At 68.6% G+C, this 57309-nt stretch carries 54 protein-coding genes (2 of these 54 running past the window's edge); 33 read left to right on the forward strand and 21 right to left on the reverse strand.

Annotation, left to right across the window (positions count from 1 at the left end):
- Positions 1 to 268, forward strand: partial view of a LysM peptidoglycan-binding domain-containing protein gene (locus BLU81_RS16655; RefSeq protein WP_157751631.1) — the final stretch only. Its footprint begins 1748 nt before the window's first position; the window shows 268 of its 2016 coding nt (coding positions 1749-2016); its start codon lies off the left edge, out of view; the stop codon is at positions 266 to 268.
- Positions 269 to 331: 63 nt separating this feature from the next.
- Here the strand turns inward: BLU81_RS16655 and iolB are convergent, their stop codons facing one another.
- Positions 332 to 1204, reverse strand: coding sequence for a 5-deoxy-glucuronate isomerase (iolB, locus tag BLU81_RS16660; protein ID WP_092545512.1), 873 nt, complete (start codon positions 1202 to 1204; stop codon positions 332 to 334).
- Between the two features lie 144 nt (positions 1205 to 1348).
- On the opposite strand from iolB, the gene BLU81_RS16665 reads away from it, so the two are divergent.
- Together BLU81_RS16665 and BLU81_RS16670 are read left to right on the forward strand one after the other, a co-directional pair.
- Positions 1349 to 2116, forward strand: a complete 768-nt coding sequence (locus BLU81_RS16665; protein ID WP_197686249.1) for a dioxygenase family protein — start codon at positions 1349 to 1351, stop codon at positions 2114 to 2116.
- 48 nt (positions 2117 to 2164) lie between these two features.
- Entirely contained in the window at positions 2165 to 3172 is a 1008-nt protein-coding gene (locus BLU81_RS16670) for a TerC family protein (protein ID WP_092545513.1), read from the forward strand.
- A gap of 109 nt (positions 3173 to 3281) precedes the next feature.
- Here BLU81_RS16670 and BLU81_RS16675 read toward each other — a convergent pair whose 3' ends face one another.
- Entirely contained in the window at positions 3282 to 5246 is a 1965-nt protein-coding gene (locus tag BLU81_RS16675) for an APC family permease (protein WP_307833784.1), read from the reverse strand.
- A gap of 150 nt (positions 5247 to 5396) precedes the next feature.
- Here BLU81_RS16675 and BLU81_RS16680 point away from each other — a divergent pair, with 150 nt between their 5' ends.
- From BLU81_RS16680 to BLU81_RS16695, 4 genes are all read left to right on the forward strand, one after another.
- Positions 5397 to 5663 (forward strand): hypothetical protein, encoded by a 267-nt coding sequence (locus BLU81_RS16680; RefSeq protein ID WP_092545514.1) that lies wholly within the window; start codon positions 5397 to 5399, stop codon positions 5661 to 5663.
- A gap of 88 nt (positions 5664 to 5751) precedes the next feature.
- On the forward strand, positions 5752 to 6651 hold the full coding sequence (locus BLU81_RS16685) for an ABC transporter ATP-binding protein (protein ID WP_092557202.1): 900 nt from the start codon (positions 5752 to 5754) through the stop codon (positions 6649 to 6651).
- Positions 6648 to 7466 (forward strand): ABC transporter permease, encoded by an 819-nt coding sequence (locus BLU81_RS16690; protein ID WP_231954591.1) that lies wholly within the window; start codon positions 6648 to 6650, stop codon positions 7464 to 7466. The genes BLU81_RS16685 and BLU81_RS16690 overlap by 4 nt, the downstream gene beginning before the upstream one ends.
- 57 nt (positions 7467 to 7523) lie before the next feature.
- Positions 7524 to 9629 carry a M6 family metallopeptidase gene (locus tag BLU81_RS16695; protein WP_092545515.1) on the forward strand — a complete coding sequence of 702 codons (2106 nt, stop codon included), beginning with the start codon at positions 7524 to 7526 and terminating at the stop codon, positions 9627 to 9629.
- Between the two features lie 334 nt (positions 9630 to 9963).
- Here the strand turns inward: BLU81_RS16695 and BLU81_RS16700 are convergent, their stop codons facing one another.
- Positions 9964 to 10683: a cyclase family protein gene (locus tag BLU81_RS16700; RefSeq protein WP_092557206.1), complete on the reverse strand. Its 720-nt coding sequence runs from the start codon at positions 10681 to 10683 to the stop codon at positions 9964 to 9966.
- Between the two features lie 215 nt (positions 10684 to 10898).
- Between BLU81_RS16700 and BLU81_RS16705 the strand changes: the two genes are divergently transcribed.
- The 6 genes from BLU81_RS16705 (at position 10899) to BLU81_RS16730 (ending at position 19622) form a co-directional block, all read left to right on the forward strand.
- Positions 10899 to 11570: a helix-turn-helix domain-containing protein gene (locus BLU81_RS16705; RefSeq protein ID WP_092545516.1), complete on the forward strand. Its 672-nt coding sequence runs from the start codon at positions 10899 to 10901 to the stop codon at positions 11568 to 11570.
- Positions 11567 to 14308, forward strand: a complete 2742-nt coding sequence (locus BLU81_RS16710; protein ID WP_092545517.1) for a VIT domain-containing protein — start codon at positions 11567 to 11569, stop codon at positions 14306 to 14308. Before BLU81_RS16705 ends, BLU81_RS16710 begins: the two co-directional genes overlap by 4 nt.
- Before the next feature lie 496 nt (positions 14309 to 14804).
- Positions 14805 to 15512, forward strand: a complete 708-nt coding sequence (locus BLU81_RS16715; RefSeq protein ID WP_157751632.1) for an RICIN domain-containing protein — start codon at positions 14805 to 14807, stop codon at positions 15510 to 15512.
- Between the two features lie 579 nt (positions 15513 to 16091).
- Positions 16092 to 17696, forward strand: a complete 1605-nt coding sequence (locus tag BLU81_RS50695) for a glycosyltransferase family 4 protein (RefSeq protein WP_092545519.1) — start codon at positions 16092 to 16094, stop codon at positions 17694 to 17696.
- Positions 17697 to 17893: 197 nt separating this feature from the next.
- On the forward strand, positions 17894 to 18616 hold the full coding sequence (locus BLU81_RS16725; protein ID WP_092545520.1) for a class I SAM-dependent methyltransferase: 723 nt from the start codon (positions 17894 to 17896) through the stop codon (positions 18614 to 18616).
- A complete protein-coding gene (locus BLU81_RS16730) occupies positions 18603 to 19622 on the forward strand; it encodes a prenyltransferase/squalene oxidase repeat-containing protein (RefSeq protein ID WP_157751633.1) in 1020 nt (339 codons plus the stop codon). The genes BLU81_RS16725 and BLU81_RS16730 overlap by 14 nt, the downstream gene beginning before the upstream one ends.
- On the opposite strand, the gene BLU81_RS16735 is transcribed toward BLU81_RS16730, so the two are convergent.
- Positions 19575 to 20210, reverse strand: coding sequence for a class I SAM-dependent methyltransferase (locus BLU81_RS16735; protein WP_092545522.1), 636 nt, complete (start codon positions 20208 to 20210; stop codon positions 19575 to 19577). The two genes, BLU81_RS16730 and BLU81_RS16735, sit on opposite strands and share 48 nt — an antisense overlap.
- 186 nt (positions 20211 to 20396) lie before the next feature.
- Between BLU81_RS16735 and BLU81_RS16740 the strand changes: the two genes are divergently transcribed.
- The 7 genes from BLU81_RS16740 to BLU81_RS16770 all read left to right on the forward strand — a co-directional run bounded on the left by BLU81_RS16740 (position 20397) and on the right by BLU81_RS16770 (position 27323).
- Positions 20397 to 22403, forward strand: a complete 2007-nt coding sequence (locus BLU81_RS16740; RefSeq protein WP_092545523.1) for an NADPH-dependent 2,4-dienoyl-CoA reductase — start codon at positions 20397 to 20399, stop codon at positions 22401 to 22403.
- Between the two features lie 15 nt (positions 22404 to 22418).
- The gene (locus BLU81_RS16745; protein ID WP_157751634.1) at positions 22419 to 23219 is read left to right on the forward strand and encodes a crotonase/enoyl-CoA hydratase family protein; all 801 of its coding nucleotides are present in this window, start codon (positions 22419 to 22421) and stop codon (positions 23217 to 23219) included.
- 9 nt (positions 23220 to 23228) lie between these two features.
- Positions 23229 to 23783: a PadR family transcriptional regulator gene (locus BLU81_RS16750; RefSeq protein ID WP_092545524.1), complete on the forward strand. Its 555-nt coding sequence runs from the start codon at positions 23229 to 23231 to the stop codon at positions 23781 to 23783.
- Positions 23784 to 23904: 121 nt separating this feature from the next.
- On the forward strand, positions 23905 to 24588 hold the full coding sequence (locus BLU81_RS16755) for an SGNH/GDSL hydrolase family protein (protein WP_092545525.1): 684 nt from the start codon (positions 23905 to 23907) through the stop codon (positions 24586 to 24588).
- A complete protein-coding gene (locus BLU81_RS16760) occupies positions 24585 to 25310 on the forward strand; it encodes a class I SAM-dependent methyltransferase (RefSeq protein ID WP_157751635.1) in 726 nt (241 codons plus the stop codon). The genes BLU81_RS16755 and BLU81_RS16760 overlap by 4 nt, the downstream gene beginning before the upstream one ends.
- Before the next feature lie 22 nt (positions 25311 to 25332).
- A complete protein-coding gene (locus BLU81_RS16765) occupies positions 25333 to 25821 on the forward strand; it encodes a PH domain-containing protein (RefSeq protein WP_092545526.1) in 489 nt (162 codons plus the stop codon).
- A complete protein-coding gene (locus BLU81_RS16770) occupies positions 25818 to 27323 on the forward strand; it encodes a PH domain-containing protein (protein ID WP_092545527.1) in 1506 nt (501 codons plus the stop codon). Before BLU81_RS16765 ends, BLU81_RS16770 begins: the two co-directional genes overlap by 4 nt.
- Here BLU81_RS16770 and BLU81_RS16775 read toward each other — a convergent pair.
- The 5 genes from BLU81_RS16775 to BLU81_RS16795 form a co-directional block, all read right to left on the reverse strand.
- Positions 27310 to 27708: a PPOX class F420-dependent oxidoreductase gene (locus BLU81_RS16775; RefSeq protein ID WP_092545528.1), complete on the reverse strand. Its 399-nt coding sequence runs from the start codon at positions 27706 to 27708 to the stop codon at positions 27310 to 27312. The two genes, BLU81_RS16770 and BLU81_RS16775, sit on opposite strands and share 14 nt — an antisense overlap.
- 111 nt (positions 27709 to 27819) lie before the next feature.
- On the reverse strand, positions 27820 to 29283 hold the full coding sequence (locus BLU81_RS16780) for an AAA family ATPase (RefSeq protein ID WP_092557210.1): 1464 nt from the start codon (positions 29281 to 29283) through the stop codon (positions 27820 to 27822).
- A 140-nt stretch (positions 29284 to 29423) separates the two neighbouring features.
- Positions 29424 to 29768: a hypothetical protein gene (locus BLU81_RS16785; RefSeq protein WP_092545529.1), complete on the reverse strand. Its 345-nt coding sequence runs from the start codon at positions 29766 to 29768 to the stop codon at positions 29424 to 29426.
- Positions 29765 to 29953 (reverse strand): hypothetical protein, encoded by a 189-nt coding sequence (locus tag BLU81_RS16790; protein WP_157751636.1) that lies wholly within the window; start codon positions 29951 to 29953, stop codon positions 29765 to 29767. Before BLU81_RS16790 ends, BLU81_RS16785 begins: the two co-directional genes overlap by 4 nt.
- Positions 29954 to 30179: 226 nt before the next feature.
- Entirely contained in the window at positions 30180 to 31448 is a 1269-nt protein-coding gene (locus tag BLU81_RS16795) for a helix-turn-helix domain-containing protein (RefSeq protein ID WP_157751637.1), read from the reverse strand.
- Between the two features lie 254 nt (positions 31449 to 31702).
- Here BLU81_RS16795 and BLU81_RS49870 point away from each other — a divergent pair, with 254 nt between their 5' ends.
- Positions 31703 to 32212, forward strand: a complete 510-nt coding sequence (locus BLU81_RS49870) for an excalibur calcium-binding domain-containing protein (RefSeq protein ID WP_197686251.1) — start codon at positions 31703 to 31705, stop codon at positions 32210 to 32212.
- Positions 32213 to 32220: 8 nt separating this feature from the next.
- Here the strand turns inward: BLU81_RS49870 and BLU81_RS16805 are convergent, their stop codons facing one another.
- Positions 32221 to 33078 carry a hypothetical protein gene (locus BLU81_RS16805; protein WP_092545532.1) on the reverse strand — a complete coding sequence of 286 codons (858 nt, stop codon included), beginning with the start codon at positions 33076 to 33078 and terminating at the stop codon, positions 32221 to 32223.
- Between the two features lie 123 nt (positions 33079 to 33201).
- A complete protein-coding gene (locus BLU81_RS16810) occupies positions 33202 to 33444 on the reverse strand; it encodes a GntR family transcriptional regulator (protein ID WP_092545533.1) in 243 nt (80 codons plus the stop codon).
- Between the two features lie 205 nt (positions 33445 to 33649).
- On the opposite strand from BLU81_RS16810, the gene BLU81_RS16815 reads away from it, so the two are divergent.
- Complete coding sequence (locus BLU81_RS16815; protein WP_092545534.1) at positions 33650 to 33892, forward strand: hypothetical protein; 243 nt, start codon at positions 33650 to 33652, stop codon at positions 33890 to 33892.
- A 138-nt stretch (positions 33893 to 34030) separates the two neighbouring features.
- Here BLU81_RS16815 and BLU81_RS16820 read toward each other — a convergent pair whose 3' ends face one another.
- A complete protein-coding gene (locus BLU81_RS16820) occupies positions 34031 to 34918 on the reverse strand; it encodes an alpha/beta hydrolase family protein (protein WP_157751638.1) in 888 nt (295 codons plus the stop codon).
- Between the two features lie 177 nt (positions 34919 to 35095).
- Here BLU81_RS16820 and BLU81_RS16825 point away from each other — a divergent pair, with 177 nt between their 5' ends.
- Positions 35096 to 35431: a hypothetical protein gene (locus tag BLU81_RS16825; RefSeq protein WP_157751639.1), complete on the forward strand. Its 336-nt coding sequence runs from the start codon at positions 35096 to 35098 to the stop codon at positions 35429 to 35431.
- A complete protein-coding gene (locus tag BLU81_RS16830) occupies positions 35432 to 37552 on the forward strand; it encodes an NACHT domain-containing protein (RefSeq protein ID WP_092545537.1) in 2121 nt (706 codons plus the stop codon).
- Here the strand turns inward: BLU81_RS16830 and BLU81_RS16835 are convergent.
- Positions 37549 to 38739 (reverse strand): MFS transporter, encoded by a 1191-nt coding sequence (locus tag BLU81_RS16835; RefSeq protein WP_092545538.1) that lies wholly within the window; start codon positions 38737 to 38739, stop codon positions 37549 to 37551. The two genes, BLU81_RS16830 and BLU81_RS16835, sit on opposite strands and share 4 nt — an antisense overlap.
- Before the next feature lie 67 nt (positions 38740 to 38806).
- Between BLU81_RS16835 and BLU81_RS16840 the strand changes: the two genes are divergently transcribed.
- Positions 38807 to 39766: an ArsR/SmtB family transcription factor gene (locus BLU81_RS16840; protein WP_092545539.1), complete on the forward strand. Its 960-nt coding sequence runs from the start codon at positions 38807 to 38809 to the stop codon at positions 39764 to 39766.
- A 179-nt stretch (positions 39767 to 39945) separates the two neighbouring features.
- Positions 39946 to 43128 carry a DEAD/DEAH box helicase gene (locus BLU81_RS16845; protein WP_092545540.1) on the forward strand — a complete coding sequence of 1061 codons (3183 nt, stop codon included), beginning with the start codon at positions 39946 to 39948 and terminating at the stop codon, positions 43126 to 43128.
- Here the strand turns inward: BLU81_RS16845 and BLU81_RS16850 are convergent.
- Genes BLU81_RS16850 through BLU81_RS16875 form a run of 6 tightly spaced genes read right to left on the reverse strand, consistent with a single transcriptional unit; the run spans position 43117 to position 49100 of the window.
- Entirely contained in the window at positions 43117 to 44343 is a 1227-nt protein-coding gene (locus tag BLU81_RS16850) for a glycoside hydrolase family 1 protein (RefSeq protein WP_092545541.1), read from the reverse strand. The two genes, BLU81_RS16845 and BLU81_RS16850, sit on opposite strands and share 12 nt — an antisense overlap.
- The gene (locus BLU81_RS16855; protein WP_092545542.1) at positions 44340 to 45500 is read right to left on the reverse strand and encodes an alpha/beta hydrolase family protein; all 1161 of its coding nucleotides are present in this window, start codon (positions 45498 to 45500) and stop codon (positions 44340 to 44342) included. Before BLU81_RS16855 ends, BLU81_RS16850 begins: the two co-directional genes overlap by 4 nt.
- Positions 45501 to 45509: 9 nt before the next feature.
- Positions 45510 to 46457, reverse strand: a complete 948-nt coding sequence (locus BLU81_RS16860) for a VOC family protein (RefSeq protein WP_092545543.1) — start codon at positions 46455 to 46457, stop codon at positions 45510 to 45512.
- Positions 46458 to 46486: 29 nt separating this feature from the next.
- Positions 46487 to 47821: an aldehyde dehydrogenase family protein gene (locus tag BLU81_RS16865; RefSeq protein ID WP_197686253.1), complete on the reverse strand. Its 1335-nt coding sequence runs from the start codon at positions 47819 to 47821 to the stop codon at positions 46487 to 46489.
- A 2-nt stretch (positions 47822 to 47823) separates the two neighbouring features.
- Positions 47824 to 48804, reverse strand: coding sequence for a fumarylacetoacetate hydrolase family protein (locus BLU81_RS16870; protein WP_092545545.1), 981 nt, complete (start codon positions 48802 to 48804; stop codon positions 47824 to 47826).
- 5 nt (positions 48805 to 48809) lie between these two features.
- Positions 48810 to 49100, reverse strand: a complete 291-nt coding sequence (locus BLU81_RS16875) for a putative quinol monooxygenase (protein ID WP_092545546.1) — start codon at positions 49098 to 49100, stop codon at positions 48810 to 48812.
- Positions 49101 to 49289: 189 nt separating this feature from the next.
- Here BLU81_RS16875 and BLU81_RS16880 point away from each other — a divergent pair, with 189 nt between their 5' ends.
- The 4 genes from BLU81_RS16880 to BLU81_RS16895 are packed head-to-tail and all read left to right on the forward strand — an operon-like array spanning position 49290 to position 53161.
- Positions 49290 to 50252: a sugar ABC transporter substrate-binding protein gene (locus BLU81_RS16880; RefSeq protein ID WP_092545547.1), complete on the forward strand. Its 963-nt coding sequence runs from the start codon at positions 49290 to 49292 to the stop codon at positions 50250 to 50252.
- Positions 50249 to 51238 carry an ABC transporter permease gene (locus BLU81_RS16885; RefSeq protein WP_092545548.1) on the forward strand — a complete coding sequence of 330 codons (990 nt, stop codon included), beginning with the start codon at positions 50249 to 50251 and terminating at the stop codon, positions 51236 to 51238. The genes BLU81_RS16880 and BLU81_RS16885 overlap by 4 nt, the downstream gene beginning before the upstream one ends.
- A gap of 1 nt (position 51239) precedes the next feature.
- A complete protein-coding gene (locus BLU81_RS16890) occupies positions 51240 to 52043 on the forward strand; it encodes an ATP-binding cassette domain-containing protein (RefSeq protein WP_092545549.1) in 804 nt (267 codons plus the stop codon).
- Positions 52040 to 53161, forward strand: a complete 1122-nt coding sequence (locus BLU81_RS16895; RefSeq protein WP_092545550.1) for an FAD-dependent monooxygenase — start codon at positions 52040 to 52042, stop codon at positions 53159 to 53161. The genes BLU81_RS16890 and BLU81_RS16895 overlap by 4 nt, the downstream gene beginning before the upstream one ends.
- 19 nt (positions 53162 to 53180) lie before the next feature.
- Here BLU81_RS16895 and BLU81_RS16900 read toward each other — a convergent pair whose 3' ends face one another.
- The gene (locus BLU81_RS16900) at positions 53181 to 54092 is read right to left on the reverse strand and encodes a LysR family transcriptional regulator (RefSeq protein WP_092545551.1); all 912 of its coding nucleotides are present in this window, start codon (positions 54090 to 54092) and stop codon (positions 53181 to 53183) included.
- A 10-nt stretch (positions 54093 to 54102) separates the two neighbouring features.
- On the opposite strand from BLU81_RS16900, the gene BLU81_RS16905 reads away from it, so the two are divergent.
- From BLU81_RS16905 to BLU81_RS16915, 3 genes are all read left to right on the forward strand, one after another.
- On the forward strand, positions 54103 to 55038 hold the full coding sequence (locus BLU81_RS16905; protein WP_092545552.1) for a LysR family transcriptional regulator: 936 nt from the start codon (positions 54103 to 54105) through the stop codon (positions 55036 to 55038).
- Positions 55039 to 55144: 106 nt separating this feature from the next.
- Entirely contained in the window at positions 55145 to 56062 is a 918-nt protein-coding gene (locus BLU81_RS16910) for an MBL fold metallo-hydrolase (protein WP_197686254.1), read from the forward strand.
- A complete protein-coding gene (locus BLU81_RS16915; RefSeq protein ID WP_172890564.1) occupies positions 56050 to 56580 on the forward strand; it encodes a cupin domain-containing protein in 531 nt (176 codons plus the stop codon). The genes BLU81_RS16910 and BLU81_RS16915 overlap by 13 nt, the downstream gene beginning before the upstream one ends.
- Positions 56581 to 56653: 73 nt before the next feature.
- Here the strand turns inward: BLU81_RS16915 and mmsB are convergent, their stop codons facing one another.
- Positions 56654 to 57309: the 3' portion of a multiple monosaccharide ABC transporter permease gene (gene mmsB / locus BLU81_RS16920; RefSeq protein WP_231954593.1), read on the reverse strand. It continues 541 nt past the right edge of the window; only the last 656 of its 1197 coding nucleotides appear in the window; its start codon lies beyond the right edge, outside the window; it ends in the stop codon at positions 56654 to 56656.

The raw sequence follows: 57309 nt of genomic DNA on the forward strand, positions 1-57309 counted from the left end.
GCCGCAGATCTTCGCGCTGAATCGCTCCACCATCACGAACCCGAATCGGATCTTCCCCGGTCAGGTGCTGTTCCTGCCGCCGAAACAGCCGGTCGGCCCGATCCCACGCCTTTACACCGTGAAAGCCGGCGACTCGCTGTCGAAAATCGCCCGCGAGAAACTCGGCGACGAGGACCGCTGGCGCGAGATCTTCAACCTGAACCGCGATTTCATCCCCGACTCGGACCGGATCTTCCCCGGCCAGGTAATCGTCATCCCGACCACATAGCGAACGGGCGGGCCGCGATCTCCTTGTGGCCCGCCCACCATGACGAGATCGCGAGGCGCTGTCTCATTCCCGCCTTCTCTCCCGCACCGAGGTCATCGGCAGCCTGTCGTCGATCCGGTCGGCCGCCCACTGGTCCCGCACCCAGTCGTGTGCCGGGTCGTCGCGGGCCTGCCAGCGCCGTTCGCCGGGGCCGGCCATCACGTTCAGGCGGTAGAGGTCGTAGCCGGGGGCAGCCATCGAGGGCCCGTGCCAGCCGTACGGGATCAGCACGACGTCCCCGGTGTGCACCTCGGCGCACACGTCGATCGGGCGGTCCTGGTACCCGTACACCCGCTGGTATCCGCAGCCGGGACCGCCCGCCGGCGAGACGGCGACCTCGTAGTAGCAGATCTCCTCCAGCTCGTCGTGTTCGTGCGGCGGGTAGGACGACCAGTTGCCACCCGGCGTGAGCACCTCGCACGCGATCAGCCGGTCGGTCTCGAACGAGCCGGGCGTGCAGAAGTTGTTGACCTGCCGGCTGGCCCGGCCGGATCCGCGGAGTTCGACCGGGACGTCCTCGGCGGCGCCGTAGCGGAACGGCAGGTAACGACCGGCGCGGGCGGCCGGGAGCGCGAAGCGGCCGCCGTTCGGGGCGCGCAGCGTGGCCGTGGTGCCGCGCGGCAGGTAGGCGAAGTCGGTGATCCGGGAGAAGACCGAGCGGCGGCCGGTCAGTGTCATCCGCTCGTCGTCGCAGGCCACGTCACAGCCGCCGATCAGGGGCAGGACCACCACTTCGTCGTCGCCGGTACGGAAGCGCACCCGCCCGCCGACGGAGAGCTGCACCACCCGCAGGCCGGTGTGCTGCCAGCCTGCGCTCTCCGGGGTGACGTGGACGTCGAACGGGCGCTCGGCGGAACTGCCCCGGGGCACCAGTGGGTCGACCCGCGCGTCGGTCATGGACCCGCGCCCCTTCCACCGGTGACAGCCTGTTTCAAGGTAATTACGGGCAGGTGGCCGCCGTCAAGAGCGACTTTAGTTGCGACCGCAAGTAAACCGGCGTACTGTCGGCTTCAAATAGTTGAAGCTTCAACGGAGGCCACCATGCGGATGCCCGCCCTCTTCCTCAGCCACGGCGCACCGCCCCTGGTCGACAGCCCGGTCTGGGTGGAGCAACTCAAGACCCTGGCCGCCGGCCTCCCGCGACCGAAAGCGATCCTGATGGCCTCGGCCCACTGGGAGTCGGCGCCGCTCATGCTCAGCTCCACCTCACCGGTGCCGCTGGTCTACGACTTCGGCGGATTCGCTCAGAAATATTACGAAGTCAAGTACCCGGCTCCCGGCGCTCCCGTGCTCGCCGCCCAGATCGCCGCGCTGATGCCCGACCACCAGACCGTCGCACAGACCAACCGCGGCCTCGACCACGGCGCGTATGTTCCGCTGACCGTCATGTACCCGGACGCCGACATCCCGGTCCTGCAGATGTCCCTGCCCACCCTGGAACCCGACGCACTGCTCGACCTGGGCCGGCGGCTGGCTCCGCTGCGCGACGAGGGGGTGCTGATCGTCGGCTCCGGGTTCACCACGCACGGGCTGCCGTTCCTGCGCGACTGGAGCCCCGAGGCCGCCGCGCCCGGCTGGTCCCGCGAGTTCGACGCGTGGGCGGCCGAGACCCTCGCCCGCGGTGCCGTCGACGAACTGGCCGACTTCCGCGACCGCGCTCCCGGCATGCCGTACGCGCACCCGACCATCGAGCACTTCGCGCCGATGTTCCTCACACTCGGCGCCTCGGAGAACCCGTCGAAAGCGCCCGAACAGCCGATCGACGGCTTCTGGATGGGACTGGCGAAGAGGTCGTTCGTCGCGGCTTGATTCGCGTTTCCCAGCATGTTTGCAGAATCTTTGGAGATCCTGTGAAGCATGCTAGAGGTCTCCGCGCTCGGGTGGATCGTGACCATCGGGGTCATCGTCGCCCTGCTCGCCCTCGATTTGACTCTCGGGGTGCTCCGTCCACACGTCGTCGGCTTCCGCGAAGCCGCCGGCTGGTCAATCTTCTACATCGCCGTCGCGATCGTCTTCGGTGTGGTCTTCGCGAACTTCGCCGGTTGGGATTACGGCACCGAGTACTTCGCCGGGTACATCGTCGAGAAGAGCCTGTCCGTCGACAATCTCTTCGTGTTCGTCATCATCATGACGACCTTCGCCGTGCCCGAGAAGTACCAGCAGGAAGTCCTCACCTTCGGCATCATCATCGCGCTGGTGCTGCGGGTGATCTTCATCGCGCTCGGTGCCGCCCTGCTCAACGCCTTCTCGTTCATGTTCCTGATCTTCGGCCTGATCCTGCTCTACACCGCGGTGCAGTTGTTCCGGCACCGCGACGAGGATCCCGACGTCGACGAGAACGCGCTCGTCAAGACGGCCCGCCGCTTCCTGCCCGTCACCGACGACTTCGTCGACGGCAAAATGATCACCAGGGTCGACGGCAAGCGCATGGTCACGCCGCTGTTCCTGACCTTGCTGGCGATCGGCGGCACCGACCTGCTCTTCGCGCTCGACTCGATCCCCGCGGTCTTCGGCGTCACCGACCAGGCATACATCGTCTTCGTCGCCAACGCCTTCGCGCTACTCGGCCTACGCGCCCTGTTCTTCCTGGTCAAGGGCCTACTCGACCGCTTGGTCTACCTGTCGACGGGCCTGTCGATCATCCTGGCCTTCATCGGTGTGAAGCTCGTCCTGCACTGGGCCCACAAGGACATCAACGAGGCGGTTCCCGAGGTCTCCACCCCGATCTCCCTGGGCGTCATCATCGGCATCCTGATCATCACCACGGTCGCCAGCCTGATGAAATCCAGCAAGGACCCATCCCTCAAGGCCCACCCCGGCAGCCTCCGGGCCTCCCCCGGCTCCGACAAACCCGCCAAGAAATAGCCCACCGCCACACGAGGGGGTCGCCACCCGGCGGCCCCCTACGCCCTTCCCCCAGCGGTACGAGTAATCAGCCCCGCCCGCTCAGCCGGTAGCTCTCCGGATCTGTCGGTCAGCGGGAGTCGTCGGGAGTGTCGGACTCCGTGGCCGGTGTCTGTTCCGGGGCGCGCGGCGCCCTTGGACGAGGCGTCCGACGCTGGACACCAGGCGTACCCGGACCCGCCGAACCACTCCCGACCTGCCCGTTGTCGTCCGCTGCCGGCCTCGACCGTGGAACCCGAGGCGCAGTGCCCGGCGTCCCGTTCTCCGAGGCCGTCTTCCGTGGCCGTGGGGTTCGGGGCCGTGGAGACGGCTTGGGCTTGACCCGTTCTCCGGGCGCGATCCCGCCCTCGGCCACCGGATTCTCGATCCGGTTGTCGACCACCGAAGCCGTGCCGGCTCGCCGCTCGCTCGGCGCCCTCTCCCCGACGCCCAGCCCTGCCTCGGTGCTCTGACCAGGTTCGGCGTTCTGCTCTTCAGACTTCCTCACGGTCTCCGCGGCTTCCGTGGTCGGGTCACCTTCCTCGCGCGTGGAATGAAACGGTGCGGTGTCGATCACTGTGGGCGGGGCGGATTCCCCCCGGGCGAGGGGCGGATGACCGGTACCGATCACCGCGTACACCTCCGGCTTCTCGGTCCGCAGTTTTTTGCCCCAGACGATGCCGAGGATCAGGACCAGCAGGAAGGACAGGGTCGGCGACCACACCTTGGCCAGGTTGTCGCTGCCCAGCAGATCGCCGAAGAACGCCACCGTGATCAGCAGCACGATCCAGAGGAAGACGGTGGAGATCCACGGGGCGATCGAACGCCGCCAGCGGATCTCCGAACTGGGGGTCCGGCGGAAGAACCGGACCACCGCGACCGAGGCGATCGTCATCAGGATCAGGACGCCGAGGCCGCCGGAGACGGTACCGAAGAAGAACAGGTCGGTGGTCGGGTTCCACGCCCCGATCGCGAAGATCAACAGCGCTACCAGGGCCAGCGCGGACTGGGCGAGGGAGGCCGCCACCGGCACGCCCTGCCGGGTGACCGCCAGCGCCGGGGGGAGCACACCCTCACGCGCGACGGTCAGCACGTACCGCGCGACGGTGTGGTGGAAGGCCAGCATCGCGGCGAACAGGCTGGTGGCGAAGAAGATCCGGCCCAGATCGATGATCACCGACGGCAGGTAGGGCTCGGGCAGGAAGAAGAACAGGTCGTTGAGGTGGTTTCCGGCGATCGCGACGATCTGGTCGGGCCCGGCGACGACCGACATCGCCCACGCGGTGCCACCGTAGAGGAACGCCGCCACGATCAGGGTGAACCCGATGGCCCGGGCGATGGTCCGGCGTGGATCGCGAGCTTCGGCGGCATACACCAGGGGCGCCTCGAATCCCACCATGCCCGCAATCGCGGCGACCAGCAGCGACACACCGCCCGCGCTGGCGATCAGTGCGGGGTTGAGGGTGTCGAACGTGACCGTCCCCCCGGCCGGGTTACCGATCATGACCGCGTCGAAGATCAGCACGATCAGCACTTCCGCGCAGACCAGAACGGTCAGGATGCGTGCATTGAGATCAATGTCGATTCGTCCGAGAACCGCGATGACCGCCCACCCGATCAGCGCCAGGATGATCCACGAGATCTCGATCCCGAAGATCGCCAAAGCGTGATGTGCGGCCACACCGAAGGCCCCGTAGAGACCGATCTGCATGGCGTTGTAGGCGAGCAGCGCGACGAAAGCGGTGCCGACCCCGAGAGGCCGGGAAATTCCGATTGCCGCGTACGCGTAGAAAGCGCCACTGTTGGGCACATGCCGGGCCATCGCGGCAAGTCCCACCGCGAAGATCCCGAGAACGGCGGCGACCAGCATGTACGCCACCGGAATGCCTTTCTCACCCACCTGTCCGTACCCCAGCGGCAGGGCTCCGGCCACGACGGTTAGTGGGGTCATGGCTGAAACCGCGATGACGAAGATCGGCCACGTGCCGAGCTTCCGCTCCGGCTGGGGCATGGCGCCTCCCGTGAAATCCAGCAGAGAATCGAAGACCGACTCCATAATGACCTTTAAATCGAATGATCGACATAGAGAAAAGTCGATCTTGATTCGTCTTTCCCTCCGGCTTCAACTACGCCCGCCCCGGCCGCTCGGTTCAGCACTGCCGGATCCCAAAGTTTCACCCGGTCAGGGGTGGGGTACTTTGCCCGGATGCCACTCGGACCCCAGCCGCAAGGCCGCCGCGGCACAGTCGAGGAGCCGTACAGCCCTCTCAACCTTCGACTGGCTCTGGCCGCGTTCGGCTTGGTGGTGTGCACGGTCCTGTCAGCGCTGTTGTTCCGCGCCGGCTGGACCGTCGCCGGTTGGCTGCTGGCAGCGTGGGCGGTCGCCGCCCTGGTCGACATCGTGGTGATCCAACTCCGCCGCCGGGCCCGAGCCCGCACCTCAGCCGACCGCAACCACTCCCTCTTCGAGTAGCCCCGGCGGTCGCGGGTCAGACCAAAGTTTGCGGGCCCCGACCAACGGCCGAAGCGACGACCGCCCGGCGGCACGCACGCTGGGCCGCATGATTACGGTCGACCACCTCACCAAGACGTACGGTGCCCACCGCGCCGTCGATGATGTGTCGTTCACCTGCGAGCCGGGCACGGTCACCGGATTCCTCGGTCCCAACGGCGCCGGCAAATCCACCACGATGCGAATGATCTGTGGTCTCACCCCGCCGACGTCCGGCCGGGCGACCGTGGGCGGCGTGCCGTACCAGCGGCTCGGCAATCCGGGACGGCACATCGGCGTGCTGCTCGACGCGTCCGCCCAGCACGCCGGGCGCACCGGCCGGGAGGTGCTGGCCCTGGCCGCGATGACGATGGGGCTGGACACGGCCCGGGTGACCGGGCGGCTGGCCCGGGTCGGGCTGACCGGAGCCGCCCCGAAACGACGGGTGCGGGCGTACTCGCTGGGCATGCGACAACGACTCGGCCTGGCGTACGCGATGATCGGCGACCCTGCCGTCCTGATCCTGGACGAACCGGCAAACGGTCTGGACCCGGAAGGTATCCACTGGATGCGCGGACTGCTGCGGGATTTCGCGGACCGGGGCGGCACGGTCCTGCTCTCCTCCCACCTGTTGCGCGAGGTCGAGGTGATCGCTGATCGGCTGGTCGTGATCGGCAACGGCCGGATCCTCACCCAGGGCGACAAGGAGAAGCTGCTGAACGCCGCCGGAACGCTGGTCCGCACCGCTGATCCGGCCGCTATCCAGGCTCTGTTGCAGCGCATGGGCCTCACCGGAACCCCCTCGACCGACGGCAGCGTTCTGGTGCCGGCGGACCCGCGGGCCGTCGGCCGGGCCGCCGCGGCCTCCGGAGTAGCGCTGCTGGAGCTGCGACCGGCCGGCGCCGGTGGCCTCGAAGAGATGTTTCTTCGCCTGACCGCCGGTTCCGACCTCGAGGGAGTCTCCCGATGACCACGACCACCTCCGCTTCCGGCCGGCCCCCCGCGACCCCCGGTTCCGACCTGTCCGCCGGTGTGCCCTCAGCCGCCGCCGCGCCAGTCCCCCTGACCCGGCTGACCCTCGTCGAACTGCGCAAACTCGCCGACACACGGGCCGGCATGTGGCTGTTGATCGTGATCGGCCTGGCCACCGCGGCGACGTCGGCGATCCAGTTGGGCTGGGCCGAGAGCAACGAGCAGAACTTCAGCGCTCTGTACGATTTCGGTCTGCTCCCGTCCGCGGTGCTCCTGCCGGTCCTCGGCATCCTGTCGGTGACGAGCGAGTGGTCGCAACGAACCGCGCTGGCGACCTTCACCCTGGTGCCGGCTCGGGGCCGGGTGCTGGCGGCGAAGGTCGTGGCGGGGGTCCTGATCGCGATCGGCTCCGCGGCCGTGACCGTGGCCTGGGCCGCCGGCGCCAACCTGCTGGCCGTCACGATCGGTGGTGACGGAGCTTGGACCATGGACTCGTCGCTGATCTGGCAGAGCCAGCTGGCCCAGGTGATCTCGGTACTGATGGGCATCGGGCTCGGTGCCCTGCTGCTGAACACACCGCTGGCAATCGTCATCTTCTTCGCTCTCCCCACGGTCTGGGCGATTCTCGGCGCGGCCATCAGCGGCCTGCTTGACGTAGCCGCATGGCTGGATATCAACGTGACCTCGCGGGCACTCAGCCAGCCGGACATGACGTCGGGTGAGTGGGCGCGGCTGGCGGTGTCCGTCGGCGTCTGGATGGTGCTCCCGCTGATCCTCGGGACGGTTCGTGTGCTCCGCCGGGAGGTTTCCTGATCCTCAACGGCTGGTGTTGGCGTCACGATCCAGCGATCAGCGGTAGCGTCCCGAGACGTGACGCGTACCCTATTTGCCAGCTTCGCGGCAATTACCGCTTCTATCCCATTGTTCGCTGGCCCGGCGTCGGCCGCGCCACCGACCGTTCCCCTCCCGCTTCCCTCTGCTTCCGACGCGTCGTCCGAGGGCGCGTGGCCGTACGAGGCACAACACCCTGATCGGGACCTGGATCGGCTCACCCTGGACGGTGGGCCGCTTCCCTTTGCCGATCCCACACCTCAGCCGCAAGGACGCAGCGCGGTCCAGACCCCCGAACTCGGCACCGTCCGTAGTTGGGTCGGCCTCAACATGATCGACGACGACGTGTACCGGAAGGACTACACGCTTCGCGGAATCGGCGAACACATCGAGGTCTGGGTCGCGAAGGACGTCGCCTTCCCGGAGAACGACTGCCGCGGCAAGGCCTCCACCGAGATCACCGACGCCCAGGTCGCCGCGCTGGTCCACGAATTCGACAAGACCATCTACCCCAAGGAGACCAAGGCTTTCAGTACGCCGCCGAACCGTGACGGCACCAACGCCGGACTGCCGGGCGAGTTCACCGGGGCGGGGGACCGCACCGTCACTCTCGTCGACAACGTCCGTGACGAGAACTACTTCGACTTCCCGAAGCGGCAGACCTACATCTCCGGCTTCTTCTCCGAGCAGCTCAACGAACTGTTCGACCGCAACGTGATCACGATCGACGCCTTCGACTGGGCGCATCGCACCGGAACGAATCCCGCGCACGAACCGGCCGAGGACCCGTGCACGAGCCGGCCGTCCCGGCCCCGCATGTACGAGTCGACCTTCGCCCACGAGTGGCAGCACCTGCTCGCCTACTACACCGACCCGGACGAGGAGGTGTGGCTCAGCGAAGGGCTCGCGGACTACGCCCAGACGCTCACCGGCTATGTGGACGCGGCCATCGGCGTACATCACCAGGGGTTTGACAACCACATCGTCTGCTACCAGGGCTTCGGCATCGTACGGACCACTTTCAACCCGAACCCGCGCGACTGCGGCGGCCCGTCGAACTCGCTCAACCTCTGGTCCGAAGGGGAGCCGGACGAGGTCCTCGCCGATTACGGCATCGCCTACGGATTCATGCTCTACCTGCAGGACCGATTCGGTACGAAGATCCTCACCGCCCTGCACCAGGACAAGAAGAACCACGGCCTCGCGGCGATCACGGCAGCGCTGCCGAAGAGTGTGAAGGCGCACGACGTCCTGCACGATTTCCAGATCCTGACCCTGGTCGACAAGATCGCCGGTGTGCCCGGCGGAGTCGTGAAGGGTGCCCCCCGCGAACGGGTGACCACCGCGAGTCTGCACACCACGGTGAACCTGAACAACCCGTCGTCCTATGGCAGGGACGGCGTGGCCCCGAACGGCGCTGACTACATCCGACTGCCGAAGGAGTGGCGAACCGTCCGTTTCGACGGTGCCAAAACCCTGCCGGCGACGCCACTGGCGTGGACCATCGACTCCGGAATGCTCTTCTCCGGCAACACCCCGGACACCGACACGACGGCGGCACGGCAGGTCACCGTACCGGCCGCCGATCCCGTCCTTCGTTTCAAGACGACCTATGGGCTGGAGGAGAAGTTCGACTACGGGTACGTCACCGTGTCCAGCGACGGCGGCAAGACCTGGAAGATGCTGAAGGGCGACCGCACCGTCGAGGGCCCGCTCGGTCCGGCGATCACCGGCAAGGCAGCCGATGTCACCCTCAGCTTCGATCTCAAGGCCTACGCCAAGAAGCGCATCCTGATCGGCTTCCGTTACGTCAGTGACGGCGCCGTGAGCATCGGCGGCTGGCACCTCTCCGACGTCAAGATCGGCTCCACCGCGGTCGGCGGCAACACCCTGGACGGATGGAAGTCGCCAACCCAGATCCGCCCGATCCCCGTCGACAACTGGCATGTCACTCTGGTCGGCCTGGCACGTAAGCGGGCCAAAATCGTCCCGCTGACCGATTTCGCCAAGGTCAGCCACTATCCGAAGGTCGTCGCGATCATCGCTTATGACGATCCGACAGGCACGGTGACTCAATTCGCCCCCTACACCTTGAAGATCGACGGCAAGCCGTTCCCGGCCCCTGCCACGAAGCCGAAGTCGTAACCAGCACTCAGGTTCTGTCTCGCGGGCTACGGGCTACGGGCTACGGGCTACGGGCTACGAGCGACGGGTGATACTCCCGGCGCTTGGCGCAAGCCACCGTTTGGACCTCGCCTCACTCCCCCGCAATCCGCGAGACAGAACCGAACTTCTGGAAAGCCGGTGGCCTCCCGGCCTCAGGATCCGCAAGAACACCCGTCCACCGGACAGTCCCAGTCCACCCGGCACTCCTGACCAGGTCATGGTCACCTCGGCGACCGCCACCGCCCGCCGGAGGCCCGGACGGCTCCCTGCCGCTCCCGGCCGCTTCCTGCCAGTGGGCGACCTGCAGAATCAGTCAACCTGGTGGCAGCACTCCGTAGATCAGGGCGGTCGAGCCGGAGCCGGCTCTGTTGATCTGTCCACCACAGAGCACCCAAGCTCCCGTAGCCGGCAGATCCGCAAGGTTGGTGAGAACTTCCAGACTGATCCGCCGCTGGCGGTAGACGAGCCGGGACACCGTGAAACCGGTGTCGGAACTGACGTCGGGGCTGAACGCGTCGGTCCCGGTGCCACCGCGCTCCCCCAGCCGGCCGGTGTCGACCAGCCATCGCACGGCCTCCGGAGCGAAACCCGGGTGTGGGAGAAACCGCTCGGTGCCGAACCGCTCCGCCCACCCGGTCCAGATCACGACCACCGACTCGCCGGGGATACGCCCGTGCACCCGCTCCCACTGCTCCAGGTCGGCCACAGTCACCGCATAGCCCGGGTCGCCGGCGCACTCCGCCCGGACGTCGACCCTAACGACCGGCCGGAACAGATCCTCCGGGGTCATCTCGTCAGCGAGCAGTCCGCCTGGAGTGAAGTGGCCCGGGGCACCCCAGTGGGTGCCGGTGTGCTCACTGGCGAACACCGCTTGTAGATAGAAGCCCTCGTCTTCCAGGGTCGCGACCGTCTCCAGGCGCGGCGGTGGATCGCCCGGATAGACGCTCACCCGGGCCGGGTCGTTGATATGCGACAGGCTGACCAGCCGCAATCTCGCCAGCACGGCGTCATCAGTGATGGCAATTCCACTCATCAGCACACCCACCTGTCGTCAGCACTCGCCTGCCCGCACGGGCGCTCGGCCCACCGAGAACCCGGATCACCCGAAACCCGCACTCCAGGTCTCGGCCATCCAGGTCTCGGCCATCCAAGACTCAGCTCTCCAGAACTCGCCCGAAGCGGCCGGCGATCCATCTGGCCACCATACCGCCATTGACAGTGTCAGAGTGACAGTGTCATTCTCTGGGCATGTGGACGATGGAGCAGTTGGTCGAGAGGGTCAGCGTGGCCCTGGCCGCGGAGTACCCAGGCGCACCCAACGGCCGCGTCCGGGAGGTGCCCGATCGCAGATCGATCCGGTGGTATACGACGATCGGCCTGGTCGACCGGCCGCTCGGCACTCGCGGGCGCACCGTCTTCTACGGGCCGCGTCATCTTCTGCAACTCGTCGCGATCAAGCGGCGGCAGGCCGCTGGCCTCACACTCGCCGAGATCCAGACCGAACTGGCCGGGGCCTCGGAGGACACCCTGACCGAGGTCGCCCGTGTTCCGGGCGGCTTGCTCGCCACTGAGGCGCCGCATGGCGACTCCACGGCACGGCCGCTGTTCTGGAAGGCCACGCCCGCCACACCCGCAGAGACCGGACTCCCCGTCCCGCCGACCCTCGCCGACGATCACCACCTCAACGACGCCGGCCCGCCCGGCAATACCCGCCAGGCGCTGGCAGCCGCACTCGCGGAGGTCGACGAGCAGTCGGCCCCGCTCCCCGGACTGATCACCGGCATTCCGCTCGGCAGCGGTGTGATCCTGCTACTGCCCCGGCACGCCACCGACATCGACCGTGACGACATCACCGCAGCCGCCCGGCCCCTGCTAGACCTGCTCGCTTCCCGCGGGCTCACCGATGGGAGAGATTCATGATCATTTCTGTGAACCCGATGGGACCGGCCGAACTGGAACGCCAACGGCCCATGGACGACGCCGGCCTCGGCGCGCTGCTTACTGACCGCGGCAACCTGCCACTCGACCGTCTCGACGTCCGCGTCTCCATCAGTGGTCTGCTGGTGCGGACCGAGCTGACCACCGAATTCGTCAACGCCCACGACACCGCGCTCGAGGCGACCTACGTCTTCCCACTGCCCGATCGCGCCGCCGTCACCGGCATGACGATGACCGCCGACGACCGTGTCGTCACCGCCGAGCTACACGAGCGCGGAGCTGCCCGGGAGCAGTATGACCAGGCGATCGCCGCGGGCCAGCGGGCCTCCATCGCCGAGGAGGAGCGGCCGGACGTCTTCACCATGCGAGTCGGCAACATCCCGCCGGGTGAGCGTGTCGTCGTACGCCTGCGGCTCGTCGGCCCGCTGGCATACGAGGACGGTGCCGCGACCTTCCGTTTCCCGCTGGTGGTCGCACCGCGATACGTCCCCGGCATCCCGCTCGGTGGACCGCAGGCCGGTGACGGTCAGGAGCCCGACACCGATGCCGTTCCGGACGCGTCACGCATCTCGCCACCGGTTCTGCTGCCCGGTTTCCCCAACCCGCTTCGGCTGTCCATCGGCGTCGACATCGACCCGGCCGGCCTGGAGCTGGGCGACGTGCGTTCCAGCCTGCACACGGTCACCGAGCAGGGCGGGACCCTGCGGATCGCGCCGGGTGAGCGGGCCGACCGTGACTTCGTGCTCCGGCTGGCCTACTCCCCCGGTTCGGAGTCCGCCATCACCGTCGCCGACGAGGACGGCGAGCAGGGCACGTACCAGCTCGTGGTCCTTCCGCCGGAGGCCACCGCGGCGCCGCGCCCGAAGGATGTGGTGCTGCTTCTGGACCGTTCCGGCAGCATGGGCGGATGGAAGATGGTGGCCGCCCGGCGGGCTGCCGCTCGCGTGATCGACACGTTGACCGCAGTCGACCGGTTCTCGGTAATCACTTTCGACCACACCGTCGAGTGGCCGGAGCGTCTGGGCAACGGTCTCGTCGAAGCCACCGACCGCAACCGCTACCGGGCCGTCGAGCACCTGGCCCGTGCTGACGCCCGTGGCGGCACCGAGATGCTCAGCCCTCTCACCACCGCCCTCGCCATGCTGTCGGACAACCCCGGCCGCGACCGGGTGCTGGTGCTGGTCACCGACGGCCAGGTCGGCAACGAGGACCAGATCGTGAAACAGGTCAGCCCGCTGATCGGCGGGATCCGGGTGCACACCGTCGGTATCGACCGGGCGGTCAATGCCGGCTTCCTGGGCCGGCTCGCCGCGATCGGCGCCGGACGTGCGGAGCTGGTGGAGAGCGAAGACCGCCTGGACGAAGCGATGGAACAGATCCACCGGCGGATCGGCGCGCCCGTCGTCACGGGCCTCACCGTGGCCGGCGAGGGTTTCACACCGATCGACGGCACGCGCACCCCGGTTCGGCTGCCGGGCCTCTACCCGGGCGTGCCGCTAGTGATCACCGGGCGCTATTCGGGCACGGCCGAAGGCTCGCTCGCGGTGACCGGGCGAACTCGCGACGACCAGGAGTTCCGGACCACTGTCCCGGTTCAGAGCCGGTCCGAGTCGGCAGTCACCTCACTGTGGGCACGTGCAAGGCTGCGGGACCTGGAGGATGCGTACGCCTCAGGGGACCACTCGCTGGAGACGGAGATCGTCGGCACATCGCTGCGATTCGGGGTGCTGTGCCGCTTCACCGCTTTCGTGGCCGTGGACCAGCGGGTCGTGAACGAGGGCGGCCAGACCCGGCGTGTCACTCAACCTGTCGAACTGCCGTCCGGGTGGGAGACGCCAGCCCCGGTCGCGCCGGCGTTCCACATGGTCGCGGCTTCGTCGCCGTTCCCCGGAGCGGCCGCCCCGATGGCGGCACCGCTGGCCATGCCGCCGCGCCCGGTCTCCCCAGGTGCTCCGGCGCCGGGCCGGCCCGGAGGCACACCGACGTGGGCCGGCCGTCCGGGAGGCGCGCCCATGCGGGCAGGAAGTTCCTACGCCGCGAAGTCCGGCCCGACCGCTGTTCCCCCGGCCCCGCCCGCCTCAAGCGCACCGCCCGCCTCAAGCGCACCGGCTGGCTCGAGCACACCGGCTGGCTGGGCCGATACCCAGGCGCACGCCGACTCGGGTCCGGCGGGTGGCCGGGCCGCTGACGAGGCCTCGGCCGACAGCAGTTCCTTCGGCGCGGCCCCCACGGTCGGCGGGGCAACTCCAGGGGCTAGCGGGGCGGCTCCCGCGGTCGGCGGTGTGCAGCCGGAAGCCGACGCTGGTGCTGTTCCTCGCGGCGTCGCACCGGCTGGCCCAGGCCCAGTGGGTTTCACCGGCCCGGTGAGCCGTTCCCGGCCTGCAGGTGTTCTGGGACGGCGGGCCCGCGGTTCCGCACCGGGCGACAGCGGTCTGGCTGTCGACGAGTTGCGCGAGCTGGCTGCCATTGAGGTGACCCGGCTACGTGAGGCCGCGCAGCAGCCGGTGCTCGACCGGCGTGACCTGCTCGACGACCTCACCAGCCGCTTGTCGGTGCTGCTGGAGCCGGTCGCGGACGCGGACGCCGATCCCGTCCGCGAGCTGGTGAAACTCCTCAGGGGAGACGCCAGCCTCGAGGAGAGGTGGGCGACCGCGATCCGGGTGCTGGAGGCGTTCGCCGCTGGCAAGGCCGTCAAGAAGCGTCCCTTCTGGAAGGCCTGACCCACACCGGAGTCTCGGGTCCCACGGCAGGAGCCATCCAGCCGATGCCGTGGGACCCGAGAACCCGGCACTTCCACCGTCAAAGACGCGGCTGTAGCCGCATTCCCGGCGCCCCTGAGTTCGGCTCCTGAACAGCCCGGGCGACCGGATCCGGAGGGGATCGAGAAGTGACGGATATCAGCCGACCTCGGCCTCACGTTGGTGGGCGGGTGCCGGTAAGTTGGGGCACCGACGACGGACCTGGGGATGGGAACGCCAAGTGGGTGACGAACTAGGCGACGATCGCGATCCGCTACTGGTGCGGCCGTTCGTCTTGCCGGACGGTGCTCGGCATGAGCCAATGCCGTCCACATCCACCTGGCCGGCTCAGCCGAACTCCGGCGACCAACAGACACAGCTACTTCCCGCTGTTTCAGCGGTGCCGTCTGTGCTGCATGAACCGGCCGGTTCGCAGCGGTGGCGGCCTCTGATCCTGATCGGGGCGGGGGTCGCGGCGGTGGCCAGCATCGCCGGCTATGCGCTGCTACGGCCGGCGACCAATACCGGCGAGTGGGTCTCGCAGCCGGGCCTGTCGTTGCCTGCGGCGGTCGGACCGAGCATCGCGGGCAGCGACACCGAGAATGCCGCGCCCACTCAGGGCCAGCCCGGCGACTTTGCCGGCGGCACCGACGGCGATTCCGGCTCCTCGACAGTGACTCGAACCAACTCACCCAAGCCCGCGGCCGGCGGCGGGACGGCGAGTCAGTCGGTTGCGGCATCCCCTGCGGTCAGTGGCAGTCCCGCGTCATCGGTGACTTCAGGGCCGCCGATCAGTCTTCTGCCGAGTGCGATCCCTACCGGGCAAGGCATGCTGGCCAACGGCAGCGGGCTCTGTCTGGACCTTCGCGGTGGCCGCGCCGCCGAGGGCCGGGACGTGCATGTCGACACCTGTAACGGGACCAGCCCGCAGCGCTGGAAACTGAACTCGGATCGGACTCTCGAGGTGCTGAACATGTGCGCCTACCTGGTGGGCGACGGAACCGCCGAACTGACCCGCTGCGACGGGCGGACCACCGCACAGTGGCAGTTGTTCGCCAACGGAACGCTGATCAACATGTCAAACGGGCTGTGCCTCACCGACCCGAACTCCGGCACCCGAACATCCACCGCCGTCACCGTAACCGTCTGCACGGGCAGCAAAAACCAGTCCTGGACCTTCACCTGAGCCTCGTCGCAGCGACACACCGAGCACGCGTTTCGCGGTGCAGGCAGATCCAGGCCCAGGATAGGAATCGGAGCCAAGGCTGGCGCCGGGCAAGCGTGACGCGAAGCGGCGCCGAAGCAGCGCGACGCCGGGCTCGATCTGGGGAACGGACCGGGTCCGGGCTGACCGAAGCACCATGCGGCCTGTGGGTGGCACGGATTCGGCGTGGGGGCCCGGGCAGGGCAGGCCCGGCCAGAGCGGCAGCGATGGAGTCCGGATCGCGGACGACACCCACCTGACGACCGCCGGCAGGACAGGGCAGAGCCGAACAGGGCAGAGAACGGCAGGGAACGGCGAAGGCTTCGCTGGACGCACCGGAGCGGTGCGGGGCGCGGCATGACCGGCATGACCGGCATGAACGGAAGCGAAAGGGCCGGGCTGAGCGGTAGGTGGGCTGGCCCGTTCGGGAGCGGCTTGAGGGCTGGGGCTTGCTGTTTTTGCGGCTGGCTGGGAAGTCGGGGAACCGAACGAACGCTAAAGTGATCGAATCGTAGGGTTAACAGTGGTGTTTGAGGCGACGCCTGCTTCTAGGGTCGTCTGGTGATCTCCGTGCCTCTCCGTATCGCCCTGTTGTCGTATCGCAGCAAGCCGCACAGCGGGGGCCAGGGGATCTATGTACGGCACCTCTCCCGGGAACTGGTAGGGCTCGGGCACCAGGTAGAGGTCTTCTCCGGGCCGCCGTTGCCGGAGTTGGACGAAGGTGTCGGGCTGACCGTTCTGCCGAGTCTCGATCTTTATCGGGACTCTGATCCGTTTCGGACGCCTCGGCGCGAGGAATTCACGTCGGCCGTTGATGTGCTCGAGTTCGCGGCCATGTGTACGGGGGCGTTTCCGGAACCGTTGACGTTTTCGCTTCGGGCCTGGCTGCATCTGAAGGAGCGGTTGGGCGAGTTCGACATCGTTCACGACAATCAGTGCCTGGGGTACGGGCTGTTGCCGCTCGGGCGGCTGGGAACGCCACTGGTGGCGACCATTCATCATCCGATCACCGTGGACCGGGATCTGGAACTGGCGGCCGCGCCGGACTGGAAGCGGCGGATGTCGCTGCGGCGGTGGTACGCGTTCACCCGGATGCAGGGGCGGGTAGCGAAGCGTCTGCCCTGGTTGACCACGGTTTCGAATGCGGCCCGGGACGAGATCGTCGAGGCGTTCGGGGTTTCTCCGGAGCAGCTGAGTGTCATCGGGGTCGGCGTCGACACCGACACGTTCAAGCCGGCGGGACAAGAGCAGCCGAGGAGGATCCCAGCGGGAGACCCGGCCGGTGAGAGCGCCGGAGGAAGCACGGCCGGTGAGGACACGCCTAGGAGCACGGCGGCTGAGGACACGGGTGGGAGCCCGGCGAGCGAGGACACAGTTGGAGACGGGGCCGGTGAAGGCACGGCCGAAAGCACGATCAGCGCGAGCACGACCGACGCCAGCCCGGCCAGTGAGGGCACGACCGTCGGTGAGAGCACTGCCACTGGTGAGAGCACTGCCGGAGGCATGGCGGGCGAGCACACGGCCGGGCGCGTGGTCGGGGGCGCTGCCGGGAAAGGCTCTGGGGAACGAGGGCGGATTGTTTCGGTGGCTAGTGCCGACGTGCCGCTCAAAGGGCTTCCGGAGCTGATCGAAGCGGTGGCCAAGCTTCGGGCTGAACGCGACGTCGAACTTGTCGTGGTCGGCACGGCGCGGCCGGATGGTCCCGCTGCCCAGGCGATCGGACGGTTGGGGCTGGGGGAATCGGTTCGGTTCGTCTCCGGGATCACTGACGAGGAACTTGCTGATCTTTTCCGGTCGGCGACGGTCGCTGCGGTGCCGTCTCGGTACGAGGGGTTCTCGCTGCCTGCGGTTGAGGCGATGGCGTGTGGGATTCCGCTGGTCGTCACCACCGCCGGGGCGCTGCCGGAGGTGGCCGGGCCGGACGGGCTGGCGTCTCTGCATGTGCCGCCGGGTGATGCCGGGGCATTGGCCGCGGCGATCGGGCGGCTGCTCGACGATGGGGATCTGCGCCGCCGGCTCGGTGCGGAGGGTCGCAAGCGGGTGGTTGAACATTTCACTTGGCGGCGGACCGCGATCCGGACCGCCGAGTGGTACTCCGAGGCGATCGCGGCGAAAATCCAGGCCCGAGAGTCCGCGAAGCCGCGAGCGGCCGCGAAGCCCCGATAGTCCGGGGACTGGGAAGACCCCGGAAAAGCCGAAAGCCGCAAAACCCGGTACCACCGAAATGACACGACAACCCGAGAAGCCGAAATCCGGGCAGCCGGGAGATCAGGAACGCGGGAACGCGGGAGACCGAGCGGCCGGGATAGACCGGGGAGCCGGGCAGTACGGGAACGACAAGCGCCGAAGAAAGGTACAACGACATGCTGACCGTCGACTATGACCGGCTGGACGTGCGGCCGGGGATGCGGGTCCTGGACCTGGGATGCGGCGAGGGCCGGCACACGTTCGAGGCGTACCGGCGGGGGGCCGACGTCGTGGCTCTCGACCTGAACGTCACGGATCTCGCCACTACTCGCCAGTGGTGTGCGGCGATGGCTTTGGAAGGTGAGGCGCCGGCTACGGCGAGCGCGACCACCGTACAAGGCAATCTGTTGTCCTTGCCTTTTCCGGATGCCAGTTTTGATCGGGTGATCGCGTCTGAGGTGCTGGAGCACATTCCGGATGACGTGACGGCTATCGCCGAGTTGACGCGGGTGCTGCGGCCGGGTGGGCTGGCGGCGGTGACGGTGCCGCGGTGGCTGCCGGAGCGGGTGTGCTGGGCGCTGTCCGATGAGTACCACGCCAACGAAGGTGGGCACATCCGCATCTACAAAGAGGATGAGCTGGCCGGACGGCTGCGGGACGCGGGGCTGACGGTGACCGGTAACGGGTTCGCGCATGCGCTGCACAGTCCGTACTGGTGGCTGAAATGTGCCATCGGGGATTCGGCACCGACTCGGGCGTACCACCGCCTTCTGGTGTGGGACATCGTCGACAAACCGGTCTTCACTCGGGTGCTGGAGCAGGCGCTGAACCCGTTGATCGGTAAGAGTGTGGTCATCTACCTGCAGAAGGAGGAGGTGCTCGCGGGTGTCGGTGCCTGACCTGCCGGGCGTGCTGAGCGCCGACGACATCCGGGCCACCGTCGCGAGTATCGCCGCTGTTCAGGAGCCGGACGGCCTGATTCCGTGGGAACCGGGGCAACAGGCCGACCCGTGGGATCACGTGGAGGCCGCGATGGCTCTGGACGTCGGCGGGGAGACCGCGCGGGCGGTGGCCGCCTATGACTGGCTGCGGCGCAATCAGCGGACGGACGGATCCTGGGCTTCCCGGTACCAGCATGACGGTGCCGTCGCGGACTCCACTGCGGAGACGAATCATGCCGCCTATCTCGCGGTGGGCTGCTGGCATCACTGGCTGTGTACCGGGGACGACGGTTTCCTGGAGCGGATGTGGCCGGCGATCCGGGCCGGGCTCGACTTCGTGACCGGGTGTCAGGCTCCGGACGGCGAGGTCTGGTGGGCGTTCGGCGACCAGGTCGCGCTGCTCACCGGCTCGTCCAGCGTGCACCAGGCACTGCGCTGCGGGGTGGCGATCGCCGACCGGGTGGGTGAGCCGCAGCCCGACTGGGAACTCGCCGCCGACCTGCTCGGCACCGCGATCCGGGAACGTCCGGGCGCGTTCGCCGACAAGGGCCGCTACTCGATGGACTGGTACTACCCGGTCCTGGGCGGGGCGATCCGAGGACCCGCCGGGCGACAGCGCATCCAGGACCGGTGGGACGAGTTCGTGGTACCCGGCCGGGGTGCCCGCTGTGTCGCCGACCGGCCGTGGGTCACCGGCGCGGAGACCTGTGAGCTGGCCCTGGCCCTGGATACGGTCGGGGAACGGTCCGCCGCCGAACAGATGGTCGCGGCGATGCAGCACCTGCGGGCGGAGGACGGTTCCTACTGGACCGGTCTGGTGCTCGACGACGGCGTGCGATGGCCGGTGGAACGCACCACCTGGACCGCCGCCGCAGTGGTGCTGGCGGTCGACGCGCTGCACGCCGCGCACCCCCGATCAGGCGTCTTCCGGGGCGAAGCGGTCCCGGCGGAGCAGCCGCAGTGAGCCCTGACCAGGGATTTCAGTGAACTCGCCGGTGTCGAGAGCCTGGCGATAGATGCGGTAGGGCGCCTGCCCACCGTCGGCGGGGTCGGGGAAGACGTCGTGGATGGCGAGGATCCCGCCGACGGCCAGGTGCGGCGCCCACGATCCTAGGTCTCGCTGAGCCGACTCGTCGGTGTGGCTGCCGTCCAGAAAGAGGAACGCGAGCGGCGCCGACCACAGCGCCGCGAACTCCTCGGCCCGCGCGACGACCGCGACGACCACGTCCTCGGCGCGAGCGGCGGCGATGGTGCGCCGGAACCCCGGCAGCGTGTCGATCAGTCCGACCGCCGGATCCACCAGTCCCGGCTCGTGGTACTCCCATCCCACCTGATGCTCCTCGGACCCGCGGTGATGATCCACGGTGACGACCTTGCCGCCCCGTGCCCGCGCGGCCGCCGCCAGGTAGAGCGTGGACTTCCCCAGGTAGCTGCCCACCTCCAGGATCGGCCCGTCCGGCGCGTCGAGCGCGGCCCGAGCCAGCGCCCGCCCTTCGTCCTCCGGCATGAAACCTTCAGCCGCAACAGCCGCGGACAACAAATCAAGATCCATTTCAACATCCTATTTCGGTACGGGTAACGCCGGCTCTCGTGGCCACCCCGCAAGGCAGGCGCGACACCGGACCGACCAGCGGCCGCCGGGCCGAATGCGGTGGTCACCGGACAACACCGTCACGTCGAGCCCAGGCAGCATAGTCAACTTCTTTACTATGCACTTGTTTGCTCATATGCTCCGGGCGTGACTTCTTATCCGCACCTGCTGAGCCCGCTTGCACTGGGGCATACGACGCTGCGTAATCGGGTTGTCATGGGGTCGATGCATACCAAGCTTGAGGATCGGCTCAGTGACCTGCCGAAACTTGCCGCGTTCTTCGCCGAGCGGGCCCGTGGCGGCGTGGGGCTTATGGTCACCGGGGGTTATGCGCCGACGTGGCGGGGGTGGCTGGCGCCGTTCGGTAGTCAGATGACCCGGGAAGGGCACGCTCTGCAGCACCGGATCGTCACGGACGCGGTGCATGAGCATGACGGCAAGATTCTGATGCAGGTGCTGCATGCGGGGCGGTACTCGTACCACCCGTTCAGTCTCGGGGCCTCAGCCAAGAAGTCGCCGATCACGCCGTTCGCGCCGCGGGCCATGAGCACCAGGCAGGTGGATCGGACTGCTTCCGCGTTCGCGCGGGCATCGTTGCTGGCTCGGCGGGCCGGATATGACGGGGTGGAGATCATGGGGTCGGAGGGGTATCTGATCAATCAGTTCCTCGCCGCCCGTACCAACGATCGGTCTGATGTGTGGGGTGGCTCTGCCACGAAGCGGATGCGGTTTCCGCTGGAGATCGTGCGGCGGGTGCGGGAGTTGTGCGGGGACGACTTCATCGTGCAGTACCGGATCAGCCTGCTCGACCTCGTCGACGACGGTCAGTCCTGGGAGGAGACCGTCGACCTGGCGAAACAACTCGCCGAGGCGGGCGTCTCGATCTTCAACACCGGGATCGGCTGGCACGAGGCACGAGTGCCGACGATCGTCACGTCGGTGCCGCCGGGCGCGTTCGCCTGGGTCACCGGCAAGCTCCGGCGTGAGGTGACCGTGCCGGTCGTCGCGTCGAACCGGATCAACCGGCCGGAAGCCGCCGAGCAGATCCTCGCCGCCGGTGAGGCCGATCTGGTGTCGATGGCCCGGCCGCTGCTCGCCGACGCGGACTGGGTGACGAAGGCCGTCGAGGGGCGCGAGCGGGAGATCATCACCTGTATCGCCTGCAACCAAGCCTGCCTGGATCACACGTTCAAGAACCAGCGGGCCACGTGCATGCTGAACCCCCGGGCCGGGTTCGAGACCGAACTGGTGCTGCTGCCGACCCGTACCAGAAAAAGGATCGCGGTTGTCGGGGCCGGACCGGCGGGACTGGCCGCGGCTGTCGAACTCGCCGGGCGCGGGCATCAGGTCGACCTGTTCGAAGGGGCCGAGGAGATCGGCGGGCAGTTCCGGCTGGCCGCGCGGGTTCCGGGCAAGGAGGAGTTCGCGCGAACACTCGACTACTACCGGCACATGATCGAGATCCGCGGTGTGGCGCTGCACCTGAAGACCCAGGCCGGGGTGGACGAGCTGACCGGTTTCGACCATGTGGTGATCGCGACCGGGGTAGAGCCGCGGATCCCGGCGATTCCCGGAGTGGAGCATCCGAGTGTGCTCACCTATCAGCAGCTGATCAGCGGGGAAGGGGAAGCCGGGCAGCGGGTGGCGATCATCGGGGCCGGCGGGATCGGGTTCGACGCCGGGGAGTTCCTGCTGTTCTCGCCGGACGAGCCGCTCGACGACTGGATGCGGCGATGGGGTGTCGCCGATCCGGCCGAACAGCGCGGCGGACTGGGCACCAAGGTCAAGGCTCCGGCCCGGCGCGAGGTGCATCTGCTGCAGCGCAAGGAGACGGCGCTCGGCAAGGGGCTGGGCAAGACGACGGGCTGGGTGCACCGGGCGGCGCTGCAGGACTCCGGGGTGACGATGCTGCGGGGTGTCGAGTACGTGCGCATCGACGATGACGGGCTGCACATCACGGTCGCCGGGACGCCGCGGACTCTGGCCGTGGACACGGTGGTGCTGTGTGCGGGACAGACGTCGGTGCGGGACCTGGTCGAGCCGTTGACCGCGCGAGGTGTGACGGTGCACGTCATCGGGGGTGCCGACGTTGCTGCCGAGCTGGATGCGAAGCGGGCCATCAAACAGGCGACCGAGCTGGCCGCGAGCCTCTGAAGAAGCGGATGAACCATGAAGTTCTTGACAATGTCGGTGACGGACGCCGGCGTCGCGCATGTTCAGCTGAACCGGCCGGACAAGCTGAACGCCCTCGCGCTCGACACCCTCGACGAACTCGTCCGCACCGCTCGCACCCTGAAGAAGGACCGCAACCTCCGGGGCGTGATCATTTCCGGTACGGGTGACTCGTTCTGCTCCGGCCTCGACATCGCCGCCGCGATGCGCACGCCCGCCCGGATCGCGAAAGCGTTCGTGCCGCTGCCGTGGCGTGGCACCAACCTGTTCCAGGAGGCGTGCTGGGCCTGGCGCCGGCTGCCGGTTCCGGTGATCGCCGCGGTGCACGGCCACTGTTTCGGCGGCGGCCTGCAGATCGCGCTGGCCGCTGACTTCCGGTTCGCCACACCGGACTCGCGCTGGTCGGTGCTGGAAGGCAAGTGGGGCATCATCCCCGACATGACCGGCATGCGGACACTGACCGAACTGCTCGGCGCTGACGTGGCCAAGAAGCTGACCATGACGGCTGAGCAGTTCGACGGCACCGAGGCGCAGCGTCTGGGCCTGGTCACCGAGCTGCACGACGAACCGCTGAAAGCGGCGACCGAGTTCGCGCTCACGCTCGCCGAGAAGTCCCCCGACGCGCTGGCCGCCGCGAAACGCCTGATCAACGGTGCGGTCACCGGCAGTGCCCGGCGGACGTTCGCCCGGGAACGCCGCGCCCAGCTCCGGCTGCTGGCCCTGCCGAACACCGCGATCCTCCGCAAAGCGGTCATGAAACGCGACACACCGGAATTCCGGCCGCGTGCGCGTCCGTAGGATCAGATCGTGGCACTGAGGAACGCGTTGCTGGCGGCTCTGGTCGATCGGGAGTCGTCCGGTTACGACCTGGCCAAACAGTTCCGTAGCTCGGTGGCCAACTTCTGGACCTGCACGCCGCAGCAGCTGTACCGCGAACTGGAGAAGATGGAAACCGAGGGCCTGCTCTCGGCCCGGCTCGTCAAACAGGACAAACGCCCCGACAAGCGGATCTTCTCGGTGACCGAGGCGGGCCGCGACGCTCTGCACGCGTTCTCGCTGCGCTCCCCCAAGCCCACCACGGTCCGGGACGAACTGTTGATCCAGGTCGAGTCGCTGTCGCACGGTGACGTGCCGAGCATCCGGGAGTCGATCCGCACGCATCTGGCGGCCAGCCGGTCCCGTCTGGACGGTTACGAGCAGCGGCTGTCCGACATCCTCGGCACCCGTTCGGACAGCGAGTTCCTGGCCACCGGCACCCGGATCGGCCCGTACCTGACACTGCACCGGGGTATCAGTTTCGAACGCGAGAACATCACCTGGGCTGAACTGGCGCTGGACGTTCTCGGACGCCGGTTCCCTTGACCACCGCATTCGGCCCGGCGGACGCGGGTCGGCCCGGTGTTCCGCCTACGTCGCGTGGCGAGGCGGGAGATGACGACTGTGACGGTGGGTACCGGGCGTACAAAATCGGGGGTGTTCTGCGGTGAATCCTCTTCTTCTGCCGGTTGTCGCAGCTCAGGGGCTGTGGCTGAAGTCGACGATCAAGCCCTTGCCGGCGCCGGGTGGGGTCTCGGGCGGGACGGTCACCGGGAGTGACGTCGCGAGACTACGGCTCGCCGTCGTCGGGGAGTCGACGGCCGCCGGGTGCGGGGTGGCGCGGCACGAGGACGGGTTCGCGGGCGCTTTCGCCGGTGAGGTCGCCGCACGCACCGGGCAGACGGTGGAGTGGGCGGCGACCGGGCGTTATGGGGCCACCGCACGGCTGATCCGGGAGCGGCTGCTGCCGTCGATCGGTGACGATCTCAACCTGGTCGTGGTGCTGGCCGGGGTCAACGACGTGCTCACCGGGCGTAGTGCTCGGCAGTGGCGCGCCGATCTGACCGGCATCATCGGGGATCTCGCCGGGCGGACCCGGAAGATCGTCGTCACCGGGGTGCCGCCGTTCACGCTGTTCCCGGCGTTGCCGGCGGTTCTCGCCCGCTATCTGGCCGAGCGGGCGTCCGTTCTGGATCAGGTTTCCGAACAGGTCTGCGGGCGGGACGCCGTCTTCGTGCGGTCGGATTTCGATACGGTGCCGCCCGGGTTCTTCGCCGCCGACCGGTTCCACCCGTCGGCGGCCGGATATCGCCAGTGGGCGGCCATGGTCGCGGAGAGGGTCGCACAGTGAGGCTTTTCGGTACGGTCGCCGGCCTGTACGACTCGGCCCGGCCCGGATATCCGGCGTGGATCGGCGAGTCGATCGTGAGCTTTCACGGTCGTGCGCCGTCGTCGGTGGTGGAGATCGGGGCCGGAACCGGAAAGGGGACGGCGGTGCTGGCCGGGCTCGGGGCGCCGCTGACCTGCATCGAACCGGATCCGCGGATGGCGGCGGTGCTCGCCGGACGGTTCCCGGCGGCGGTCGTTCACGCCACGACGTTCGAGGACTGGACACCGCCGGACGGTGGTGCCGACGTGCTCGCGTGCGCGATGGCCTGGCACTGGCTCGACCCGGCGACCCGCAACCGGCTGGCGTTCGACGCGCTGGCGCCGGGCGGGACTCTGGCGATCTTCGGGCATCGGTACGGGTACGCCGACCCGGATCAGGGCGAGGCGGTGCGGGCCACCCTGTCACGCCTGAACCGGACCGGATCCGATCGCCCGCTCGACTGGTTCCACCAGGACGTGCTCGATCACGGGTGCTTCACCGGCGTACGCAAAGAGGTCCGTCGGACACCGCTCCCCCTGGACCGGACCGGCTACCTGAACCTGATGGCGACGTTCGGCCCCGGCCTGAAACAGTCGCCGGAGAGGCAGCGGCAGGTCCAGGAAGCGCTCGGCCGGCTGGTCGACGACTTCGGCGGAAACGTGGTGCTGGACCTGCGGACGACGCTGGTTCTGGGCTCACGTTGAAACCGCCGGTCACCATGGACGCATGACCGACTTCCCCCGGCCTCCCCGGCGACGGCTCGATCGACGGTTCGTACTGTGGCGGACGTTGCAGACCGTGTTCTGGAGTGCCGGGGTGCTGGGGGTGCTGGGCGCGGTCTGGTTCTTCGCCGAGGTGACCCGGCCGTGGGTGGGGCCGGTGCTGGTGGTCCTCGGGGTGATCTACCTGGTGAACATCGCGATCATGCCGAGCTGGCGCTACCGGGTGCACCGCTGGGAGACGACCGACGACGCGGTGTACGCGCTGACCGGTTGGCTGACCCACAAATGGCAGATCGTGCCGATCTCCCGGATCCAGAGCATCGACACCGAGATCGGGCCGTTGCAGCGGGCCCTGGGGCTGGCCACGATCACCGTCACCACGGCGTCGTCGGAGGGGAACATCGCGATCGAAGGGGTCGCCGTGGCCGACGCCGAGGAGACCGTCGACCGGCTACGCGAGGTCACCGCCGCGACCGTTGGTGACGCCACGTGACCGAGGAATCCTGGCGGCGGCTCAGTGTCCGGGTCGTCTATCTCGGGCTGATCCGGCTGGCGATCTCGCTGGTCACCGGCTATTTCGGGATCGCGTGGCGAGACGATCCGGTGTGGCCGCTGCTGCTCGGGGCGGCCGGTGGGCTGCTCGGGGCGATCGTTGATCTGAAACGGTGGCAGACGACCCGGTTCCGGATCACGCCGGAACGGGTGGAGATGCGGACCGGGTGGATCTCGCGCAAGCATCGGACTGTCGCGCGGGACCGGATTCGGTCAGTGGACAGTTCGGCGAAGTTCATTCCGCGGCTGCTGGGGTTGCGGACCGTGCGGATCGGTTCCGGTGAGGCTGAGTCGTCTTTCGAGTTGGACGCGCTGGACCGTTTCAACGCTGAACGGGTGCAGCAGGAGTTGAGGCCTGGCGGTCCCCTTCCGGAGACTTCCGAGATGTCGCCCGTGGACGAGATGGTCATCACCCGGCTGCGACGCGCCTGGATTCCGCTGAACGTGTTCAGCGTCGGAGCCGTCTTCGCCGTCGCCGCGCCACTGTTCGGACTGAACTGGATGCTGCGATCGATCGATGTTGACCTGCTCGGCTTCGGCCGGGAACTGTTCGGCTGGAACTCCCACAGCCTCCCCGTCAACATTCTGCTGGTCCTGCTCGTCGCCTACCCGCTGGGCTTCCTCGCCAAGGGTGCCGCGTTCGTGGTGGAGAACTGGAGATTCGAACTGGTCCGCACCCGCGGCGCTCTGATCACCCGCCGCGGCCTGTTCACCACCACGACGGTGCAGCGTTCCGACGACCGCACCCGCGGCATCGCCTTCGCCGAACCGCTGATGACCCGCTGGCTGCGGTTGACCCGCACGAAACTGCTGCTCACCGGCGCAGCGGCCGGCGAGGGTGGCGGCGGTGACATCCTGCCCGGCATCCGCCTCGGCGAGGCCCGCGACCTGGCCGCGCAGATCCTCCCCGACGGTGCCCGGCCGTTGGAGGCGCCACTGCGAACACACCCCCGGGGAGCGCTGGTACGCCGGGTCGGCTGGGCGATCCACACTCCGGCCCTGCTCGCCGGGGCGCTGCTGCTGTTCCCGTTGCCCGGCTGGGTGTGGCCGCTGCCGCTGCTGCTCATCCCGGTCACCGTGCCCCTCGCCGTGGTCGCCTACCGGTCGCTGGGTCACACCGTTCAGGACGACTACCTGGTCGTACGGGAGGGCGCTCTGACCCGGGACACGGTAGCCCTGCAGAACCGCGCCGTGCTCGGCTGGAGCCTCGAACAGTCGATCTTCCAGCGCTGGGCCGGCCGGATGACCGTCGGCATCGCCACCGCCGCCGGTTCCCGCCACTATCAGGCCCACGACGTGAGCGTCGACCAAGCCCTGACACTGATCACGGAGGCCACTCCGGCCCTGGCCGCCGCCATCCGCGACGACAGCGGCGACCCGGCTCGTGTCGTTCAGCCTCGCGGCCCGGAGAGTCCTCCCGGCCCGGCGATCAGTGCTTGCTGACCGCGGTCGGCCGCACCAGCAGCACCACCCGGTCCGGGGAGTCCGGCGGCGCATCGGTGCCGAACGGGGCGTTGTACCGTTTGGCCAGCTCGACGTAGAACGCCCCGGTCGGGTCCGAGTCGATCCGCTCGACCACGCCCCGAACCTCCAGATACCGGTACGGGTTCTCCGGATCGATGATCGAGATCGCGACGTTCGGGTTGGCCGTGATGTTCTTGAACTTGCGCCGGAAGTTGGTGTGCGTGAACTTGATGAACTCCCCGTCCCAGGCGTACCACATCGGATTCACCTGAGGCGACCCATCCTCCCGAACCGTGGCGAGGTCAGCGAAGAGCGGCCGCTCCAGCAGATCACGAAAGTCCTCAGGAATAGCCACGCCGGTCATGCGCTCTCCTACTCGATGCGTAGAGGTTCTACTTCCCTCAGCCTACGGAGAACCGGGCGAGCCACCTCAGGACGCACCGCCTCGGTGTCATTCCATGCGCGAGCTCGCCGCTCACCGGTACAGGTCGGCGGCATCGACCAAGTAGATCTGCGGGTCTGACTGTGCCTGGCGTCGTAGGTCGTCGGTGAATCCGCTGCCGCTGAACAGGATCAGCCGGCACTGGTCGGCCTGGATCGCCCCGCGGGCCCGGATCAGGTCACGGGTCTCCGACAGGCGCTGGAGATGCCCGAGTCCAACGATGTCTCCCCATTTCGCCTCGCCGATGGCCAGCAGCACCTCACGCCCGTCACCGTCGCGGCCGAACGCGGCGACGTCGACCTCTCTGCTGCTTCGCCGGGCCGGGTCGGCCACCGTCCCGGCAGCGACACGGTTCGGCACCCCGCCCAGCACGTCCGGAGACGCCTCCCAGCGTGTCCAGGACCTGCAGACCGATTCGAAATGCGGGCCCATCACCTTGCTGGTGAAGCTCTGCTGGATACGCGGCCAGACCCGCCGGGCCCGGCCGGGACGTTCGAGATCTCCCCAGACCGGCCGCATGACCGCGTGGTAGAAGGTCACCAGCGGTTCGGCCACCCGGTAGGCGCTGCGATTGGACCGGAAGGCGTCCTCTTCCCGAGCAACCATGCCGACGTCTTCGAGAACCCGCAGAGCGTGCCCGAGATCGGAGGCCTGCCTGCCCAGGTATCCGGCGATCGCCCCGCGCTGGGTGTGCCCTTCGGCGATCGCGGCGAGCACGGAATGATAGAGCGCCGGGTCCCGCAGATCGGGTTCCTCCGCCAGGATGTACCGGGCCTCACGGAACAGGGGCCGGGCCGGGTTGAGGACGGCACGGATCACCCAGGAGTCGAAGTCGTCCGGGCTCCCCGGCGTGTCCTCCTGAACGAATTCGTGTCGGTACGCGGGAGTCCCACCGACGATCGCGTTGACCCGCAGAGCCGTCTGCGGATCATCGATCTGCCAGAACCGGGCCGCCTGCCGGTAGTCGAGCGTGGGCACCACCAGTTCGAGACCGGCCCGCCCTCGCAACGGAGCGGTACCGGACAGCAGGCCGCCCATGAACGACAGCGCCGATCCGCACAACAGCAGTCGCACCGGGGTGTTCTGCCGCTGGGCGGCAGGATCCAGGGCTCGCTGGATTATCGAGGGCAACTGTGGACTTGACCGGGCAAGAAACGGGAACTCATCGATGACCACCGGCACCGGACCAGTCGCAGCCAGCGACATCGTCCAGGTGATCGCCTCGTCCCAGTTATCGAACCGTGGCGAGGTCGGAAGGTTCTGGTGGCGGCCGATGGCATCGCTGTACTGGCGTAGTGCGTCGCTCTCCGATGACTCGGTGGCGGTGAACATGAACCCGCCGGCAGCCCGAGTCAGGGCGTCCAGCAGATAAGTCTTTCCTTGACGTCGCCGACCGGAGACGACACCGAGGGTCGCCGCTTTGGTGGGGGCGGCCACGTAGCGGACGAGCTCTTCCCATTCCTCGTCACGGTCGAACACGTCCGCAGGCTTGTCCATCGTCATCTCCGAGGTAATCGTACTTACTATAACTACGATTACATCAAGATGGGCCGTGCAGCAACATCATCAGAAAACCGCCGGACAGCGATCAGCCCTGGTCCTGCTGGCTCTGCAGGCTGGACGAGTCCGGTGCGTGGTCATCGTGGCCACGCGGCGCCGGGAATCCGGACCGGCCAGGCCACGGACGGGGCGAGTTCGCCGTGGGTACCGCGGCACACCTCGCACAGCGGCCGGACGGCGTCCGGCGGTTGGATGGTGGACTCGCTGTAACGATGGGGTTCAGGGTCGGACTCGGACCACGGTTCGGCGACACACTCGCGGTTGTAAGTGACGGTGGGCCGGTCGAAGCAGTGGTGTGGGCGCCCGTACGGATAAAGCTCCCTGATGGCGGTAGCTCGGAGGGCAAGCGGTCCCGGTGGCGCGTCGGTGCAGTCGGCCTGATGGATCCAGGGCTGCGGCGGATAGTCACGAAGATCGCTCATTCCGCGCACTCCGGCCGCCGACCAGCCGGGTCAGGCACGGTCGCCCCCTGGTCGACGATGCGCTGGATCGCGGCCACGTACGCACCATGCTCTGTCTGGTGGACGGCGCGCTCAACGCCGCGCCAGGCATGAACAGCCCGCACACGGCGCCGCCAGAGCGGATATCGAATGATCTCGGCGACCATCACGCCTCCTGTGTCTCGCCTCCAAGGGGACGAACGTCGGATCCAGCCCACCAAGGGCCGAAAGGCATTCGCTGAAGGGACCCGCCGCTCAAGCAACGGCGGGCTCTCCGGTCACGCAGGGGCCGCTGTCGCAGACCTGATCGTGGCCGAGCGATCACGAGAGGTGAAGGTACGTCCTGGGCTAGTTGAGCTGGTGATCGTCCGTAACTGACCCGGCATGTACCAGTTACAGATGATCAGCGCCCACCAGCGCCGTCAACTGGGCGAGGTCTTCACCCATTGCCCGCCGCCTGGTCGCCGCGAGTTGGCCCACCAAATCCCCGGCAAGCCGCTGGTTCCGCAGCCACGTCGGCGCGGTCCGGCCCAGCCCGAGCAACACCTCACCGGCCGCCGAGTTGTCGGCAGCTGTGCCCTTCTGTAGGTGGGCTGACGCGACATCCAGCTGATGACGATGCCGACATGACGGAGTCGGCACCGTGCTCGGCTCGATCCGCGCCGCGATCTCCAGGGCTTTTCCGGGCTCGCCAGCCACGACGGCGGCTTCAGTGCGCATGTAACCCACCTTCGCCAGGCTGAAACCGCCCATCTCGACGTCGTCCCACTCGGGCATCGATAGCTGCCCCAGGCGCACCGCGCCGGCCTCGGCCGCATCCAGCTGCTCGCGAGCGTCATCCGGCCGGGCATCCCGAGCCGCTGCAGCCGAACCGTACAGGAGCAGCCACCCCCAGTTCGCCAAGGCGACCGGTGTGGCCCGGCTGAACCGCGGCTCGATCGCGTCGGCCGTGGCGATCGCCAGCTGGCTGGCATCGCCGAACCGGGCCTGCCTGGTGAGCAGCCAGAGCATGCTGCGGACCGCCATCGCACCCACACGACTCGGGTCGGACGAACGCTCGGCAGCGTCCAGACTCGCCGACAGAGCGATGTGTGCCAGGTCGAGGCGGCGCAGTTGCAGCAGAGTCTTACCCGCCATTCGGTACGCCCCGGACAACAGCCCGTACGCCACAGCCTGGTCGTCACCGGCAACGTCCCGGATGAGATGCCGAGCGTCGGTCAGCAGCTGCGGCAACGCTCGGAGGACGGCGGCGTACTCGTCATGGTGGTACAGCGCGTCGGCGTACCGGACCGCCCGAGTGACGGTGTCCACGGTGATCGGGCCAGCGAAGTCCTCGGCGATCACCAGGCCGCCGATGCCGCGAGCGGGTGTGAGGACTCGACGGAGTTCGATCAGGCCGAGTTCGTCATCGTCGCCAGCCTCGCGGCGTACGGTTGCCTCGGCGCTGTCGCCGTGCAGCGCGCTGGTCGGTACGCCCAGAGCCCGGGCCAGCTTGTTCATGGTCTCCACCCGGGCGGTGGTGCGGTCGTTACGTTCCAGTTTGCGGATCGTCTCGACACTGACTCCGGCCACCTCGGCAAGCTGTTCCTGTGTCAGGCCGCGAGGTCGCCGAAGACGGCCGATGCGATCTCCGAGGGTGCTGAGCTCCTGGTTCTGGGTCATCTTGTCGGCTCCCTGGTAGCGGTCAGGGTGCGGCGGCCGGCCGCTACAACCGGCCGCCATCTCGACGGTACGTCAACGCCCACAACGTTGACGTGCTCGTGGGCACGGTCCACCGTTAGGCCTGAACCAGTCGCAGATCACCCGTACGTGCTGGACCTGGCCGGACCCTCAAGCCGCCCAGCGGCACCGGCCGTCGGACACCGACGGCCGGTTGGGCAATCGATTCCGGCTGCAACACCCGCCACAGTGGATCGATGCAGCCCAGCCCAGCCGGCAAGAAGCCCGCGCCCGGAATCACCCTGCCGAACCTGGCGCTCGTCCTCTTCGGCGTCCTGGTGCTCTTCTGCTGCGGCGGAGGCATCGTCAGCACCTTCGCCGAAGATACGACCCCGAACCAGGCGGCCGAGTACGCCAGCCGCCAGGAGGCCCCCGCCACGCCGACCGCCGCCAGCCGCCGGAAGGCCCCCGCTACGGCGGCCACCACCAGCCCCGCCGCAGTCACAGCGGAAGCGGCCCCCTCGGCGACAGCGACGGCTCGAACGACAAATCCGTCGGTACGCCCGGCCACCCGCAAGCCGACACCGAAGCCGACCACGAAGAAGCCCCGGCCGAAGCCGACCACCGAGGAACCCGAACCCGAGCCCGAGGCGTACTACAAGAACTGCACGGCTGTCCGCGCCGCCGGTGCCGATCCCATCCGCAGCGGCGACCCCGGCTACGGCCGTCACCTGGACCGAGACGGCGACGGAGTCGGCTGCGAGTAGCCCGATCGTCAGCGCTTGGAGAGTCGCTGCTGGTCGATTCGCTGGCGGGCAGCCTCGGTGGCCAGCTCGGTGCGGTGGGCCGGGTTGGCCTGGTAGTGCCACACCGTGTGATGGACGGTCTCGGTTTCGACGGCCAGCCACATCCCTCGCAGGATCATCGACGGAAGACGCAAGCCGCGGTGCCCGCCGACGCGGGTGAACCAGGCGAAACTGACATCGACCGGGGCAGTCGCGGCCGGCAGGACGACGACGGCCGGGGCGTTGCCGATGATCGCGGGAAAGACGTCCACAACCGCGTGCCAAGGCAGACGGTGCACGAGGCCGAAACCGCGATGCTCCAGACCGTCCGGGGTGACGCGCAATCTGCCACGACCTCCGAGCCACAGGCGAAAATTCGTCAGGAGGAGCCAGGCTGCGGCGGTGAAGGCCACGATGGCGGCGACCACGCTGACCCGGTCTCCACCGCCGATGATGCCCACACCGAACAGGATCAGCAGAACCGCGGTCAACAGAAGGTTGGTCGAGGCCAGGGCATAGGTCCAGATCGAGAAGCGGAAGGTCAAGCCATCGTTCTCGACGACGACCGAGGATGGCCGCCGGGCTCTGCATGGCCGCCAGAAATGCGCGTCCCCGATCGCGGCGAGATGGCCGAAATACACGGCGACGGCCAAGCTGATCAGGGCACGCTCGGGGAGACGACCTCTTTCCCGCTTCCAGGCGGCACGGATCTCGCGGTAGCCGTCATAAACGAAACGTGGCGTGTCCTTGGCCCGGTCGTCGTACACGGTCGCCACCGATAGACCGAACTGTCCGAAGATCGACACGCCCCAGGCCCAGCGCGGGACGCCGTCGGCCCAGACCCGCACGATGCGGCGAACGAGAAGAACAGCAGGCCGGTGCGGGACCGAAGCACTCGGGGACGACTCATGCCGATGAATTGTCCGGGGCGGCTTCCGCTCCGACCACTGTGTACAACCGAAAGGCTGACGCTACCCCTGGCGGGGCTCAGCAACCACGAACGTACCCCTACCCACAACGGTTACGACCAGTCCGCGCTCTCGCAGCAACTGGATCGCCTTACGGGCGGTGCCCCGCGCGATGCCGTACTCCTGAACGAGTTGATTCTCGGAAGGGATCGGCCGGTCCGGCAGGAGTTCCCCAGCTTCGATTCGCGCCTGGATAGCGTCGGCTACCTGCACGTACAACGGGGTCGGACCCTCATGGTCGATCACATCATCACGATCTCACTTCGTGGTACCTCCTGACTCCCAAAGGGGAACCATGGTGAACCATGTACAAGCAGAGGCGGAAGGCCATACGATCGAAGCCCCCATCACCGCATCGCGTGCCATAGGCCTGACAGCACAGGCAGCCGGGACAAAGGGCTCCACGATGCTCCCGATCGGTCGTATTCCACCCATCCCGCAGGAGAGCGCAATGACACTCAAGAACAGCGACATGCTCCGCCGGACAGCCGAGCAGGTCGCCAACTGCCTCGCCGAGTCCGGTTACGCCTTCGTGGAGGAAGACAAGATCGACGGACTCGCCGCCACGCTGGAGACGTACCTGAACGTGGCCGGAATCCCCGTCAACACAGGCGGCACCGAAGAATCCACCGCGCTCGGCATCCTTCCCGAACCAAACCCGCGGTCAGAGATCTGCGTCGCGGGAGTGCCCTGACCCCAGATCGCGACTACCCATGATCGGATGCCGGGATCCGCCATGCGGTGGTCCCGGCATCCGAAATGCCGAAGGCGACCACCGAGGAACCCGAACCCGCCGCGTACTACCAGAACTGCACGGCCGTCCGGCAACGTCTCAGGCGGCGAGGATGACGTTCATCGTCTCGTGGGGGCGTTCGATGATCGGAAGGTGCCAGCGGGGGTCGCGAGCCGTGACGGTCCGGACGGTGAGATCGGGGAAGGCCCGCCGCCAATCGGCGAGCGAGGCATCGATCATGACCAGGGGATCCATGCCGGGGCCGGTTCCTCGTAGGTAGGTGGCCCGGGTCACCACGCCGACGAGTTCGTTGCCCCGCAGTGGCGGGAACCTGGCGATGAAATGGGCCTGGCTGGCGAGTGCGGGCGTGCCGATCCAGGCTCCCGCGTGCCGCGCCTCGGCCACCAGAGCGGGGTCAGCGTCCGTTTCCGGGGGCGGCTTCGGGCTGACGGCGCTGACGGCGGCCCATGTCGCTGTGCTGAGCGGGCCGCCGCCGTACCAGGAGGCGACACCGAACGCCCAGCCGGGCCGCCTGATCCGGGAGGCCGCGCTCGGCGCGCTGTCGAGGACCAGGCTCACCGCACCGAAGGGCGCCCCGTCCCACCGGTACCGCTCCAGGAAGTTCCGGGCGCACATACCGCCCATCGACGCCCCGTACAACTTGACCTCGCCCGGGCCGAGTCGCCGGAGCTCCGCCATGATCCGCTGGTAGATGTCGTCCATGTCGATGCCGCGCTCGGCGTACCGAACGACGATCAGCGCCTCGTCCTCCGGAAGGTACGGCGCGAACGCCTCGCTGAGCAGGTCGCCGGGCATTCCGTACCCGGGGAACACGACGAGCGCTTCACGTGTGGTGGCCGACCGAGCGCCGACGGTGACCAGGCCGGCAGTGTCGCCGGTCAGGTAGAAGGCACTCGCCAGGGCGTCGGCTCCCAGCAGGGTGACGACCAAGGAGAACGCGAGGCCGGACAGGCGCAACGCTCGCATCGATGCTCGACGAACCGGCCGAGGCTCGATTCCGCCGTTCGCTGCCACAGCTTGCTCCGCATCCTCGGCGAGGAGAAAACCGTACCGCCGTTCGGGCGCTCCGGCGAACCGGTCGGCCCACGACGACCACACCCTCGCCTGTGGACACTGACCCGGGGCCGCCGGATGATGACGCCCATGGATGGATGGACGAAACGCGCTGTGATCATCGGTTCGGCCGGCCTGATCGTGGCGATGATCGCCGTCTGGCTGCTGGCCGACCTCAACACCGCCGCCCAGGTGGCCAGCGTGATCGCGGGCGCCGCCGGTGTGGTCGTGCTGGTCTCCACGATCATCGCCGGTCCGGCCCCGAAACCGGAACGGCGGGCGACCGAGACGGGCCGAAGCGACACCGGGGCCGAAGGCCGGGCGAACACCGGTATCGCCTCGCGTGAACCGGGCGTCGCCGAGAAGACCGGTGACGCCACGAGCCGGGGCGGCAGGTCCAACACCGGCGTCGCTGATGATTTTTGAATGGCGGGCGAATGGAGGACGACCCGGCACACACACGCGGCACACACGGGCGACGCCGTCGCGGTCGGAGATCACTCGATCGCCAACACCGGCAACCTCGCCATCCACAAACACGTGCTGCCGGAGACCTGGGAGCAGAAGCTTGCGGCTGCGGCCAGGGCACTCGCGCGCGACGTCGGCACCCGCGGAAGAGAGCAGCTGGAGCAGCGGCAGCTGACGGACACGGAACCGATCGAGATCCGCTTCGGCCCCGCACCAGCTGACCTGATCGCCCGGTTGGCGAACATCCGCGGTACCCCGCACGGTGCGGTGCCGGAACCGTTGAAGCTGTCCGGCCGGTTCAGCGAGATCGCGGGCGTGTACCACAGTTGCCCCTCGCAGCGTCTGGTCATCCTCGGCGAACGCGGCTCCGGCAAATCGGTGCTGGCACTGAAGCTGGCCCTCGAACTCGTGCGTCCCCGGAACGACGACGATCCAGTACCGGTGATCTTCGGTATCCACTCGTGGGATCCGAACAAGAAGACTCTCCCCGAGTGGATGGCGGACTGCTTGCTCCGCGACTACAACCTGGCACAAGTCGGCATACCGAGGCCGGATCTGGCGGCCGAAATCGTCGGTACCGGGCAGATCCTGCCGATCCTGGACGGCTTCGACGAGATCGCCGACGGGCTGCGTGACGAGGCGCTGCGCATCTTGGACAAGACGTCGATACCGCTGGTGCTGACCAGCGTCACGGACACCTACGCAACAGCGGTCCGGCGGGCCCGCACGCTGAGCCGGGCGGCCGTCATCGTCCTGGAAGACCTCGGAGCGGAAGACCTGACCGACTTCCTTCCCCGTACGACACCGGCCGACCCGGTCACGAAATGGGAGCCGGTGCTCGGTGGCCTCGCGGGGACACCGGCGGGTGCCGCGCTGTCCAGCCCGCTGATGGTCGGTCTCGCTCGTAGAATCTACAGCGACGGGCCGGACGATCCAGTCGTTCTCACCACCGGCCGCTTCCCGGACGCCGAGGCGGTGAAGGCTCATCTGCTGTCCCGGTTCGTGACGGTCGCCTACGACGGCCCGGCACTCGTCCGCGCCGGGGAGAGGAAGAGCAGGTACCGGTGCGCGGAGAAGAACGCCCGGCGCTGGCTCGGCTACCTCGCCCGGCGGCCAGCCGATCCGGACATCGCTTGGTGGACGGTCGCGGACTCGGTTCCCCGTGGCCAGCGCGTCCCCGTACTCCTCGTGGCGGGCGCGGCCGTGGGCGCCACCGCCGGATGGCTGATCCTGGGGCTGCTCGGCCTGGTGGCCGGCGCTTCCGTTCTCGGCCTGCTCGGCGGGGTGGTCGGATGGACCAGAGCCTCCCAGCCCGTACGCATGGAGGTGCACTTCAGTGGCCGGATGCGGCACGTCCTGGCACAACTGGGGTCCGCGATCCTGGGCGGCCTCATCGTGGTGATCATCGGCTGGTACCTGGTGGGCTGGTTCGGCTGGCCCGCCCTGACCGTCGCGGGTGGCGTCGGCAACGCCATCGGCGGAGGGCTCTCCGGCTGGGGACGGCACAGCGACCCGGACGCCGACGCGTTACCCGGTTTGGCGGAGGTGGGGCGCGGGACGTGGAACGGGCTGAAAGGCGGATCCGCCGGAGGGTTCGTCGTCGGCATCCTCTGCCATCTGACGCACGTGCCGATGGGCGGCTTCGGCACCTGGCTCCAATTGGGCGTCGCCATCGGGATCGCCTTCGGCCTCGGCACGGCGGTCATCACCCCACCCGGCGAGGACACCGTCGTCACGCCGGAGAAGCTGCTTCGATCCAACCGCAACTACACGATCTTTCAAACCCTCACGGTCACCGGCGCGTACGGCTACATCATCGGAACACTTACCGAGCCCGCCTTCGGACTGATCCTCGGCCCGGTGATCGGTATGGCGTTCGGGGTGGCCGCCCATGCCTGGGGCCGCTGGATCATCCTGACCCGTTGCTGGCTGCCGCTGACCGGCCGGATGCCGTGGCGGCTGTGGTCGTTCCTCGGCGACGCCCACGGCCGTGAGGTCCTCCGCCAGTCCGGCGCCGTCTACGAGTTCCGGCACGCTCTGTTGCGCGACAACCTGGCCGCCCACCATCCGGAGCATTAGCGGCGGGCTCGCTGGATGGTGACGGCTACCAGGGTGGTGGCGGCTCCGGCGGTGGCTATCGCGGTGGCGGGGGTGGTCAGTTCGGCCAGGGCTCCGAAGAGCAGCGGGCCAACGCCCTGCAAGGCCATCATGCCGGTGGACAACAAGGCGAAGACCTGGCCGCGGCGGGTTTCGGGGGCCGCCTCCAGGAACTCCCGCTGCAGGCCCAGGCTGTAGGCGAAGCCGGTTCCGGCGAACACCAGCAGGGCCACCACCAGCGGTAACGGTGGCGACAACAACAGCAGAAGCAGCGGGGCGCCCAGGACCACCACCAGTGGGGCGGCCAGGCGTTCGCGGAGGCTGGGACGGAGGAAACGGCCCACCACGAACTCGCCGACCAACATGCCGACCGGGGCCGCTGCCATCAGGATCGCGCCGGTGCCGGTGGGGAAACCTCGGTGGGCGCCGTACGAGACGAGCAGGGCTTCGGCACCTACCGCGAACGCGGACGGCAACCATTGGGCCAGCAGCAGACGACGCAGTCTGCGGTCGGTCAGCAGCGTGACGGCGCCGGTCCAGCTGTCGCGGACGGCTCCGCCGGTTCTGGTCGTGGGTGGTGGGGTGGCGGGCAGTCCGAAACGGACCATCACCACGGTCAGCAGGTGGGCGGCCGCCGCGAAGAGTAGGGCGTGTTTCGCGCCGACGGCGGCTACCGCTACGCCGCCGACGGCCAGGCCGATTAGCTGGGCCGCGGAGGAGGACATGCCGGTCAGGGCGCGGCCCAGCACGTACGCGTCGCCGGTCAGCCGGTCGGCGATCGCCCGGGACGCCGCTCCGGAGAAGACCGGGGTGAAGCAGGCGACCGCGCCCACGAACAGCAGGTTCACCAGGACCGGCAGGTCGGCCAGGCCCAGGGTGGCGGCCAGGGCGGCTTCCAGAAGGTAGCCGCCGGCGATCAGCGGGCGAGCCGGCAGGCGGTCGGTGAGGGAGCCGAGCAGCAGGCCGCCGACGAACTGGGGCAGGAAGCCGGCGCCGAACGCGAGCGCGCTGAGCAACGGGGAGCCGGTGGTGCTGTAGACGAGCACCGACAGCGCGAAGATCTGCAGCGAGGTGGCGCTGATGGAGACGCCGCGGGCGACGAACAGGGTTCGGAACACCGGTTCGGCGAAGACTTCGCGGTAGGTGGCGGGGCGGTCGGTGACGGGCATGGCACGAGACTGCTTTTCGATCGTACGACCGGGCCAATGTTTCGCCGTCAGGCGTAAGGTCTTCAGGGTGTTGCGGTTCGTGGTGGGTGCCGAGGATCTGGTTCGGACCCGGTTCGCGCTCTCGCCCGTCTTCGAGCTGCTGAACCTGCTGCGGGCGCTGACCGGCCCGCATCGCCGTGGTGTCCCCGCGGAGTGGCTCGACCGGCTGCGGCCCGCTTTCGACCGGTTGCGTGCCGACCCGGCCATGGACGCGATCCTGGTTCTGCACGACGAGACCTCCGGGGCGAACTTCATCTGCCCGCCACCGCGGCGGCTCGGCCAGACGATCGAGGACGACTTGGTCGCGATCCGGCGGGCGCCGCCGGAGTCGGTGCGGGCGGAGATCGCGTTCTACGTGTCCCGGCGCGACAACGCCTTCCTCACCGAGCCGGATGTGCTGGACCGGCTGGCCGGCTTCCTGGCGGTGGCCTGGGCGGAACTGGTCGCCGCGGACTGGCCCCGGCTGCGGCTGCTCTGCGAACGCGACGTCGTGCACCGTTCGGCGGAACTGGGGCGGGCTGGCTGGCAGGCGGCGCTGGACGGCCTGCACCCGAAGGTCCGCTGGCGGGACGGCGGTATCGACCTGCTGGGCCGGTCCGGCGGGACGACCGATCTGGGTGGTGCCGGGCTGCTGCTGGTGCCGTCGGTGTTCATCTGGCCGGAGATCGCGGTCTTCGCCGACGAGCCGTGGCGGAAAGCGATCATCTATCCCGCTCGCGGGGTGGCGACCTTGCTGGAGCAGGGACCGCCGGAGACGCCGGAGCATCTGGCGGCGCTGATCGGCCGGTCGCGGGCGCTGATCCTGGTGATGCTGGCCGACCCGGCGAGCACCAGTCAGCTGGCCCGGGCGCTGGGACTGGCGGTCGGTGCGGTCGGCGACCACCTGGGCGTGTTGTTGCGGGCGGGCGCGGTGGAGCGGGCCCGGTCCGGCCGTTCGGTGCTGTACCGGCGAACCGCCCTGGGAGAGGCCTTGACCAGGCCGAACTGAAGCGCGGAATCGGTCGAGGTACCAGGGCGCTTTCCAGTGTGGTGACTTGGGGTGCGAATCGCACCCCAAGTCACCACACAAGGTTGAACGCGAGGCGGGGCTCGAACGGGTGAGGGTGCGATGGGGCGGAGGCCGCGACCCGGTAGCCTTCGCCGCGAACAGGCGGGAAGGCGAGTGTCGTGGCGCGGTTGGAACTGACGGAGCATGAGGCGGCGATCTGCCACGCGGTGGGGACCCGGGTGTTCCTCCGGGCTCGGAACCTGGTGGAGAACCACGAGATGTCCGACGCTTCCTGGGACTGGGCCACCGGACGGGTCTCGGCGCGGTTCGGCGACTCGCGGTCCGGCGACGGGTCGGGGCAGGTCCGGGCCACCGTGACTCTCGGGCCGGACGGCACCGTGAAGAGTGTCGCGGGCAGTTGTGACTGCGAGTGGGCGCCGGATTGCGGTCATGTCGTCGCGGCGGTGCTGGCCGCGGGCACCGACACGCCACCACCGCCGGCGATGCCGTGGGAGGCGGCTCTGGCGTCGCTGTTGGACGGCGGCGTCGCGGTCGCCGCGAAGAAGAAGGACCCGGAGCTGGGCCTGCAGTTCGAGGTGGACCCCGCCGAGTGGCGGATCGGGTTGCGGCCGGTGGTGCCGGGCCGCAGCGGCTGGATCCGGACCGGGGTCTCCTGGCGTTCGCTGGGCAACACCTACTCCCGGTCGGTGGTGACGCGGCGGCATCTGGCGCTGCTGCTGGAGTTGCGCACCCAGATCCAGAGTGCCGGCGACCATTACCGCTACTACTTCGACGACCGGGTGCTGTACCTGGATCAGTTCCCGAACCGGCGGGTGTGGGACGTGCTGCTGGAGGCCCAGCAGGACGGTCTGCCGCTGGTGGCGGCGGGTAAGGCCGCGGATCCGGTGACGGTGCGGACCGAGCCGGTGGGTTTCTCGGTGCGGGCCGACCGGGAGGGTGGCGCCCTGCGGTTGCGGCCGGTTCTCAGCGACGGTGACACCGCGCTCGACCCGGAGCGGCTGTCGCTGATCGGCGAGCCCGCGCACGGCGTCGCCTGGTGGGATCTGGCCAAGGACAAACCGCGGGCGCTGCGGCTCGCGCCCCTGGCCCGGCCGGTCGGCACGGAGGCGGCGCTGGCGCTGGCCGCACCGCCGATCGTGGTGCCGGTGGACGAGGAGCCGAAGTTCCTGCGGCAGTACTACCCGGGCCTGGCCCGGCAGTCGGCCGTCGTCGCGGTCGACGATTCGGTGGCTCTGCCCGATCTCGATCAGGCGACGCTGACTCTGACCGGGCGGCGGCTCGCGGGTCACCGGCTGGAGCTGGCGTGGGAGTGGGTGTCGGCGTTCGGGCATCGGGAGCCGGTCGGCGGCCCGGTGAGCGAGACGCGAGCGCGGACGTTGCGGCTGGTGACCGACCTGATCAAGGGCGATGGGTACGGGTTGACCGAGGCCGGGCCGGACGGTCCCCGGTTGCTGCCGGGCACCGTGGTCGCCGGTGACGTCATGCTCCGGGTGCTCCGTGACGTGCTCCCCCGGCTGGCGGAGACCGCCGGAGTGGCCGTGGAGCTGGACACCGACGAGGTCGGCTACGTCGAGACGACCGAGGCGCCGATCGTCACGTTCGCCGACCTGGAATCCGGCGAGCGCGACTGGTTCGACCTGATGGTCCGGGTGTCGGTGGACGGCACGGACGTCGAGTTCCAGAGCCTGTTCGTGGCGCTGGCCGCCGAGCAGGAGTTCCTGATCCTGCCGGACGGCCACTACCTGACGCTGGACCGGCCGGAGTTCCGGCAGTTGCGGGAGCTGATCGCCGAGTCGCGGGCCCTGCACGACTCGCCGGCCGGGGTGCTGCGGGTGGGCCGTCTGCAGCCGGGGGTCTGGCAGGAGTTGGCCGAGCTGGGTGAGGTCAGCGGTCAGGCCGCCGTCTGGCAGGACTCGGTGCGGGAGTTGTGCGAGGTCGGTCCCGGGAGCACCCCGCCGGTGCCGGCCAGCCTGAATGCCACGTTGCGCGGTTATCAGCAGGACGGGTTCGGGTGGCTCGCCACGCTCTACCGGCACGGCATCGGCGGGGTACTCGCCGACGACATGGGCCTGGGCAAGACACTGCAGACCCTGGCGTTGATCGTGCACGCGAAGGCGGACACCCCATTCCTGGTGGTGGCCCCGGCCAGTGTGGTCGGCAACTGGGCGGCGGAGAGTGCGCGGTTCGCACCGGGCCTGGTGGTGAGCACGGTCGGCCGGACCGGTTCACTGGCCACGGCGGTGGCGGGCGCGAACGTGGTGGTCACGTCGTACACACTGTTCCGGCTGGAGTACGACGAGTACGCCGCACTGCCGTGGGCGGGCCTGATCCTGGACGAGGCGCAGTTCGTCAAGAACGCCGCCTCGCAGGCGCACCGGTGCGCGCGCCAGTTGCCGGTCACCTTCAAGCTGGCGATCACCGGCACGCCGATGGAGAACAACCTGGCCGAGTTGTGGGCGCTGCTGGCCATCACGTCGCCGGGGCTGCTGAACCGGCTGGACCGGTTCACCGACTTCTACCGCCGGCCGATCGAACGGGACCAGGATCAGGAGCGGCTGGCCCTGTTGCGGCGGCGGCTCCGGCCGTTGATGCTGCGGCGGCGCAAGACCGAGGTGGTCGAGGAGCTTCCGGCGAAGCAGGAGCAGATCCTGGAGCTGGAACTCAACCCGAAGCAGCGGCGGATCTACCAGACGTATCTGCAGCGGGAACGGCAGAAGGTCCTCGGGCTGCTCGGTGACCTGAGTAAGAACCGGTTCGAGATCTTCCGGTCGCTGACGCTGCTGCGGCAGGCCGCCCTGGACGTGGGCCTGGTCGACCCGGAGCACGACGAGGTGGCGTCGACGAAGCTGGACGCCCTGGCCGAGCGGGTCGGTGACATCGTCGCCGAGGGCCACCGGATCCTGGTGTTCAGCCAGTTCACCCGGTTCCTGGGGGCGGCCCGGCAGCGGCTGGAGGACATCGGGGTGGAGTGCGCCTACCTGGACGGGAAGACCACCCGGCGGGCCGAGGTGATCGACGGGTTCAAGAACGGGACGGCGCCGGTCTTCCTGATCAGTTTGAAGTCGGGCGGGTTCGGGCTGAACCTGACCGAGGCCGACTACTGCATCATGCTCGACCCGTGGTGGAACCCGGCGACCGAGGCGCAGGCCGTCGACCGGGTCCACCGGATCGGGCAGACCCGCAAGGTGATGGTCTACCGGCTGGTCGCCAAGGACACCATCGAGGAGAAGGTGATGGCGTTGCAGGCGCGCAAGGCGGAACTGTTCGGCAGTGTGCTCGACGGTGGGGAGTTCTCGTCGGCGGAGCTGACCGCGGCGGACATCAAGGCGCTACTGGAGTGACTTGCGGTAGCCGGCGACCAGATCCGCGTACACGCCGGCGCTGGGTTTCGGGGTTCGTTCGAAGGTGCTGCGGTCCACCGTGAACAGGCCGAGCTGGTGGCCGTACCCGAAGATCCACTCGAAGTTGTCCATCAGGGTCCAGTGCAGGTAGCCGAGTACCGGGACGCCGTCGTCGATCGCCTCGTGCAGGGCGGTCAGCGACGGTTCCAGGAATCCGGCGCGCACCCGGTCGTCGTCGGTGGACATGCCGTGTTCGGTGATCAGGATCGGGCGGCCGGTGACCTCGTGCACCCAGCGGACCGCTCCGGCCAGGGACTCCGGCTCGACCGCGCTGCCCATCTGGTTGCACGCGACGCCCGGTGCCGGCGGGACCTGGCCGTCACCGTCGTAGTGCAGGCGCTCGTAGTTCTGCACACCGACGAAGTCGTCGTCCATGGCCAGGGTGAGCCAGCGCTCGTACACCTCGGCGCGTTTGCGGTCCCGCACCGACGGATCGTTTCCGGTCACCACATCGTCGGCCACCGCCAGTGACAGGCCTACCGGCAGGTCGGGGCGGCGGGTCTTGATCGCGGTCCGGGCGGCGCGGTGGCCGGCTTCCATCCCATCGGCGAGGGCATCCATCTCCTCGGGAACCATCACGTTCGCGACGCGGTAGCGGGGCACACCGGCGGCGGCGCTCGCGGCTTCCAGGGTCTTGCGTTCCATTTCTCGTACGATCGGCGGCAGCTTCATCCAGCTCAGCAGCCGGGCCAGGTTGGGTTCGTTCATGGTGACGGCCACCGCGATCCGGTCACCGAAACGGGACATCACCTTGTCGCAGAACGCGGCGAACACCGTGGGAGCCGACAGGTCGAGCCAGCCGCCGCGCGCCGCGAACCAGTGCGGTGACGTGAAGTGGTTGAACGTCACCACCGGGGCCAGGCCGTTCGCCAGGCACTCGTCGACGATCCGCTCGTAGTGGTCGAGGGCCGTTTCGTCGTACGTACCGGCAAGGGGTTCGATCCTGGCCCATTCCACCGAGAAACGGTAGGCGTTCAGGCCGAGCCCGGCGGCCAGTCCGATGTCCTCGCGCCAGCGTGTGTAACCGTCGCAGGCCGGGCCGGACGGTTCGCGGAAGACGGTCGGTGTGACGTTCTCCAGGAACCAGGTGTCGCTGTTGTCGTTGCCGCCTTCGACCTGATGACCGGCTCCGGCCACGCCCCACAGGAAGCTCATGCCGCGTCCAACTCTCGCAAGGTGTCCTCGATCCAGTCGGCGGTGTAGGCGCCGACGTGCGGCAGGTGGTCGAGACCGATGTGCTCGGTGCCGCCCTCCTCCGGGGTGAACAGGCGCAGGTCCTTCTTGGGCGCGTTGACCGCCTGGTCGAAGGACTGATGCGCGTACGACACGTCGATCTGCCGGTCGTTGGTCCCGTGGGTGATCAGGAACGGACAGGTGATCTTGTCGACGACACCGTTGAGGGTGATCCGCTCGGCGTCGGCGATGAAGGTGGCGATGTCCGGCGCACCCCACACCCAGAGCACGTGCTCCCAGTAGTGCGGGACCGGGTTCTCCCCCTCGCGGTCCAGGCGCTTCTTCTGGACCTCACCCCAGTTGTGGTTGGCGCCCCAGGCCACGGCCAAGGCGAGCCGTTTCTCGAAAGCGGCGGCGCGCGGTACGTAATACCCGCCCAGCGACCAGCCGACCAGCCCGATCCGGTCGGCGCGGACGTCGGGCCGGGCCGAGAGATAGTCCACGCAGGCTGCGGCCCAGTCCTCGGTCTCCACTCGCGCGGTGAGCCCCTGCAGCCGCAGCGCCTCCCCCGACCCGGGACAGTCGACCTGCAGCACCGAGATGCCCCGGGCGGCCATCTCAGCGGGCCAGCCCGAGGTGTACATGTGCTCTTTGGTGGAGTCGAGCCCGTTCCACATGATCATGACCGGTCGCGGGGTGCCGTCGGTGGACGCGTTGGTGAAGTACGCGGGCAGCGTCGTCCCCTCGAACGGCACCTCTACCCGGGTGGTCGATGGGTCGATCAGCTCGAACGACTTCTCCATCACCGACAACAGGTGCTGGTATGTGGGGATCCGGAGCGGCGACGAGTTCGACAGCATCCGCTCGGCCTGACACAGGTAGACCCCGGCCCGCAGATACTTCTGCCCCGCCGTACGCGAGTGTCCTGATTTCTCGGCTTCTGCCGCTTGGAGCGAAACCTGGTCGGCGACCCGGCGCCAGGACTGCATGAACTGCTCGGTGCCCACGTCGGAACCCTGCCGCGCGAGGTCGAGGATCGGCCGGCAGGCCCGGTCCACCTCGTCGATCGCGCCACCGGAGTTGAGGGTGGCGGTGACGCCGAAACTCCAGATGTAGTTGCCGGGGAAGTAGGTGAACATGATCGCCCCTCAGACCGGCGGAGCGACGAAGAGGCCGCGATCCGGAGTGTTGAAACTGTCCTTGGCGATGATCTCGCTCATCGGGTCGGCGGTCCCCCACTGGTCCTGGGTCTGCGGGTCGGCGATGTCGTAGAGCGTCGGATGCCACTGGTCGGTCTCGAGCCGTTCCAGCTCGGTGGTGTACTCCATGGTGTTGCCGCTGGGGTCGAGGAAATAGGTGAAGGTGTTGTTGCCGGCCAGGTGCCGGCCCGGTCCCCAGATCTTCTTGATGCCGGCGCGCATGACCCGGCCGGTGCCGCGCATGTATTCGTCGAGGCCGCGCATCTCGAACGACACGTGATGCACCGACGTGTGCGGGCCGCGGGCGATGGCGAGGCTGTGGTGCCAGTCGTTGCACCGCATGAAGTGCATCATCTCGCCCATGTGGGCGCTCCACAGCGTGTCGGAGAGTTTGAAGCCCAGGTACTTCTCGTACCAGTCCTTGGTCGCGGTGGGGTCGTTGGAGTTCATCACGGCGTGCGAGATGCGAACCGGGATGGCTTCCCCTTCCTCGACCGCGCGATGCTTGCGGGTCTCCACCCCGGAGGAGATCTCGATGGTACGGCCGTCGAGGTCGAAGAATCGGAACCCGTAACCACCCCCGGCTGTCTGCAGCGTGCCAGGCTGACCGACCAGTTGCACCCCCTCGGCGCCGAGTTTCGCGGCGAGCGCGTCGACGGCGGCCGGGTCGGTGGCGCCGAACGCGATCAGGTCGAGACGCTTCTCGTCGGCTTTGCGCAGCCGGACGATGTACTGCTCGGGCGAACCCTCGGCGGCCAGGAACGACAGGTCACCGTCGGTGCCGACCTCGGTGAGACCCCAGGTGTCGCGGTAGAAGGTGCGCTGGGTGGCGTAGTCGGGGACGGCGAGGTCGACGTGCCGCAGGTGGGTGATGCCGTGAACGTTGAGGTGGGACATGCCTTTCCTTTCGAGAATCAAGCGGGGCCTCAGCCGGCCACGATGGTTCGGACGTTGGTGAACTCGCGGACACCCTCGGCGGACAGCTCGCGGCCGTAGCCGCTACGGCCGGTGCCGCCGAACGGGAGCCGGGGGTCGGAGGCGACCGGGGCGTTGACGAACAAGGCCCCGGAACGGATGCGGCGGCCGACGGCCAGGGCGTGCTCCGGTTCGCCCCAGACCGAGGCCCCGAGGCCGAAGTCGGTGTCGTTGGCCAGTGCGATCGCGTGGTCGTCGTCGCGGGCGCGGATGATCGCGGCGACCGGGCCGAAGGTCTCCTCGGCGAAGGCGGTCATGCCGGGCGTGACGTGGTCCAGGATCGTGGGTTCCACAAAATACCCGGGCGTGCCGGTCCCGCCGCCCGCCAGCAGCTTTGCGCCTGCGGCTACGGTCTCCTCGATCTGCCGGATCACGGTGTCGCGTAGATCCGCGCGAGCCAACGGACCGATACTCACGGATTTTGTAGCTCCCAGTAGTGCGGCGACGAACGCATCGGCGACCGGCTCGACCACGATGAACCGCTTCGCGGAGACGCAGCTCTGGCCGGCGTTGCCGAAGCGGGAGCGGGCCGCGGCTTCGGCGGCACCGCCGAGATCGGCGTCGGCGAGGACCACGAACGGGTCGGAGCCGCCGAGTTCGAGCACCGCCTTCTTGAGCGCCGCACCGGCCGCCGCGGCGATGGCCAGGCCCGCCCGTTCGCTGCCGGTGAGCGTGACCGCGGCGATGCGCCGGTCAGCGACGATGCGAGCGCAAGTCTCCGGCACGCGCTCGGCGTCGATGACCAGGGCCCGGAAGATCCCCGGCTGGAGAGACTCGAACAGCTCCTCGATCGCCAGCGCACAGCCGGTGACGTCGGGACTGTGCTTGAGTACTGCGGCGTTCCCGGCGGCCAGCGCGGCACAGGCGAACCGGAGGACCTGCCAGAACGGGAAGTTCCACGGCATCACCGCGAATATCACGCCGAGCGGTTCGTAGCTGACCCACGACCGGGCCGCCCCCGAGTCGATCGGCCGGTCGGCGAGCCACTCCGGGGCCAGATCGGCGACTACCTCGCAGTTCCAGGCGCACTTGTCGATCTCGGCCAGCGACTCGGCGAGCGGTTTGCCCATCTCGGCGGTGATCAGCGCGGCGTACTGCGCCCGGCGTTCGGTGAGGATCTTCCCCACGGTGCGCAGCAGGGCGAGTCGTTCCGGCAGTGGCGTGGCCGCCCAGGCCACCGCGGTAGCCGCGGTCTCGGCCAGCGCCCGTTCGATCGCGTCGTCGTCGTGGGCCGGATAACGCCCCAGCTCGGCTCCGGTGGCCGGGTCGCGGGTGACGATCTGCACGGTCACACCTCCAACCGGGTGAGGCGGCGGGCCGGCACGATCGGCGGCACCACGTCGTCGCGGGCGACGATCCGGTTGCGGATGGTGCCGAGCCGTTCGATGGTCATCTCGACGACGTCGCCGACTCGCAGCGGCGGCGGGTTCAGTTCGCCGGTGCGGCCCCACGCTTCGGCCAGGGCGCCACCTCCGCACGTCCCCGAGGCGATGACCTCGCCTTTCTTGACCCACGAGGCCCGGGAGGCGTACGAGATCATCTGTTCGAAGGTCCATCCCATGTGCCCGGACCGGTCGCCGCCGGTGATCTCGCCGTTGACTTTGACGGTCATCCGCAGGTCGAGGAAGCCGTCGGCGTCGCGACGGTCGTCGAGTTCGTCGGCGGTGACCACCCACGGGCCGATGGTGGTGGCGAAGTCCTTGCCCTTGGACGGGCCGAGTCCGAGTTTCATCTCCCGGCCCTGTACGTCCCGGGCCGACCAGTCGTTCATCACGCAGTAGCCGCCGATCGCGGCGCGCGCCTGTTCGGTGGTCGCGTTGTGCACGTCGCGGCAGACGATCGCGGCCAGTTCCAGCTCGTAGTCGAAGCGTTCGGTGTCCGGGGCGATCGCCACGTCGTCGTAGCCGCCGGTGACCGCGTGCGGGGCCATGAACAGGAATGACGGGGCGGCGTACCACTCGTCGGGCACGAACTCGTGGCCCTGCATGCCTTTACCGACGCCGGCGACGTGCTGTTCGAAGGTGAGGAAGTCGCGCATCGCCACCGGGTAGACCGGGGGCAGCAGCCGGATCTGGTCGGGCCGGAGCCCGTCGCCGCGGGCGGCCGTGTCGGCGGCCGCCTCACGGTCGTCGCGGTCGGCGGCCAGCAGCTCGATCAGGTCGGTGCCCTCCGGGAAGGGGTGCACCCACCAGTTCGGGCCTTCGCCGACGACCAGTCCGGCCCGGCGCCCGGTGGCGGCGCCGGGCTGCTGGAAGGCTGCCAGTCGCATGGTCGTCAGCCGATCGTGGTGTAGAAGGCGCGCTCCCGCTGGGCGAGCACCGGGATGGCCTGGCCCAGCGCGTACTCCGCGAAGTGCTCGGAAGCCCCGTGGGCGGCGTAGGCGGCCTCGTCGTCGTAGATCTCGAAGAGCCGGAAGATCAGGGGCTCGGCCGGATCCTGGTACGCCTGGTAGAAGCGGTTGCCGGGTTCCTGCCGGGACGGCGGGGTCAGCTTCTCGATGGCGTCGAGGACGATCGCTTCCTGGCCGGGCTGGGCGGTCCAGGTGGCGCTGACGACGTAGGCCATGAAAGTCCTCCGGTGCGGTTTCGAGTTTGTGACGCTTTCACGCTAGGTGGCCGCCCCCGGACCGGAGAAAGTCCGGACGGCGATGCCTGCCATCACCGTGAGAGGGGTTCCCTCGCACAGCGGGCCGGTGTTCTCTGTGACCCAGCACACGTTTGTTAACAGCTGTCGCTCGAAGCCCCAGGAGTTGACATGTACCTGAAAAAATTCGCCCCTTTCATGGCCGGCACCATCCTCCTGAGCGCCTGCGGTTCCGGCGGCACCCAGCCCGCCGACGGCAGCGGCTCCTCCGCAGGCAAGACCGTCGTGTTCTCGGCCCTGGCGCTGAAGATCCCGGCGATGAAGAACCTGTCCGAGGGCGTGAAGGCCTACGGCGGCGGCAAGGGCTACGAGGTCCTGGTGCAGGACCCGAACCTGGACCCGCAGAAGCAGCTCACCGACCTGAAGAGCGTCATCGAGTCGGGCCGGGCCGGCGGCGCCTGGGTGATCGCGGTGCAGCCGGCCGCCCTGTCCGACCTGGTGAAGACGGCCCAGGAGAAGAAGGTGCCGCTGGTGCTCAACGGGGTGCCGGAGGATTACGGGCTGTCCGGCATGCAGCCCGGGATCACCTTCGCCAAGATCGATTACACGGCGCAGGGCACCGCGATCGGCGAATCACTCGGCAAGTGTGTCAACGAGAAGCTCGGTGGCAAGGCCAAGGTGATCCTGACCGTGTCCGCGGCCGGCACCGCCGGCAAGGCCGAGGTCGAGAAAGCACAGCTGGACGCCCTGAAGGCGACCGCCCCCGGCGCGGAGATCGTCACCGAGGTGACGGTCGGCGAACGGGCCAAGGCACAGACCGACATCGGCAACGCCCTGCAGGGCAACCCGGACGCCGACGCGGTGATCGGCAACAACGACGAGGGCGCCCTCGGAGCGGTCGGCGCGTTCGCCGCCGCCGGTAAACAACTGCCCTGCATCACCGAGACCGGCGGCAACGACGAGGTGCTGCAGGCCGTCAAGGCCGGCAAGATCTACGCCTCGGTGGCCCTGCAGTTCGAGGCCGACATGGTCCAGTCGTTCGACACGCTGACCGCGATGATGGCCGACCCGGCCGCCGAGGGACAGCAGCTGGCCACCCCGCAGAAGGTGATCACCGCGGGAAGTGGGCAGTGACCCGGACGGTCTCGGCACTGGTCTTCCTCCGGGACCGTGGCATCTTCATGCTCTGGGGCGTCGTCATCGTCGCGTTCTCGTTCTGGTGCGCGCCCTACTTCGCCACCCTCGACAACGCGCTGCTCATCGCGAACGCCGCCGCCCTGACCGCGATCTTCGCGGCCGGGGTCGGTTTCGGCGTGATGACCGGGGTGCTCGACCTGTCGCTGCCGGGCACCGCCGCGTTCTCCGCCTGCACCGCCGGCTGGCTGATCACCAACGGTCAGCCGGTGTGGCTGGCCCTGCTCACCGCCCTGGCCTGCGGCATCATGGTCGGGCTGGTCAACGGACTGATCGCGCTGCGCGGCTTCAACCCGATCATCGTCACCATCGGCACCCTGTCGGCACTCTCCGGCCTGGCGGCGGTGATCGCCGGCGGCTACACCTTCCCGGGCCTGACCGGGCTGACGTTCATGGGCACCGACCGCTATCTCGGGGTGCCCGCCCCGGTCTGGATCGTGGCGGCGCTGTTCATCGTGGGAACGGTGTTCCTGACCCGGACCCGGGAAGGCGTCCGGCTGATGGCCGTCGGCGGCAACGCTGAGGCGGTCCGCCGCTCCGGCATCCACAGCGACCGTTACAAGGTGCTCGGGTTCGTCATCTCCGGCCTGTGCGCGTCACTCGGTGGCCTGGTCACCGCGGCGATCACCACCGAGGCCACCCCGGAGGCCAGCCCCAGCATCATCTTCAACGCGCTGACCGCGGTCGCCCTGGCCGGGGTGGCGCTGACCGGCGGCCGGGGCAGCCTGCCGCGGGTCCTGGTCGGCGCGCTGATCCTGGCGACCATCTCCAACGGCCTGACCATCCGCGGGGTCCAGCCCTACTGGGCGACGGTGATCACCGGCCTGCTGCTGCTGGCCTCGCTGCTGCTGGAGCGGGTCGTGCAGACCGCCGTGTCGAACCGGCTGATGTCCTCCAACCTGTCCGTGCACAAGAAGCAGGTGTGACATGTCCACTTCCGCGCTGCGCCTGAGCGGCATCGACATGCACTACGGGTACGTCCGGGCCCTGGCCGGTATCGACTTCCACGTCGAACCGGGTGAGGTGGTCGGACTGCTCGGTGACAACGGCGCCGGCAAGTCGACGCTGCTCAAAGTGATGTCCGGCGCCCACCGGCCGAGCGGCGGCAGCATCGCCGTGCACGGCCGGGAGGTGGAGTTCCACTCCCCCAGCGACGCCTCCGACGCCGGGATCCAGATGGTGTACCAGGATCTGGCTCTGATCGACGCCCAGGACATCTCCACCAACCTCAACATCGGGCGGGAGATCCTCTACAAGGGCCCACTCGGCTGGCTCGGCTTCATCGACCGCAAGGCGATGCGCCGGCGGTCCGAGACCGAACTCGACCGGCTCGGGGTGCGCACCGCGCCGATGACCCGGCCGGTGGAGATGCTCTCCGGCGGACAACGGCAGGTGGTCGCTCTGGCCCGCAGCGCGATCCGGGTCAGCGGATCACTTTCCGAAACCGGCGACACCAACGGGGTCCTCCTTCTGGACGAACCCACCGCCGCTCTCGGGTATGAACAGACCAAGCAGGTCGAGGCCCTGATCCGCCGGATGGCCGGTCAGGGCGTGGCGATCGTTCTGGTCACCCACAATCTTCCGCTGTGTCACGAGGTGGCCGACCGGGTCGTCGTGCTGAATCGTGGCAGCAAGGTGGCCGACGTACCGATGGCCGGCACCGACCCGGACCACATCGTCGGCTGGATCACCGGCGCCCGCCCCTCCCAGACCTTTCAGGAGTACCCATGACCTCCCGAGTTCTCGTCATCGGCGGCGGCATCACCGGCGGTGTGCTGGCGCTGGGCCTGGCCCAGCGCGGCGTCCAGGTCGTGCTGCTCGAACTGCGCCACGCGCTGGGCGGTGTCGGCCACGGCATCACCCTGCAGGGCAACGCGCTGAAGGCGTTCCACGCCGTCGGCATCTACGACGAACTGGCCGGACACGGTTTCGCCTTCGACAAGCTGCGGATGTTCCGGGCCGACGGGGTGCAGATGATGGAGATGCCGGCACCGCCGATGGGTGGCGCGGCGGTGCCGCCGACGATGGGCGCGCTGCGCGCCGACCTGGCCGACATCCTGGCCCGGCGGGTCCGCGAGGCCGGCGTCGACGTGCGGCTGGGGGCCACCGCCACCGCCCTGGACGACCGCGGTGATCATGTGGTGGCGACCCTGTCGGACGGCAGCACCGAGACGTTCGACCTGGTCGTCGGCGCGGACGGCATCCGGTCGTCGACCCGGCGGATGATCGGGATCGAGGCGCAGCCGCACAAGGTCGGCATGGGCATCTGGCGGGTCGTCGCCGAACGCCCCGAGGCGATGGACTCGTCCGGGCTCTACTACGGCGGCCCCAAGTTCAAGGCCGGGTACACGCCGATCTCGGAGACGCTCTGCTACGCGTTCCTGCTGGAGGAGAACCTGGATCGGTCGCTGGTCGGCGAACACCCCAACGGCAAGATCATGAAAGAGCACGGGCGTGGGTACGGCGGGGTCTGGGGCCAGGTCCGCGACAGTCTCGCCGACGACGCGATCGTCAACTACCAGTACATCGAAGCGGTCCTGGTGGACGGCCCGTGGCACCGCGGACGGATCGTCATCATCGGCGACGCCGCGCACGCCTGCCCGCCGCTGATCGCCCAGGGCGCGGCCATGTGCGCCGAGGACGCGGTGGTGCTCGCCGAGATGCTCACCGCCGGTGACCCGGTCGAGCAGGTGCTGCCGGCGTTCCACACGCGCCGGTTCCCGCGGGTGAAGATGGTCCTGGACAACAGCCTGACCCTGGCCGAGTGGGAGATCCACCCGGAGACGCCGGGCGCCGACCCGGGCCGGATCATGGGCCAGACCCTGCACGCCCTGTGCGTGCCGGCCTGAGCGACTACGACTCGGCCTTTTACAACTCGGCGGCCAGCTCGTCGAAGCGGGCGAACAACCAGCGGTGAGCGGGGTCGGCGAGCCGGTCCCGCCCGTACCAGTAGCCCTCGGCCAGGACCACCTCGGCGAACGGCGGCTCGATCATCACGATCGGGCCGCCGCCGGTCAGGTGCAGGCGGGCCAGGCGTTCCGGGACGACCGCCACCATCTCGGTGCCCTCGATCACGAACGCGAGCGGCAGGAACCCGGGCACCTGCAGCACGATGCGGCGATCGATGCCGTGTTCGCCGAAGACCCGGTCGACCGGGGTGAGCACACCCGGCCCGAAAGTGGCCACCGCGTGCGGCAGTTCGGCCAGGTCGGCGAGGCTGAGCCCGGCGCCGCCGGTCAGGCGCGGGTGACGGCGGTCGGCGATCAGCACCATCCGGTCACGCCACAGCGGTTTACGTTCGCCCTGGAACCCGAACCCCATCGGGGCGACCAGGCTGTCGAATTCCAGCAGGGTACGTTCGGAGGTGCGAGCCTTCGGCCCGATACGTTCGATCGACAGCCGTACGCCCGGCGCCTTGGCCCGTAGATGACGTACCAACGGCTCGTGCAGGACCGCGATGGCGTAATCGCTCATCGCCAGGCGGAACACCCGCTCGCTGGTGGAGGCGTCGAAGTCGTCCTCCAGATCGAGGGCCCGCGCGATCAGACGGACCGCCCGCTGCGCCTCGGGCAGCAGATCCCGGGCGAACGGCGTCAGCTCGTAGTCGCGTCCCGACCGCACCAGCAGCTCGTCATCGAAGCGGCGCCGCAGTTTGGCCAGGGCCGCGCTCATCGCCGGCTGCCCGACCTCCAGGCGGGCGCCGGCCCGGGTCACGTTCCCCTCCTCCAGCAGAACCCGGAGAAAGAGCAGCAGGTTGAGGTCGGTCCCACCCAGGGTCATACCGGAGACTATGACGGTGAAGGAACGGCTGCGGGAAGTCGACGCCAATCTGTTGTTGTCGCTGCACGCTCTGCTGGAGGAGCGGAACCTGACCCATGCGGGCGAGCGGATGACGATGAGTCAGTCGGCGATGAGCAGCGCCCTGATCCGGTTGCGGCGGCATTTCTCCGACGAGTTACTCGTAAGATCGGGGCGCGGTTTTGATCTGAGCCCGCTCGCCGAACGTCTGCGGCCGGCCGTCGCCGAAGCGGTGGAGGCCGCGGAGGCCCTCCTGGGGACGCAGCGCGAGTTCGACGAGGCGTCCAGTACCCGGCGGTTCCGGGTGAGCATGTCGGAGTACGCGATGACCGTGCTCGCCGAGCCGTTGACCCGTCTGATCGCCGAGCAGGCGCCGGGGTGTTCGGTGGCTCTGGACGTGCTCGACGTGTTCGGGGCCCAGTTGGAGACGCAGCTGATGCGCCGGGACCTGATCGTCGGGCCGCTGGGTTTCGACTTTCCGGGGCAGACCCAGCCGGTGTTCACCGATCACCTGGTGTGTGTGGTGGCCCGGGACAATCCGCGGCTGTCCGGTGGGGCGCTGACCGTGGACGATCTGGCGGCGATGGCGCACGCGGTGGCCGAGTTCAGTGCCGCCGGCGAGCACAAACGCCCGTTGGAGAAGGCTCTGGAACGGCACGGGCTGGCCGACCGGACCGTGCTGGTGCAGGTGACGAGCCTGTTGACGTTGCCATTCGCGGTGGCCGGCACCGAGATGTGCGCGTTCATGCCGTCCCGGCTGGCCCGCCGATGCCTCACCTTTCTGGACTTGACCATTGCTCGTACGCCCCTCGAAACGGTCCACATCACCGAGGCGGCCCACTGGTACGGCGGCCGGGAACGCGATCCGGGCGTGGCGTGGTTACAGCGGCTGCTCTACGACGTGGCGGTGGCGGTCGAGGCCGAGTAGGCGTTTCTCGTATGCCAGCGATCGCTGGTGGCGATGCCTTCACTTCTTGTCACCGGTGCTGCCGTGGATGTCCCATGGTGTGACTGCCGACACGAAGGAGCATCCAGTGACCTGGGACGACGGCAACCCGTATGTGGATCGGCTGACCGAGGGTGTGCACGCCTACGTGCAGCCGGACGGCGGCTGGATGGTGAACAACTGTGGGGTGATCGCCGACGCCGCGGGCACGGCGATCCTGGTCGACACCACGTCGACCGAACGCCGGAACCGGGCGATGCTGGCGTCCCTGCACGCGGCGCCGCTGGCAGTGGTGAATACCCATCACCATCCGGATCACACGTACGGCAACGGGTTCCTGCCGGCGCAGACCCTGGTGATCGGGCACGAGAAGTGCCGGGACGAGGTGCTGGCCGCGGGGCTGGAGGCGACGAAGGTGATCACCGCCCCGGATTACGGGAACCTGGTGCTGCGCCCGCCGAACCTCACCTTCAACGACACGATGACGCTTCATCTGGCGGACTTCCCGGTCGCGTTGCAGCACGTCGGGCGGGCGCACACCAGCAACGACGTAGTGGTGTGGCTGCCGGAACAGCGGGTGCTGTTCGCCGGGGACCTGGCGTTCGCGGGCGGGCAGCCGTTCCTGCTGGAAGGGTCGGTGGCCGGGTTCCGTGCCGCCATCGCGCACATGCGGGCTCTCGCGCCCGAGGTGCTGGTGCCGGGGCACGGGCCGGTGTGCCGCGGCGACGAGGTCGGGAAGCTGCTGGACGGCCTGGACGCGTACGTCGCCTTCGTCGCGGACGTGGCCGCGTCGGCGTACCAGCAAGGGTTGTCGCCTTTGGAAGCCGCCGTGAAGCACCGCGACAATCCCTATCAGGGGTGGGCGGAGACCGAGAGGTTCGTCGGCAACCTGCACCGGGCGTATTCCGAGCTGGCCGGCAACCCGGCCGATCACCGGCTGACCGTGGCGTCGGTGTGGCCGGACATGGTCGCCTTCCACGGTGGGCCGATCGCATGTCACGCCTGACCCCGCCGCGCCGGGTCGTCACCGGCCACACGCCCGGCGGTGTGTCGGTGGTGCTGTCGGACGGGCCGGTGCCGGTCAGCCGGGAACTGCCCGCCGACGGGGTGGCCTTCCACGAGATCTGGAACACCACCGGCGCCCCGGCCCGGATCCTGGCCGCAGAGCCGTCCGAGCCGACCGAACAGTCTCTCGCCGTCCCGCCGCCGCCGTCCGGCACGAAGATCCGGATCAACGAGTTCCGGCCCGGTCACCTGGACGCCCGTGGCCTGCAGTCACCGGTGCACCGGACCGCGTCGATCGACTACGGCATCGTCCTGGAGGGCTCGATCACGCTGATCCTGGACGACTCGGAGGTGACGTTGCACGCCGGTGACGTGGTGGTGCAACGCGGAACCGACCACGCCTGGGCCAACCGTGGCGACGTGCCGGCGAAGGTGGTCTTCATCCTGGTCGACGGCGAGTTCGACGATTCGCTGGCGACCTCGTTGCCGGGCGGCCTGTCCGGCTTGATGCGGTCTTGACTTGCGGTCTTGACGCAATAAACAAGGGGGGCGCCGTCCCAGGCGGCACCCCCCTCATCCCCCCAAGAAGGTCTTACTTGCCGCGCCGCTTGTTCAGGATGTCGAAGGCGACGGCGACGATGAGCACCAGGCCCTTGATGACCATCTGCCACTCGGGCACGACGTTCGTGATCGACAGGCCCATGTTGAGCACGCCCATGATGAGCGCGCCGATGATGGCGCCGGTGACCTTGCCGACGCCACCGGTGACGGCGGTGCCACCGATGAAGGCGGCGGCGATGGCGTCCAGCTCGTAGTTCTGGCCGGCCGAGGCGACCGCGGAACCGGCGCGGGCGGTGGTGATGACCGCGGCGACACCGGCGAGCATGCCCATGTTGACGAACAGCAGGAAGTTGACCCGCTTGGTCTTCACCCCGGACAGCATGGCGGCGGGCAGGTTGCCACCCATCGCGTAGATGTGCCGACCGAAGATCGTGTTGTTCATGATGAACGAGTAGAGCAGGACCAGCACGCCCACGATGATCAGGACGATCGGCATACCGCCGGCGCTGTTGGCCAGCAGCCAGGTGAGGTAGCCGATGGCCGCGATACCGACGACCGCCTTGACGACGAACGCGATGAACGGCTCGGTGCGCAGGTCGTTGCGGACCAGCTCGCGACGGGTGCGGATCTGGCTGATCAGCAGGCCGAGCGCGGCGACCGCGCCGATCACGACAGAGACCGTGTCGA

This window comes from Actinoplanes derwentensis, assembly GCF_900104725.1.
GTDB lineage: Bacteria > Actinomycetota > Actinomycetes > Mycobacteriales > Micromonosporaceae > Actinoplanes > Actinoplanes derwentensis.

Bases quoted from the DNA above. Each gene is read 5' to 3' on its own strand.
- iolB (WP_092545512.1), bottom strand. From the start codon at position 1,204: ATGACCGACGCGCGGGTCGACCCACTGGTGCCCCGGGGCAGTTCCGCC.
- BLU81_RS16665 (WP_197686249.1), top strand. From the start codon at position 1,349: ATGCGGATGCCCGCCCTCTTCCTCAGCCACGGCGCACCGCCCCTGGTC.
- BLU81_RS16670 (WP_092545513.1), top strand. From the start codon at position 2,165: ATGCTAGAGGTCTCCGCGCTCGGGTGGATCGTGACCATCGGGGTCATC.
- BLU81_RS16675 (WP_307833784.1), bottom strand. From the start codon at position 5,246: ATGGAGTCGGTCTTCGATTCTCTGCTGGATTTCACGGGAGGCGCCATG.
- BLU81_RS16680 (WP_092545514.1), top strand. From the start codon at position 5,397: ATGCCACTCGGACCCCAGCCGCAAGGCCGCCGCGGCACAGTCGAGGAG.
- BLU81_RS16685 (WP_092557202.1), top strand. From the start codon at position 5,752: ATGATTACGGTCGACCACCTCACCAAGACGTACGGTGCCCACCGCGCC.
- BLU81_RS16690 (WP_231954591.1), top strand. From the start codon at position 6,648: ATGACCACGACCACCTCCGCTTCCGGCCGGCCCCCCGCGACCCCCGGT.
- BLU81_RS16700 (WP_092557206.1), bottom strand. From the start codon at position 10,683: ATGAGTGGAATTGCCATCACTGATGACGCCGTGCTGGCGAGATTGCGG.
- BLU81_RS16705 (WP_092545516.1), top strand. From the start codon at position 10,899: ATGTGGACGATGGAGCAGTTGGTCGAGAGGGTCAGCGTGGCCCTGGCC.
- BLU81_RS16710 (WP_092545517.1), top strand. From the start codon at position 11,567: ATGATCATTTCTGTGAACCCGATGGGACCGGCCGAACTGGAACGCCAA.
- BLU81_RS16725 (WP_092545520.1), top strand. From the start codon at position 17,894: ATGCTGACCGTCGACTATGACCGGCTGGACGTGCGGCCGGGGATGCGG.
- BLU81_RS16735 (WP_092545522.1), bottom strand. From the start codon at position 20,210: ATGGATCTTGATTTGTTGTCCGCGGCTGTTGCGGCTGAAGGTTTCATG.
- BLU81_RS16745 (WP_157751634.1), top strand. From the start codon at position 22,419: ATGAAGTTCTTGACAATGTCGGTGACGGACGCCGGCGTCGCGCATGTT.
- BLU81_RS16765 (WP_092545526.1), top strand. From the start codon at position 25,333: ATGACCGACTTCCCCCGGCCTCCCCGGCGACGGCTCGATCGACGGTTC.
- BLU81_RS16775 (WP_092545528.1), bottom strand. From the start codon at position 27,708: ATGACCGGCGTGGCTATTCCTGAGGACTTTCGTGATCTGCTGGAGCGG.
- BLU81_RS16780 (WP_092557210.1), bottom strand. From the start codon at position 29,283: ATGGACAAGCCTGCGGACGTGTTCGACCGTGACGAGGAATGGGAAGAG.
- BLU81_RS16785 (WP_092545529.1), bottom strand. From the start codon at position 29,768: ATGAGCGATCTTCGTGACTATCCGCCGCAGCCCTGGATCCATCAGGCC.
- BLU81_RS16790 (WP_157751636.1), bottom strand. From the start codon at position 29,953: ATGGTCGCCGAGATCATTCGATATCCGCTCTGGCGGCGCCGTGTGCGG.
- BLU81_RS16795 (WP_157751637.1), bottom strand. From the start codon at position 31,448: ATGACCCAGAACCAGGAGCTCAGCACCCTCGGAGATCGCATCGGCCGT.
- BLU81_RS49870 (WP_197686251.1), top strand. From the start codon at position 31,703: ATGCAGCCCAGCCCAGCCGGCAAGAAGCCCGCGCCCGGAATCACCCTG.
- BLU81_RS16815 (WP_092545534.1), top strand. From the start codon at position 33,650: ATGACACTCAAGAACAGCGACATGCTCCGCCGGACAGCCGAGCAGGTC.
- BLU81_RS16820 (WP_157751638.1), bottom strand. From the start codon at position 34,918: ATGCGAGCGTTGCGCCTGTCCGGCCTCGCGTTCTCCTTGGTCGTCACC.
- BLU81_RS16825 (WP_157751639.1), top strand. From the start codon at position 35,096: ATGGATGGATGGACGAAACGCGCTGTGATCATCGGTTCGGCCGGCCTG.
- BLU81_RS16830 (WP_092545537.1), top strand. From the start codon at position 35,432: ATGGCGGGCGAATGGAGGACGACCCGGCACACACACGCGGCACACACG.
- BLU81_RS16835 (WP_092545538.1), bottom strand. From the start codon at position 38,739: ATGCCCGTCACCGACCGCCCCGCCACCTACCGCGAAGTCTTCGCCGAA.
- BLU81_RS16850 (WP_092545541.1), bottom strand. From the start codon at position 44,343: ATGAGCTTCCTGTGGGGCGTGGCCGGAGCCGGTCATCAGGTCGAAGGC.
- BLU81_RS16855 (WP_092545542.1), bottom strand. From the start codon at position 45,500: ATGTTCACCTACTTCCCCGGCAACTACATCTGGAGTTTCGGCGTCACC.
- BLU81_RS16860 (WP_092545543.1), bottom strand. From the start codon at position 46,457: ATGTCCCACCTCAACGTTCACGGCATCACCCACCTGCGGCACGTCGAC.
- BLU81_RS16870 (WP_092545545.1), bottom strand. From the start codon at position 48,804: ATGCGACTGGCAGCCTTCCAGCAGCCCGGCGCCGCCACCGGGCGCCGG.
- BLU81_RS16875 (WP_092545546.1), bottom strand. From the start codon at position 49,100: ATGGCCTACGTCGTCAGCGCCACCTGGACCGCCCAGCCCGGCCAGGAA.
- BLU81_RS16880 (WP_092545547.1), top strand. From the start codon at position 49,290: ATGTACCTGAAAAAATTCGCCCCTTTCATGGCCGGCACCATCCTCCTG.
- BLU81_RS16890 (WP_092545549.1), top strand. From the start codon at position 51,240: ATGTCCACTTCCGCGCTGCGCCTGAGCGGCATCGACATGCACTACGGG.
- BLU81_RS16895 (WP_092545550.1), top strand. From the start codon at position 52,040: ATGACCTCCCGAGTTCTCGTCATCGGCGGCGGCATCACCGGCGGTGTG.
- BLU81_RS16900 (WP_092545551.1), bottom strand. From the start codon at position 54,092: ATGACCCTGGGTGGGACCGACCTCAACCTGCTGCTCTTTCTCCGGGTT.
- BLU81_RS16905 (WP_092545552.1), top strand. From the start codon at position 54,103: ATGACGGTGAAGGAACGGCTGCGGGAAGTCGACGCCAATCTGTTGTTG.
- BLU81_RS16915 (WP_172890564.1), top strand. From the start codon at position 56,050: ATGTCACGCCTGACCCCGCCGCGCCGGGTCGTCACCGGCCACACGCCC.